This is a genomic window from Ideonella sp. A 288 (assembly GCF_002198735.1).
Lineage (GTDB): Bacteria > Pseudomonadota > Gammaproteobacteria > Burkholderiales > Burkholderiaceae_C > Pseudaquabacterium.
Genome location: NZ_MWLO01000118.1, coordinates 1 through 57,671, shown reverse-complemented (window position 1 = coordinate 57,671; position 57,671 = coordinate 1). Strand labels below are relative to the sequence as shown.

Here is a 57,671-nt window from a genome sequence, read left to right as displayed (position 1 = left end):
CGGGTGCCCAGCCCGGGCACATCGACCTCGCGGCCGCGCCAGCGTAGCGAGTAGCTGCTGACCTCGAGCGTGGCGAACGGGTTGCCACCCTGGTTGGGGAAGGTGCCGGACGAGATGCGCCGCCCCGTGGCGACGATCTCGAACGGCCCGTGCTGCAGCGTGTCGGTGGCGGCACCGGCCTGGATCGTCGCGCCCATGGCGGCGGCCACCATCAGGATGCGGATGCGGGCAGCGGAACGACGAAGACAGTCGGGCAGGTGCATGGCGGAGCGGGGTTGACGTCGTCACGCAAGGCCTGGCGACGCCAGGCTGCAGACGACGCTGCGGAGTCTGCCCGCTCTTGGCGGCGACCGCCACTTATCGGATTGCCGTCGGCCAGCGCTGTCGGGCCACCGGGTGCAACCCAATGCGGCAGGGCGAGTGAAGCCGATCCTCAAGACACCCTGGCGCGGCGGGACCACGCTGCTGCCGACCGTGAGAAGACGGGATGCCATGACGCTGCGCGTCGCCACCGTCATCGGATGGCAGGGCGCGCCCATTCGCGGACCTCGCCGACAGCTGGCCTCGGCCGGCCCTGGCCAGTGCATCGGAAGTCCGCTTCGTGGCGCTCCGCTGTACTCACGCTGCCGGCCAGGAGCTGCCACCTGAGGTCGACCGCTCGGGATCATCGCCATGCGGGCCATGCCCGGGTGCAGGCCATGACCTCCCCGCCCTCCCGCCGACGCCCCGGACCAGGGCGCGGTGGGCCACGGGTCCATACTCGTGCCAATGCAACCGGGGGCTTGAAATGTCGGTCTTGCCTGGACAGCCCGGGATGGATGAACTCGAGCGGCTTCAGGCCGCCATCGCCGCCCTGGAGAACCAGCGCGCCTTGCTGGGCGACGCCGTGGTCGATGTTGCGCTGGCGCCGATGCGCGAACGGCTGGGGCGCCTGGGCGCCCCGAACCCCGATCAGGCCCGCCGCCAGGTCTCGGTGCTGTTCCTGGACGTCGTGGGCTCGACCGCACTCAGCGCCCGTCTCGACCCCGAGGACGTGCATGCCGTCATGGATGGCTTGCTGGAGTCGTGCACCCGTTGCGTCGCGGCCCACGGAGGCCGGGTGCTCCAGTACGCCGGCGACAACCTGCTGGCGGCCTTCGGCGCCGAGCGCGCCCGGGAAGACGACGCCGAACGCGCCGTGCTCTGCGGCCTGGCCCTGCTGGCCGAAGGCAAGTCGCTGCAGGAGCGCGTGCTCGCGGAACACGGGCACGACGGCTGCAACGTGCGCGTGGGCATCCACACCGGCCCGGTGCTGCTGGGCGGCGGGGTCGACGAAGAAGGCACCATCCGTGGCCAGGCGGTCAACATCGCGGCTCGCATGGAGCAGACGGCGCTGCCGGGGTCGCTGCGCATCAGCCACGACACCTGGCTGCTGGTGCGGGGCGCCTTCGACGCCACGGCCCAACCGCCGCTGCAGGTGAAGGGCAACGACGCGCCGCTGAAGACCTACCTGGTCCAGCACGCCGTGCCGCGCCAGCACAGGGCGGAGGCGCGCGGCCTGGGCAGCGAACAAGGCCCGTTCATCGGCCGCGAAGCCGAACTGGCGCGCCTGCGCTCGCTGCTTCAGACGGCAGCCACCGAACACCGGCCGCAGGCGCTGACCTTGATCGGCGAACCCGGCGTGGGCAAGAGCCGTCTGCTGCAGGAACTGCAGGCCGGCATGCCCGCCCTGCAGCCGCAGGTGTGGCTGCTGCCAGGGCGCACCAACCCCATGTCGCGGCTGCAACCGTTCGGCCTGTTGCGCAGCATGCTGGCCTGGCGGTTCCAGATCGCCGACGGCGACGGCCTGGAACTGGCCCGCACGCGCCTGGTCGAAGGCCTGCGTCCCTGGCTGGGTGACGCGGGCGAGGTCAAGGCGCAGATCATCGGCCAGCTCGTCGGCCTGGGCTTCTCGGCCCGCCCGGCATTGGCGGGTCTGGGACCGCGCGATCTCCACCAGCGTGCGTTTGCGGCCCTGCGCGAACTGCTGCAAGCCGTTGGCGCCGCCGGCGGCCTGCCCTGGCTGCTGCTGGAGGACCTGCACTGGGTCGACGACGGTTCGCTCGATTTCCTGGTCGAGCTGATGCAGCAGCCGGCCGCGTCGCCGCTGGTCTTGCTGGCCACGGCGCGACCTGAATTCCTGGAGCGGCGTCCCGACTGGGGACAAGGCATGGGCGCGCACACCCTGCTGCACCTGGAAGTGCTGAACGGCCCGCAAGCCGAGACCTTGGCCAGTGCCCTGCTCCAGCGCGTGGTCAGCGGCGGCGAAACCCTGCAGCGGCGCCTGGTGGAGCTGGCCGACGGCAACCCGTTCTTCATGGAGGAACTGCTGCGCATGTGCCTGGACAGCGGCGTGGTGGTCGAAGAACCGGGCCGCTGGCGCGTGCTGCCCGAGCGCTTGGCGAACGTCCGCATTCCCACCACCCTGGTGGGCGTGCTGCAGGCCCGGCTGGACGCCCTGCCGCCGAGCCAGCGCAAGGTGCTGCAGCAGGCCAGCATCGTCGGCCATGTCTTCTGGGACAAGGCCCTGGCGGCGCTGGACGCCGCGGCACCGCCCGCGTTGCCGGCATTGCAGGGCCGCCAGCTGGTGCAGCGGCGCGCCGAGAGCAGCTTCGACGACACGCCCGAGCAGGCCTTTCGCCACCACGTCCTGCAGCAGGTCACCTACGACACGGTGCTCAAGGCCGCGCGCCAGGCCGGCCACGCCGCCGCCGCGGATTGGCTGGCCGGCCGCATGGGCGATCGCGCGGCCGAATACCTGGCCGTGACCGCCCTGCACTACGAACGCGCCGGCGACCGGGCGCGAGCGCTGGACTACTACGAACGCGCTGCGCTGGATGCCGAACGCCGCTATGCCAACACGGCCGCCATCGAACACGCGGAAAGCGCGCTGCGCTGCGTCGACCCCGACGCGCTGCAGCGGCGCTACGAGCTGCACAGCCTGCGCATGCGCGTCGCCGACATCGCCGGACAACGTGGTGTGCAGGAGGTGGACGTCAAGGCCCGTCTCGCGCTGGCCGAAGCGCTGGGCGACGAAGCCCTGTTGGCCGAGGCCACCATGTCGCAGGCCTTGCTGGCGTCGCGCCGTGGCGACGAAACCCAGGCGCTGACGCTGGCAACGCGAGTCGTCGAACTGGCCGCGCGTTCGGGCGCCGTGCATGCCGGCGCCATGGCATTGGGGCAATTGGCCTGGAGCCACTATTCGCACGGAGACATGCAAGCCGCGCTCGGGCTGGCCGCGGACGCCGTGGCCGCCGCGCGCCAGGCCCTGCAGCGCGAAGACTCCAGCGCCTTGCGCACGCTGGTCTTCAAGACCTTGCTGGTCCAGGCCATCGTGCTCAGAGCCGTCGGCGCCATGCGGTCCGCGATGGCGGCCGCGACCGAGGCGCTCGAGCGGGCGACGGCCGAAGGCGCGCGCCCGGCGCAGGCCAGTGCGCAAGACGTCATCGCTGCGGTGCTGGGCGATACGGGGCGCTTGGAGCAGTCACTGGCGCAACGACAGGTCGTCGAACAGATGGCGAGCGAGCTGGGCTGGACCCACATGCGCGCCATTTCGCTGTACAACAGCGCCCGCATCGAACGCGATCTGGGGCGCCCCGAGCGTGCCTGGTCGACGCTGCGTCAGGCGCAAGCCTTTGCCGAGCAGTGCGAAATGCGCGACGTCATCGGCCGCTGCCAACTGCTCGATGGGCAATTGCATGCGGATGCCAGCGAATTCGAGCTGGCCGAAACCGCCTATGCCGCCTCCGCAGCGACCTTCGAAGCGGCCGGGCAACCCCACTTCGCGAGCCAGGCCTACGCCGGGCACGCGGCCGTCGCGCTGACCCAGGGCCGGCTCGACGCCGCCCGCGACGCCGCCGAGCGCGTGGTGCAGGCGCTCGGCGGTGCCTCGGTCATGGCTCTGGACGAAGAGGCGTGGCCCATGCTGGTCTGCCATCGAGTCTGGCAGCGCTGCGGCGACCCGCGCGCGTGGTCGGCGATCGAGCGCGCACACAAGGACATGCAGGCGAAGGCCGAGATGTCGGGCGACGAGGACTTGCGGCAGGCCATCTTGCAGGACATCCCGCTGCACCGGCAAGTGCAGGCGGCCTGGGCGGCAGCCAACGCCGAGCGTGAGGCCACGGGCCAAAGCGGTCGCGACACGATGACCTGAATGCCGCTGACAGGCGCAGGCGCGGCGCTCGCCAGCGCGCGCGAGCCCCCACCCGCCACTGCACCGGCCGGAAGCAACCAAGCGGGTAGGGCGGCGTGAACTTGCTGGCGGCTCAATGAACCCGCAGCACCTCAAACTGCTGTCGAATTGGAGCGACCTGTACCGACACCTCATCACCCTCGCATTTGCCCAGCATGGCCCGGCCCAAAGGGGCATCGCTGCTGATGACCTGAACGAGCTGAGCGCCGCTGACCAACGTCATGCTGCCTCCATCCGGGCCGAGAAAGAGCTGTTGCTGCTTGTCGTCGGAATCGACCAGGCAGACCAGCGCGCCGAGCTCGATGCCTTTGCTGGCGTCGTAAGGGCGTGGGCGGAATCGGCGCCAAATGGCCATCGCCTGGCGGATGGCTTCGGCGCGACGGGCTTGGCCGGTGGCCAGGTAGGCGGCTTCGAGTCCCAATGTGTCGTACTTGTTTTCGGCGATGTTTTCTTCATGAGTCGCCGTTTCATGGGCCGCCCGCATGGCCTGTTCGGCTTGCAGCAGGTCTTCGGCGAGCCGTTCCAGCACCTGCTGCTGCAGCAAGGATTTATCCATGATGAAAGGTCGGCATCTCGAACAAGCGGGGGGCAGGTTTTGATTATGAAGGGCTCCACCAGCCTTCGACGCTTCTGTCGGCTGCAGGTCGACTTCAGCGATGGGCACTGTCCTGTCGCCCGATTCCGTGCATCGAACGGCAGGAACGGGCCGACCGCCGGAGGCCACTGCCACGTCCGAGTCGGCTGTGGACGCGCCAGCGGTTGCCTGCCCGCCCTTGCGAACCCCACCTTCGGCACGTCGGCGCGCTTGCTCGGCGGCTACGCGCCGATCCGCAAGCGCTTGTTCATGCGCTCCGGAAAGCGGCGGTGCTTGAAGAGATCGACAACATCTTGAAGGCCCAGGTACCTGCCGCCCGGCCCGTCCTTGCCCATCACCCTCAGCAACACGGGCCACTCGCCCAGCATCAACGTCCGATCGATCAACCGCCGGTGTCCCGCAGCGCGCGCGAAGTTGGCGTCCATGTAGCTGCGCAGTTCGGCCAGTCCCAGGCCGAGCTCCGATGAACCATCGGCGTTCGACTTCTCCTTGGCGAAGCCCTGCAGTCTCGACACCTCTTTCGCATCGACCCGCCCTCGGGCGTTCAGGATCCTCGATCCCACGCCCTTCTTGTCGAGAGGCCCGCCGCGCAGCGCATTCAACTGCAAGCCGGTCCACTGGGTGCGGACCAGCGACACGGGGCTGCAGCCGTTCGCCACTGAAGCGATGGCGAACACCACGTTGCGCGGGAGGACAGGACAGCCGTCGCCGGCGCGGGCCGTGGTCGCCACGACGGCCGCGACCTTCGCAAGCGGTTCCCGGTCATCGGCCAACTGGCCCGTCGCCACGAGCGCACGCAGGAAGGGACAGGGATTGTTCGCCGACACAGGGTGTGGACTGCCCGACTTCTTGATCACGGCTTCTCCAGGAAGTGCACTGCATGACCCCGCGAACGCGCCCTGCCGTTGCGGGCCATGGCGGCTGGATGTCAGCGTGGTCGTTGCAGATCAGCTTACATCGTGACCCTGGCAGAACGCACCGTCGGTGCGGTGCAGAACACCGACCCCCGTGATTGACGGCGTGCTGCGCTGCGTTCTGAATCGGTCCACCCCAGTGCCCAGGGCTGCGCGACGTGGGGCCTGACCCGAAACAAGCCAGTCCTGCGGCAGCCACCCTCGGCGTCGTTCTGTCTGACACCGCACGGACCCGCACCAGGCACCCGATGACACTCCACGTCGATGACTGCGGGCGTTGCACCGGTCACCTTGGGCGTGACAACGCTCGCGGTCGCACGCCGGGAGAGTGACCTTGAAAGACCCTCCAAAGCACAGCAACAGGCTGTACCCCGCCCCGCAAGGACCGCGCCTACCCGATGAAGGAAGCGGCTTGTGCAGCACCCGCGGGGCGATGCGCGGCGACTTCCCAGTGGTCTGCGCCAGGTGGCTTGCCACTGCCGCAACGACAGCCGTGCCAGCAGGTCTGTCCAGAGGGCACAGACCTGTGGCGGCGCGGCTTTCGAGGCGAAGCCGCGAGCCGGATCACCGCAGGTCGAACCGGTCCAGGTTCATCACCTTGGTCCAGGCAGTGACGAAGTCGCGCACGAACTTCAGGCCGTTGTCGCTCTGCGCGTAGACCTCCGACAGCGCGCGCAGCTGCGAGTTGGAGCCGAAGGCCAGGTCCGCGCGGGTGGCGGTCCAGGTCAGCGCGCCGGTCTTGCGGTCGCGGCCTTCGAAGGCGTTGTCGCCGGTCGGCTTCCACGCGGTGGCCATGTCCACCAGGTGGACGAAGAAGTCGTTGGTGAGCTGGCCGGGGCGCCGGGTGAAGACACCGTCCTTCGAACCGCCGACGTTCGCGCCCAGCACGCGCAGCCCCCCCACGAGCACCGTCATCTCCGGCGCGCTGAGCGTGAGCTGCTGCGCCTTGTCCACGAGCATGGTCTCGGGCGAGACGCTGTACGCGGCCTTGCGGTAGTTGCGGAAACCGTCGGCCTGCGGCTCGAGCACGGAGAAGGACTCCGCATCGGTCTGCGCCGCGGTGGCATCGGTGCGCCCCGGCGAGAACGGCACATCGACGGCATGGCCCGCGGCCTTGGCCGCCGCTTCCACGCCGGCATTGCCCGCCAGCACGATCAGGTCGGCCAGCGAGACCTTCCTGCCGCCGCTCTGCGCGCCGTTGAAGCCGCCCTGGATGCCTTGCAGCACCGCCAGCACCTTGGCCAGCTGCGCCGGCTGGTTGACGGCCCAGTCCTTCTGCGGGGCCAGGCGGATGCGCGCGCCGTTGGCGCCGCCGCGCCTGTCGCTGCCGCGGAAGGTGCTGGCCGAAGCCCAGGCGGTGGACACCAGTTCGCTCACCGACAGGCCCGAGGCCAGCACGCGGGCCTTGAGATCGGCAGCGTCGGCCGCGTCGATCAGCGGGTGGTCCACGGCAGGCACCGGGTCTTGCCAGATCAGGTTTTCGCTCGGCACTTCAGGGCCAAGGTACAGGGACTTCGGACCCATGTCGCGGTGCGTCAGCTTGAACCAGGCGCGGGCATACGCGTCGGCGAACTCGTCGGGGTTGGCGGCGAAGTGGCGCGAGATCTTCTCGTAGGCCGGGTCGAAGCGCAGCGACAGATCGGCCGTGGTCATGTGCGGCGGGTGCTTCTTGCCCGGGTCGTGGGCGTCGGGGATCATGTCCTCGGGGTCGACGTTCTGGGCCTCCCACTGGATGGCACCGGCGGCCGTGGTCATCTGCTTCCACTCGTACTTGAACAGCACCTTGAAGTAGCCCATGTCCCACTGGGTGGGGTTGGGTTTCCAGGCGCCTTCAAAGCCGCTGGTGGTGGTGTCGCCGCCCTTGCCCGTGCCGTGCCTGTTGATCCAGCCAAAGCCCATTGCTTCCATGGGAGCACCTTCGGGTTCGGGGCCGACCAGGGCCGCGTCACCGGCGCCGTGCATCTTGCCGAAGGTGTGGCCGCCGGCCACCAGGGCCACGGTCTCGTGGTCGTCCATGGCCATGCGGGCAAAGGTCTCGCGCACGTCGCGGCCGGAAGCCACCGGGTCGGGGTTGCCGTCCGGGCCTTGCGGGTTCACGTAGATCAGGCCCATCTGCACCGCCGCAAGGGGGTTCTCGAGCTGGCGATCGCCGCTGTAGCGGCTGTCGGGCTTGTCGCTGGTGGCCAGCCACTCCTTCTCGGCGCCCCAGTAGACGTCTTCTTCGGGTGCCCAGATGTCGGCGCGGCCGCCGCCGAAGCCGAAGGTCTTGAAGCCCATGGTCTCCATGGCCACATTGCCGGCCAGGACAAACAGGTCGGCCCAGGAGATCGCGTTGCCGTACTTCTGCTTGAGCGGCCACAGCAGGCGGCGGGCCTTGTCGAGGTTGCCGTTGTCGGGCCAGCTGTTCAGGGGTGCGAAACGCTGGTTGCCGGTGTTGGCACCGCCACGGCCGTCGGCCGTGCGGTAGGTGCCGGCGGCGTGCCAGGCCATGCGGATGAACAGGCCGCCGTAGTGGCCGTAGTCGGCGGGCCACCAGTCCTGCGAGCTGGTCATCAGGGCGGCCAGGTCCTTCTTGAGCGCCGCGAAATCCAGCGTCTTGAAGGCCTCGGCGTAACTGAAGTCCGGGTCCATCGGGTTGGACACGGGCTGGTGCTGATGCAGGATGGCCAAGTTCAACTGGTTGGGCCACCAGTGGGCATTGGAGTGCGCGCCCTGGGTTGTCCGGGCGCCGGCGGTGTGGAATGGGCACTTCGCTTCGGTGGTCATCATGCTCTCCTGGGCTGCGTCAAAGTGGAGTCGATAGTGTTAGGCAAACGACTCCGTCAATCTAGTTGAGTGTGGCAATTGGTCGCATAGCCCCCACGCATCACACTGAAGAGGTGCGTCTCGACCCCCTCTGCTCAGAGGCGGTGCCATGACGGCAGGGGTCGCCCGCATGGCTGACAGTGAGGTCAAGTCTGCAGCGGGTTCAACCGCAGAAGATTGCATTGACGCAACGGTCTGGACGGCACGGTCGATGCCATCAGGCGTCGCCGTCCACCCCACATGGAGGTTCTGACGCTGCAGCGATCCAGGGCGCCTGGGCAAGCGCAGGCCTGGAGATCAGGCCGCCGCCGGCTCCGGAAAGCCATTGCGCCCCGGGAACTCGGGCGCCAGCTGGCGCGCGTTGGGCATCTTCACCCACAGCCGCAACATCTTGCGCCGCAGCTGCGCGTCTTGGGGGTCTTCGAAGGCCGTGCGCGAGTGCAGGACGGCGTAGTTGTTGGCGAACTGCAGGTCGCCCGGCTCCATCATCATGTCCACCCGCATGGCGGGGTCCATCATGAGGGTGTCGAAGAGGTCCAGTGCTTCGATCTCCACGCGCGACAGCGGCACGCCGCGGATCTCGTGGCCCAGCTCGATGTACTGGCGCAGGTAGCGGCAGCTGAGCTTGCCGTCTCGCACGCTGAAGATGGGCGATAGGCTGGGCTGAGGTTCGCACAGGTGGGCAAAGTACCAGGGTCGGTAGTACAGGCCCAGGTACTCGGGATGCTCGGCCAGGATGCGGTTGTAGAGCGCCGCCACGCTCACCAGGCTGCTCAGGCCCCCGGTTCTGGCCTTGCGCAGGCACAGCAGGCCCACCACGTCCGAGGGGTCCGAGTGGTAGGGCAGGTACAGGTCGGTCTCGTAGACGCGAGTGCGCTTGTCGTTGCGGTCGCCCACGGCCATGACCTCACCGAGCAGGTCACCGCGTGGGTTCTGCCGCACGGGCACGCCCAGGTGCAGGCCGATGCCGTAATAGATGGCTCGGATGTCATCCTCGCTGTAGCGCTCCACCGGGAGCCCGCGCAGCAGCACAAAGCCGCGGCCGTTTTCCAGTTCGTCGGCCCAGCGGGCGAGCTGGGGCGCCAATGCCTCGATCGGGAAATCGGCCTTGCCGAAATGCGGAAAGGCCAGACCGCGCGATTTCAAGCCGACCAGCGCACGCTCCAGCACGGCAAGGGTTTCGGCCGGCAGAGTCTGCTGCCAGGCGGGGTCATGCTGCGCGATGGCCGCGGTCCAGGCAGCGGGTGAGGTGATGGCTTGTTTGAGGATCAGGCTCATGGCAGCAGACGGCGGATGGGTTGCGCGCCCTGAGTCTAGGGCAGCGGCGCACCCTGGCCCTGGGGCCGGAGGGACGGAGGCCGATGACCAAGCTCGGTCAGAACACGTCCAGCGTCGGAAACGCCGCTGTGCCGCGAATGCAGTCCCAGAGGTAGATGGCGAAGCCGGGGTCGCCGGTCCACAGCGAGTAGCGCAGGCGACCGTACTGTGCCGCATGAGACTCGGTCTGGCGGATGCCGTGCATCGCGAAGGCACGCGCCCGCTGCAGCCACCGTGCATCGCCGGTGCGATCGAACAGCTTCAGGAAGGCGTAGCCGTTGCCGCCGGTGCCATGGCAGAGGTTGGAGCCCTTCTTCAGCGGCCCGGCGGCCCAGGTCGTTTCGCCCGCGCCAAGCAGCAGGTCATCGAGCTCATGACCGGGAAAGCCGGCCAGGTTGATGACGAAGCCCGGCGAGCCGTGGCAGTACTGCATGAGCCAGCGCGGCTGGGCGTTCCATCGTTCGAGCTGCGCCGCATCGAGCACCAGCCAGGGAACCCAGTTGACCTGTCCGCCCTCGGCCCCAGCCACCCCTTCGATGGTGGCCGCGCGCCGCACGCTCGTCGCGATGCACTCGTGCCACTGCGCCCAGTCGTCTGCGGCCAACAGGTGGCGGCCGCGGATCAGCGGCAAGGCTGTGCCCGCGAAGCCATGCACGGCATCCATGTAGGTGGAGGTATGGCCGTAGAGCTGCTGCGTCCAATAGCGGCAGCCGTGGGCTTCCGACCATTCGAGCTGAGACCACAGGACCGCCGCGGTGCGGCGGAACAGCGCTGCGAAGCGATCCTGCCCCGTGCGCTGGTGCATGAACAGCGCGGCCAGCAAGGTGCCAGGAGAACCCCACATCAGCTCCCGCGCCGGGTGCTCCATGTTGCCCTCGATCAACTCGACCAGCCGGTCGGCCGCGGCGGCGCTGCCGGTCCGCAGGTGCTCGAGCAGGCGCACCGGTGTCTCGCCCATCATGTAGGCGGCGCGTTCGCGCTCGGCGTCGTCCTTCATCCACTCGCGCGTGTGCTGCACGAGCGCGGCCGCATCCACGGTCCAGTCGCGCTGCAGCGTGCAGGCACCCGTCGCGTGCAGGTGGTGCAAAGCCCACAGCACACCACAGGTGCCGTAGTAAAGCGACGGGTTGCCGGCCTGCGTGTCGTCGCCAGGTTCAACATCCAGCGGATGAACCGGCCAGCCGCGCTGCGGGCTGAACTGCGCCTCGGTGTCGCGACAAATGGCCGCGATGCAAGCGCGCGCGCGGGCCTCATCCCACCCGTTTTCGTCTGCCGGATGCAGCGGTTCGTGGCGGTCCGGTTGGTAGAGCATGGGCCTCCAGGCGAAGGTGCGGTGAGCGCAGTCTGCCAGAGGCGCGGCGGCGTTGCCCTGTCGCCACTCGAACCGGCAGCTTGCACGGTGCCGGCAGCGCACGGCCGACAATGACGGCGTCCGGCGACCATCAGGCCCATCGCATCGTGCTCAGACTCTTTGGGCCACGGCGACGCCGGGCATCGGGGTCATTCGGCGAAAGGAGCCTGTCATGCCGTTGTGGATCACTCTGCTGCTCGCGCTGTTGCTCCCGCAGTGGGCCCGGGCCGCGCCGGTGGCGGTGGCCGCCGGCGTCTACCTGCAGCGCGACAGCTTCCAGCCCGGGCGCCAGCCCGATGGCAACAGCGTGGTCTTCGTCGGGCCGCGCGGCCTGGTGGTCGTCGACACTGGCCGTCACATCGAGCACACGCAGGCCCTGATCGATTTCGCGGCGGCGCGGGCCGCGCCCATCGTCGCCGTCGTGAACTCGCATTGGCACCTGGATCACCTGGGGGGCAACGCGCTCCTGCGCGAACGGGTGCCCACCCTGCAGGTGGTGGCTTCCAGCGCCGTGGCGCCCGCGTTGAAAGGCTGGCTGGCCAACAGCCGGCGCGAGATGCAGGCCATGCTCGATGGCGGCACGCTCGACGCCACCACCCAGACCATGGTGCGCGGGGACATCGCACTGATCGACCGCGGGCCGAAGTTGCTGCCCGACGTGGTGGTGGACGGGACGCGCACGCTGGAACTCGGCGGCTTGCCGCTGCAGATCGGGCACGAGGCCCGGGCCGTGACCGCGGGCGATCTGTGGGTCTACGAACCGAACACGCGGGTCCTGGCCGCGGGTGATCTGGTGACCTTGCCGGTGCCTTTCCTCGATACCGCCTGCGCCAGCGGCTGGAGCGCGGCGCTGTCCCGTCTGGATTCGGTGCCCTTCACGACCCTGGTTCCCGGCCACGGCGCTCCGATGAGCCGCCAGCAATTCGGCACCTGGCGCGGCGCCTTCGACGGCCTGCTGGCCTGCGCCGCCAGCCAGGCCACGGACATGACCTGCTCGGAAGGCTGGGTGAAGGCGCTCGGCGACCTGCTGCCCGTGGCAGAGCACAAGCGGGCGCAGGCCATGGTCGGCTACTACCTGCAGCACCGCCTTCGTGCCGCGCCGGTGGAGCGCGACCGCTACTGCAGCGCTGGGGGCTGAGCCGGACCGTCGCGCGGCGCGCCTAAGGCCCATTGCACGCAGGCGCCGCCGTGCCCGTGTCGGGCACCCCCCCGGGTCGTGGGGGGGGGCTGCCCACTCGCCTGTCGCATCGAGGTGCCGGCCGTCGTCTGTGCAGAAGACGGGGTCCTGCGGGCCGCGGCGAGTCCACCGCACACCGGTGATCGGCCGCCGCCAACCGCACCAGGCCACCGCGGCGGATCCGCTTTAGCGGCGCGCGGCCTACCGGGTTTGCCGGCGGGCTTCGGGTGATTCTCATGAAAGGTCCATCGATATGCTCTCCAGACTCTTCTTGCGCTGGCTCGGTGTGTTGTTGCTGTCGTGCTCGATGGCGCCCGCAGCGCTCGCGGCATTGGTCGTGACCGATTCGGGCTACAACGCCGGCAGCACGGTCTTCAATCAGAACGGCCCCGGCACTGTCGATCAGGTGGTCGGCTGGACGTTCACGGTCGGCCAAAACGACCTGCGGGTGACGGCCCTGGGGGAGTGGGACTACAACGCCGCGCGCGGCCTGGGCGGCGGCCTGGTCAGTTCGATCCTCGTCGGCCTGTGGGACAACAGCGACGGCAGCCTGCTGGCCAGCCTCTTCGTGCCGGCCGGCGCGGCCGGCACGACCTTGATCGACGACTTCCGCTTCGTCGACCTGGCCACCCCCGTGCTGCTGAAGAGCGGCCATGGCTACACCATCGGAGACCGGCGCTTTCCCTTCGGCGGAACGCAGACCCAGTTCGACCTGCAGGGCGTCGGCAACACCCCGACCGGCAGCACCGACGTGATCTTCGGGAAGAACGTCAACACGCCGACGGGCTTCGACATCAACGTGACGCCGTTGGCAGCCCAGAGACCGACCCAGAACATTGGCGGCAATGCCTTTCGCTGGATCGGCCCGAACATCGAGTACACGGTCGTTCCCACCCAGGACGTTCCCGAGCCGGGCTCGCTCGCCCTGGCGTTGCTGGGCTTTGCCCTGCTGGCGTCGTCGCGCGGTTACACCCGCACCGCGATGCGCCTGCGCGCCCACCTGGACGACTTCCTGGCGCCGGGCCAGGCGGCAACGCGGGGCTTACCTTGAAGCACAAGGTGCTCAACGTGCGCGGATGGGGGTGATGGGGGCCCTAAGATTCCTGCAAACCCCGATGCTCATAGGCTAACGCCTGAGGGGCGCGTTCGAAGCGGCCGCTGCAGGGCTGCCGCGAAGCCGCCCGGCCATGCGCAGCCCGTCGCGCGCGTTCAGACCCATCAGCACCAGGTTGGCCGCACCGGCGACCAGTTCGATGGCTTGCACCACGTAGAAGGCGCTGTCGAACGAGCCGGCCGCTGCCCATCGGTCGAGCACGATCGCGCACGGCACCAGCACCAGCAGCCCGTTGGCGGCGATGAGCGGCATGCGCTTCTTCTTGGTGTCGACGAGCCGGCCCTTGCGTAGCTTGGCGAGCCACATGCCGCTGCCACCGGCGGCGACCATCAGCGGGACCATGATCCACAGGCCCGGCGTGACGATGAGCGATTTCAGCTGGACCACCGCGACGTGCGAGCCGAGCAGTTCGGTGAGGAGGGTGGACAGGAAGAAGGTGGCGATGCACAGCGGTGCCAGGAGCCCCGCGATGAGATGGGCACGTTTGGGCATGACGATCCCCCTGGAAAGTTCGCGAATCAGGCGGCACAGAGGTTGGGCACGGCGACCTTGGCGAACAGGTGCGGCTGCGCGACCGCGCTGGACGGATAGGCGGCCAGCGCGCTGACGAAATCCGGGTGCGTGAACGCAGCGCGGAAGCTGCCCACGGACTCCCACACCGCGTAGTTCATGAACATGTGGCTGCCGCCGATGGCGCGGTGCAGCTGCGTGGACAGGAAACCCGGCTGCTGCTTCATCCAGAGGGCATCCTTCTCCCATGCGGACATCAGCGCCGGGATGTCGGTCTCGGCCACGCTGAACAGGTTCACCAGCACGACCGGGTCGGCCGACCCCTGCAGTTGCTGGTCGATGGGGCATGCGGGGTCGAGTGGGCGAAGGTTCAGCATGGGGTGTCTCCGGTGTGTGGATCGAGCCTGCACTCTAGGAGCCGCGACATGGCGCGCCTAGATCGAAGGCCGAGACACACTGTTTGGCATTCGCCGACAATCGCTGAACGCTCGACAGGGGGTGTCCGATGGACCGATTCGATGCCATGCGCGCCTTCGTGCAGGTGGTGGAAAGCGGCAGCTACACCAAGGCGGCGCTGCAGCTGAACCTGCACAAGGCCACGGTCAGCCAACAGATCCAGCAGCTCGAAGACAAGCTCGGCACGCGGCTGCTGACGCGCACCACCCGATCGGTCACGCCGACGGCAGAGGGCCTGGCGTACCACGAGCATGCGTGCGCCATCCTGCAACAGGTGGACGAGGTGGAGTCACAGCTGCGCAAGGGCACCAGCGCACCGGCGGGGCACCTGCGCATCGACGTGCCCGTGGCCATGGGGCGGCTGGTCTTTGCGCCCGAGATCCGCGGATTCCTCGAGCGCTACCCCAAGATCACGATCGAGCTGGGGTGCACCGACCGGGCGGTCGACCTGGTGCAGGAAGGGGTGGACTGCGCGCTGCGTGGTGGCCAGTTGCCGGACTCGCGGCTGTCGGCTCGCCGTGTCGGCGATCTGCGCTTTGCGCTGTGTGCCGCGCCGCACTACATCGAGCAGCACGGATTGCCCGGCACACCCGAGGACCTGGCACGCCACCATCAGGTCGGGTATGTGCTCGCGTCCACCGGCAAGGTGCGACCGGTGACCTTGATGCGCGACGGTCTCAAGGTGGAGTTCGAAGTGCCTGCGCGCTTTCAGACCACCGACAGCGCGGCGGCCCTGAGTGCCGGCCTGGACGGGCTGGGCATCGTCGTGTTGGCGGAGTTCGTGGCCAGCCACCACCTGGCCAGCGGCGCGCTGGTGCGCGTGCTGCCTGGCTGGCAATGTCCGTCGCTGCCCCTGCACCTGGTGACGCCCACCACCCGCAAGCGCGCCGCACGCGTGCAGGCCTTCATGGACTGGGCGCACGCCCTGCTGCTTCGGCGCCTGGGTCCGCAACTGGACACCCACTGAATCGGCGTGCCATCAAAGGCGGCATCCAACGGCGTTCGCCAGCACCGATGGAGCGGGGGCATCGGTTGCCGCGCGTGAGTGGGCCGTGCCTGGCCTGGACGGCCGCGAAGCTCGGCTCGGAGAGGTGCCCATGACGCCCGCCACTGGCCGGGACTGGGGGTCGGTGCCCCGCCGGAGGGCCGCCGCTCGCGATCGGTGGGCGCCCCTGCCCCATCGAGCCCCCGCCTGCGGTCGAGGCCCAAGGTGAGCAGAATGGCCACACCACGGCGTTCGTCTCATCCAGGAGCCCCCATGCGACACACCCATCTGCCTGACGGCACCCAGCTGCCCGTGCTGGGCCTGGGCACCTGGCGCCTGGGCGAAGACGCGGGCACCCGGCAGGAGGAGATCCGCACCTTGCATGCCGCCATCGCCATGGGATACCGGCTCATCGACACCGCCGAGATGTATGGCGAAGGTGGTGCCGAGCAGGTGGTGGGGCAGGCCGTGGCCGATGCCATCCGCGCCGGCGACGTACACCGCGAGGCGCTGGTCGTGGTCAGCAAGGTGTATCCGCACAACGCCAGCCGGCGCGGCACCGTGGCCGCCTGCGAGCGCAGCCTGAAGCGCCTGGGGCTGGACCACATCGACCTGTACCTGCTGCACTGGCGCGGCAACCATCCGCTGGAGGACACCGTGGCGGCCATGCACGCGCTTGTGGCGGCCGGCAAGATCCGCCACTGGGGCGTCAGCAACTTCGACGTGGACGACCTGCAGGCACTGGCGGCCCTGTTGCGCCAGGGTGAGGCCGGGGCCCCGGGCTGCGCCACCAACCAGGTGTACTACTCGCTGAGCGAGCGCGGCCCCGAGTTCAGCCTGCTGCCCTGGATGCGCGAGCGGCAGATGCCCCTGATGGCCTACAGCCCCATCGACCAGGGTGTGCTGGCTGCCGACGCGGCGCTGGCCGCCATCGCCCGGCCGCGTGGCCTGACCGCCGCCCAGGTGGCGCTGGCCTGGATCAGCAGCCAACCCGGCGTGCTGGCCATCCCCAAGGCGGGCACACTGCAGCACCTGCAACAGAACCTGGCGGCCAGCGCCGTCGAGCTGGACGCCTTCGAGCGGCAGGCCATCGAGGCGCACTTTCCGCGGCCCCGGCGCAAGACGCCGCTGGCCATGATCTGAGTGGCTGCACTGCCCGGCGCACCCCTGCGTTGAGCGGCCGCTCAGGCTGCCGTCGGCCACCGCCTGGATCCGTTGGCGCTTCCCATCCTGGCGCTCGCAAGGCGAATCGAGGATCATCACGAGCGCCGGATTCACAACGCACGTCCCCGTGGCCATGCAGCACTTCATCTTCAACCTGACCGACGGTGACAGGGTGACGGCCGAGTCGCACTTGCGCGCGAAGCGGTGGAGGGTCGGCCCCGACGAACGCCATCGCGAGGCCCTTGCGCCCGGCGATCTCGTGCTGGTCTTCGTCGCCCGCACCGGCGAGTTCGTCGGTCGCGCCAATCTCGAGACCGGGTTCCTCGACCCCATGCCGGCAGTTCCCGCCGCCCCCGGTCCAGCGGTGAGCGGGGTGGTGCTCGGCGAGGTCGAGGTCTGGTCGAGTGGCGTGCCGATGGATGTCGCCGTGCAGCGGATTGATCCGACGGGGTCCAACCCCTACGTCCAGGCGAATGCGGCCGGGTTCCGCGCGGGCGTGGTGCAGATCACCGTCAGCGAGTACGACATCGTGGTGTCGCTGCGCGACGGGGCGCGAGGCGACGCTGGGTGATCGGCCGCGCGACCTGGAATGGGCGGCACTGAGTTGCCAGAAAACATAATTGAGCGTGCGCAACTAAGCGTCAACGTCAAGTCGTCGTGAAATCAACGACTTACAACCGCTCCAAGGAAGCCGGGTAGCCGTCGAGTGAGCTTGGGCACGGCGTCACCCTTGAATGCGGCCGGGGCAGTTGTGCAACTATGCGTCTGGCCGCATCTTGTTGGCATCCCGTCTTCTGCTGTCGCACGGTTGCAAGTTCAGCAGTAAACGTGGTACTCCAGCCCAGTGAGGACGTCCTCAACGAGTTCAGCCCCCAACTGCGTCTGCAGCAGATCGATGGGCAGCTGGCGGTCCTTGAGAGGCTGCGCCTCCGCAACGGTGCCGCCCTTGGCGAAGGGCGGGCGTACTCTCGCGAGAGTGGCACCGTGGGTCACTCGGCCGAGCCATCGGCGCGAAGTTGACTGACTTCTGTCGGCGGTAAAGCGGTCACAGGACCGGGCGCGGAAGGTCGGCCTTCCAGTGACAGCTTCCATCCGGCCCGACATCATGCTCACGACCCATCGGCGACACCCACAGTTCCAAGTAGAGCGCCCTGAAGCAGCCACTCACGCGATGGATCGCATGAACATCCGAGGAAGCGCCGGCGTAGGCTTTGCCCGAACGGGTCCAGCCGCTGCATGAGCTCCATTGACGGCTTCAGAAGGTGTGTGCTGCCGTCACACCGCGGAGCCTTGACCTTGAGCACCACCTGACAGACGGCGTGGCATTGCACTCGGTCTTGGGCCAACGCGGGACGCGTCAGGTTGCGGCACAGTCGCTCCAGCCTCTGGCGGTCGTCGACTTAGCTTCGCCGCATTCCGCATGCTGAGCATCACTTGGCCGGCGGCGGCCGGCGCTGCTGTCGGTGGTACTCGCGTTGCCAGCCCTCGCGCAGCCGCATCAAGCCGTCCTGCTCGACCCAGCGCGAATCCAGGCTGTGGGCTGAAGGGCTGCGCGCGGCGGCGACCTTCGACATGTCGGTCAGGAAGTCTCGCCTGCGCTCAATGCGGCCAGAGCCCAGAGCGCTCTTGCTGATAGCCAGGCGCAGCGCGCCGTCGGGGTCGAAGAGCAGTGTGCCGCCGGCCTGGAATGCAAAGCCGGGTGCCTTGCCTTTGCGCGCCACTGTCACCCTCTGCGTCACCACAGCCACGGTGTGGAAGTGCATCTCGCCCTCGGCACCGGCGCTGCTGGTGACCTCCAGCGCGTCGATCGAAGGCAAGGACACTGTGGCACCTTTGTCGGACAGGCGCGGATCGCCGGGGGCCACCAAGCCGGCCTCGGCCATTGCCTCTGGCTGCATCAGCCATCGGCCCAGGGCTTCGGACTGGCGGCGGCGGCTCTCGGGCTCCAACGGGCGGCCGGGTCCGCCATCGAAGCGTGTAACGGCAAAGCTCAGTTCGGTCAGCAGCGGGAGGCGACGCTGCGGCGGCCCCCACAGTAGCGAGTCCTCGGTGAGGCTGAAGACATAACGCGGCAGGATTTGGCGCGCGCGGAATGCGTCGATGAGCGCTTCGCGCAGGCCGAATCGGTCGTCGGGCGTGAGAACGGCGTCGGCGGTGACCATGGCACGCAGGAACTCGCCGAGTTCGATGCTGGCCGGCGGGCAGTAGTCCAGCGCGCGCACTGTCATGGCCATGAAGCGCCTGGCCAGCGCGGCAGACTCGTCGGCCAGCGCTTCCAGCAGATCGGGGTGCAAGGCTCCTGGCGGCAGTACACCGCTGCCACCCGTGGCCAGGCGCAGCAGCCTCTGTGTGCGGCGACGGTAGACGGAATCGAAAGCATCGAAGACGGCCGACAGTAATAGCTCACCCATGTCGTGCTCTTCGAGCTTGTCGTCGTAGAGCAACTCGCCCGCTTCGCGGTCGGTGCCAGGTTTGCGGTCGGCCCGGCGCAGCGCGTCCAGCCCGTCGGCGGCGCCGAACTGGCGTGCGATGCGGCACAGCCAGTGCGCGGGCTGCTCGCCGGCCTCGCGCGCGAAGATGACGCCGCGCGATTCGCGCAGCGCGGCCAGCAGCGGCTCGCGGTGCTGAAAGTGTTGGAACAGCGCCACCAGATCGGCAAAACCCTCGTGAAAGCCCCAGACGTCGGGCCCGGTGGGCTCCATGAAGTGCGGGCGCTGGCTGTCCAGCAGCGCATGGGTCAGTTCGTGCGCGACGATGTCGTGCATCAGCGCCGTACTGGCCCAGCCTGCTCGCTCACGCGGGAAATAGCCGAACACCAGTTCGCCGCGCGACGGCTCATACCACGCGTTCTCGTCACGCGATCCCAGCGGATAGACCTTCAGCCGTTTGTGCGAACCCGCAAAGCCCCAGCCGGGCTCGCGGCCGAGCGCATGGCGGAAGTCGGCGTGAACGCGGCTGGCCACGGCGTAAACCATCTGGGCATGGAAGCGCGGGTTGGACTCCGACGGCGCATAGCCTTCTTGCATCAGCTGCTGTGGCTCGTCCAGCATCGGCGGCGCCAGCGCACGGCCCTCGTCGTCGATCATGTGCAGTTCGAACAGCGCACTACACAGGCAAGAGTAGCGCGTGCTGCCTTGGCTGGCCTCCTCCAGTATCAGGGGCTCATAGGGTACGTCGGCCACGCAGGTGCGCCCGGCCAGGCGCGATGCCGTGGGGTCGCTGGTGAAGATGTGCAGCCGCCGGTGCGACGGTTCGCCCCGCTGTAACAGCCGGCTGGCCGCCAACTCGCGCTGCATGCGCTCGTGGAGCACGAAACCGGGTCCCTCAGCCTTCGCGGATTGCTTGCGGCTTGCCATCGTCGGGCTCCGGTTCAAGTGCGGAATAGGCGCTGCGCCAGGCGCTCGGGCGGCGCGGTAAGTTGCGGCGTCTGCCGCCGAGCGGGGCCGAAGTCCTGCAGTACTTGCGTGAAAAAGGCATCGGGCGCCAACGTAGCGCCCCCGTCGCGCAGGCGGCGCGTCGCACGCAGCGTGAACTCGCCGTGCCCGCCGCTCTCCCACGCCAGCTCCTTGCTCTGGCAGGCAGCCAAGGCCACTTCTATCGGGTCGCGGCTCTCGCGGCGCAAGGGTGGCGCGCTGCGGCTGCCGGCACTGCTGCGCCGCCAGGCGAGGTAGCGCTCCTGCTGTGCAGGCGTGAGCAGCACGCGCCGAGCGCGGGCCCCAGCCACGGGTGCAGCGCGCGTGTTGCTTCCAGAGTGGCAGCAGTCCATGAAGAAGGTGACGCGCACGCCGGCCGCGACCTGGTTCAGCAGCGAGCCGATTTCGTCGTCAATGATCAGCGGCCCGCTGGAAAAATCGTGCGGGCACAGGGCCTCGTCCAGGCCCCGCGAATCGCCAGCGTCCTCGTCGCCGTTGTCGTCCTTGGCTTGTGTGCCGTGGCCGGCGAACTGGAACACCACCTCGTCGCCCGCACGCGCTTCTGTCAGCAGCGCCCGCATGGCTGCGAACAGCGGCTCGCGCCGCGCTTGCTCGTTGAAGAGTGACTGCACTTCGAAGCCCAAGGCGCCCAGCGTTTCGCCCCAGAGGCGCGCGTCATTGACGCAGCCTTGCAAGGGCGCCTGATCGTACGTGTCGATGCCCACACACAGCGCGCGACGACGGCTGGGTGGGCTGCCTCCGCCTTCGCCTTCTGAGGTGACGGCGTCGGGTGTCGGTATCGCGGCGTCGGCAACAGATCCTGAAGGCGCGATCGGGCCCTTGGACGCCAGCACGTCGTTGAACTCTTCCGGCCAGTCGGGGCCGCTGTTCCAAGGGTCACGCACGTTGCGCAATTGGCCGTCGACGAAGCGGCGCGACAGCGGCATCGTATCGTCGATGCCCAGGACTCTGCGCGCGATCGCCTCCATCGTCGACGCATCGTTGTCGAAGTCGCCATGCGCGGTGGCGCGAGTGGCACTGCGGCCTTCGCTGCGTGGCGAGGTCGACCACACTATCTCGGCCACGCCGGCTGGCGCGCCGCCAAGGCCGAACAAGGCCGACAGGCGCGCATCGCCGCGCAAGGAGTCTTCCAGGCCGAGGATGGCAGCGCCGCGCTCGCTTTCACAGGCTGCTGAGACGAGGTAAAGCAGCGACTTGCGGTACAGGTGAGCGCAATGGTCGTCGCGTTCGAGATCGCGCCGCATCGTGTATACGGTGAGCGTCTCGACCTTGTTGCCCACGAGGGGCTGCGTCAGCGCGGCAAAGGCGTCCGCGCGGATGGCCGGCGCCATCAGTTGCAGCGTCCGCCAGTCGTGCAGCCCCTTCACCTGCGCCGCAGCCTGAAGCAGGTGTGCGAGAAAGATGGAGCCGGCGCTGTGCCCGGCTGCGTGCAGTTCCAGGCTACCACCCTGCGGCCCGAAGTCCTTGGCGAACCGCCTGCAGAACTCCAGCAAGCGACCGATGAAGTAGGCCGCGCCGCCCCCCGGCGCGCTGGCGGCCGCGGCCGAGGACTTCATCGAGAACCAGACGTTGCGGCCGCCGAGCGCGCGCACGCCGGCCTCAAGCAGCGGATCGAAGACACGGTCGCTGAAGAAACCGCGGCTGCCCTCGGGCCCCTGGCGCGAACGAACAAGCAGGTCGCGCAGAGTTTCGAACAGCCCCGTTTCCCACACGAAGTGGATCGGGTAAACGCCGTTGTCACGCCACCAGCCGACATGCGCGCGTGCTGTCTGCAGCCCGTCGGACTCGTTGACCAGGCCACCGTGCGCGTACAGCAGCAGCTTGAACGGCCGGCCATTGGCCACGGCCTCTTTCGCCGCCGTCCAGGCATGCTCGAATAGCAGGGCGTCGACATCGGTTGCGCTCGTGCGCATGCGGCCCTCGCCGGAAAACTGGCCCTGGCGCAGATTGACGACATAGGGGCGCAGCGCGTCTATTGCGGCGGCATCGAGCCCGCCGCCGAATAGGCCGCGGCTAGCCGCGTGGGCGGCGTCGCGGCCAGTGTCGTGGCTGTAGTTGAGTTCCTCCATCGGCGTGGTCGTCGCGTCGGCCGCGCGGCTGCCGGCGTCGGCTGCTTCCAGAAGTACCAGCGTGCGCTTCACCACATCCGCGTCGGCGAAGGCCGATGGCGGCAGTGGCATCGAGACGTCCTTGCCCGCGCGCGACTTCGCCGCGCTGCGCGAAGCCGCACGACTGCTACCTTGGGCGGAGTTCGGTGCGGCATCGGTGCTGGGCATATGCGCGCGGACCTCGGCCACGAAGGCGTCGTGGTCGATACTATTGCCGGGGCAACTCTTGGCCGCCATCTGGTTATGGAACAGCAGCGTACCGGCGTCGAGGCCGAAGCGGCGGTTGACGAGCGCAATGACGTCCAGCACCGCTTGCCGCTGCGCACCCGCAAAGGCGTCGCCGCCGCGGTCGAAGTTGCCGACGACTTCGAACATGAACGGCCCGGCGACACCATTGCCGTTGTGGCCTACGGCGCTGGCAGGAGCGGCATTCCAGCTGCGCCCGGTCCAGACGAAGCCCTCGGGGTCGATGGTCAGGTGCTGCGCGATGTCGGCGAAGCCGCGCTCCTGCGTGTGGAAGCGCCACATGCCCTCCATCGAGGCAACGCCGCGCCACTGGCGGTGGTTGGGCTGCCAAGTGTGGTGCATGTGCACGGCCGTGACCTTGCGCTTGAAGCTGAAGGCTTGCAACACATCGGCGAACTGGGGTACAGACAGGCGTTGGAACGGGGGCGGCATAGGCAACTCCAGGCCCAGGCAGTTTGGCCAGGGCGCGCGCCGATGTTCGCATCGCCGCGCGCAGCAGCAATCCGCACTTGTGCTGAAGCCGCGGCGAGCAACTACACACCTTCGTCGAGAAGCTCGGTCAGGCAGTGGATCTCATGCATACCGCCCACCGCGACTTGGCTGCAGCGTGGCGTTGCTTCGAGCGCGCGATCGACCTGCACCGGGTGCAGGCGGCCGTCCGGGGCGCCAATGGCCGCGAGCGCAATACGCGCGAAGGTGAGGAGCGAGAGCTGCTGGGCCAGCCGCACGGCGCTGAAGGGGGAGCTGGCTTGTTGCGGAGCCCGGGTTCACCCGGGCGCCTAATATCCTGCCGACCCATCTGAGCGTCGGCTTTTCGGCGATGAGTTCGCGGCGGCGTGGGGCGGCCGCCGACCCATCAGAGACATCCGATGCGCCAAGTAGATCGTCATAAAGCTGTCGCTCGAAAGGGAGCGCGGGTGGGCGACGTAACGGTGAAGTTGCTCGTCTTGACCAAACACCCGGGCAGCAGGCCCGATGGGATCGGGCGGCAACGAAGACCCACTTACGCACCGGCACTTGGGGCATGATGCAAACGGCGAGTAGTGCGGTGAGTGCGTCGTTGTGAGGGCGCCGCGGGATGAACAGCCCCCTGTAGCACCTCGGCACCATTGAAGTCGTCACCTCCGTTCTCGGCCGCAGTGCCGGAATATCTGCACGTTTCGCCTGCTACGGACGTGCACGTCGGCGATCGGTGCGCCATGCGTATGGGCAAGGCCGACCGACTCCAGCTCCAGTGTCGCGCCGCGTGGCCCGCATGACCGACATGGGCGCCGACATCGGGCCGGAATTCAAGCAGACACCGGAAGGCCTGCGCAGTTGGCTGCGGCCCGAGATAGACAAGTTGGGGGCGCTGATTCGGGCTTCGGGGACTTACGCGGATTGAAACCGATCGGGCTGCGCGATGTTTCCGCGCGCGCCCTCCTCGTTTGGGTCAACGCGGCGCCAGCGCCAGTGTTGCTAGGGCTTGGACGGCTTCCCCTGCACACCTTGTGAGACCACGCGGGCGGCGGTCTCCATCTCTTCGACAGCGCGCAGGTGGCGCGCCGCCATGTCTTTCACGTAGCGGGCCCATACTGCATCCACTTCGGCCAAGGCGCGAGCTTTGCGGTCGCGTGCCGCGGCCAGCGTGGCGGCCGCCTGCCTGGCCAGTTCTTGGGCGGCCGTCAGTTGGTTGTGCAGTTCGGCGATCTGGTCGCCCATCTCATTGACCACCTTCTGCTGGGCGGCCAGTTTGGGAGCCAGCTCGGCCCTGCGCGTGGCATTGGCTTCTCCCGTGGCGCCGTCGAACTGGCTTTGTAGCGCCGCCAGCTCCTTGGCGGGCTCGGTGCGATTGGTCTGCGCCAGCGCCAACGCCTTGACCAAGGTTTCCACCTCAGAGCGTCTTTTCTGGTCACCCTCCAGCGCCGCGTTCAGCAGCAAGGCGGTGCCATTCACCTGGTCGCGCAACAGGGTGCGCTGCTGCGCCAGCAGGCCCAACGCTTTCAGCAGCTGCGCTGATGGCGTAGTGCCAGCTATCTTTGCCAGGCCGTCGCCCGTGGCAGCCAGGGCCTGGGTGTGCAGGGCAGCCAGGGCTTCACCACCGCTGGTGTTCAGGTTCGGCAGCGCCGCCCGCTGGCCTTCTTCGGCGGCGTAGGTGCTGTCCCAGCGCTTGCCCAGCTCGGTAGCCAGGCCATTGGCCTTCAGGCGCGTGTCCAGTTCTTCCAGCAGCCCGTTGACTGTGGTGGCGTGGTTGTCGGCAAACACCTTTAACGTGTTGCCGTAGGCCGAAGTGGCAGCGCCAGACTGGCGGCCCACCAGGCGTTGCAGCTCCAGGTCGTCGGCGCTGCCGGGCTGGCGGTTGCTCTGGCCGCGCAGCTCGTCGATTCGCAGCAGGTTGGTGTCCACCCTGCCGCCCAGGTTGTACAGCGCCAAGCTTTTGGCGGCCTTGATCATCGGCCCCAGGTCGGCACCCATGGCCTTGACGTACCAGTTGCCGACATCGTCTTTGGCGATGGCAAAGTTCGAATCGCCGCCGGCGCTGACGCGCACCTTGTTCACGTTCTGCCAGAACGATTTGTCCAACTCGCCGCGCACGTCGCGTTCACGCTGCTTGCTGATGTCGTACTCCCCCGACAGCCGCTTCACGGTGGCGGCCAGCAGGTTGCTCCATTCCAGCGCCGGGTCGGTTTGCTGGCTGGTGGTGGCCAGGGCCGAGCGCAGGTAGGTGCTGGCCGGGCGCAGATAGCTCATGCGCTCGCGCCGCGCCATCAGCGCGTCCAGCGCGGCCGTGGCTTGTTCGGCGCCAGCCGTGCTGCCGCGGTTCAACGCGTCCACACGGGTGTAGCTCAGAAAGGCCTCGATGCGGTCCAGTGTGTTCAGGGCTGAATTGGGGCTGCCATCCAGTTTTTCGGGCAGTTTCAGCGTCCGCGGCGCTGTGGCGGCCCACTGGTCCAGCTGGTTGATGGCTTCGGTCTTCAACCCGGTTGGTTCGGCAGGCAGCTTTTGCAATTCGACTTTCACCAGGCCCGCCATCGTGTCCACGTCGTGTGCGCCTTTTCCCGCCGTGGCCTGCGCCAGCACCGCGGCGCGCGCGGCCACCACGGCATCCAGCGCGGATTGGATGTGGTAGCTGGGATGCTTGGCCTTCTTGTGATCTTTCACCGCGGTGTCCGCGGTGGTGAGCTCGCCCCCCCGTTCTGTCAACTGCGCCTGGCTGGCTTGGTGGGCTGCGTGGGCTACGGTCCAGCTGTTGATGACCTCCGTGTCCAGCTTTGCGATCACCTCGGCACGAGCCAGCGCAGTCGTGGGTGCAGTGGCTTGCAGGCCGCGCATGGCTTCCTGTGCGGCCACGAGCCGTTGCAGGTGGGCCCCACCCTTGGTTTGTGCGACATTGGCCTGCTGCTCCAGCCATGCCTGGGCAAGTTTCAGCACATCGGCCACGCTGGTCTTGGCGGGCGCCGCGGCCAGTGCTGTGCGCAGCTTGGTCGCGTCGGCCGCCCAGTTGTCGGCAGCGTCGCCGGGGTCGGCCTTGAAGCTTGTGGTGACCCCCGCGGGCAGATCACGGACAAGCGTCAGCAGCAATTGCCGAGGCACCAACACGGCGTCCGCCAACCGCTGGGTTTGCACGCTGGCTGCCGTCTGGGCCGCGACGGCATCCTTGGCGGTTTTCTCCAGCTTTGCCAGTTGGGCCGCTTCGGTGCCCGCAGCGCGGGTTTTGCTGGTGCGGTAATGCTCCACCAGGTGGTCAAAGCGTTTGGCCGGGTCGATCTGGAAGGCCTGCACCGCCGACTGGTATTCGTGATTGGCAAACGCTTCCTGGTCGGCGCGCTGGAAGCGCTGGCGGCGCTGGTCTTCGGCCAGAACCAGCAGCGAATTGGCGATGACTTCCAGCGTGGCCTTGAAGGCGCGGGCGTCCTCTTCTGCGCGGCTGGTGGCCGGGGTGGTCGAGAAGCCCGCGCCCAGGGTGTCGAAGGGGTGGCTCAGGCTGCTGCTCGCAGTCTTGTCATCCACCAGGCCCAGGTTGACGGCCAAAAACTGCATACGGCTGGCCAGGTCGACCACACCGTCCTGCAGCCGCTTGGTTTCGGTGCTGTCGGCCAGGGTGATCAGGTCGCCGGCCTTGGTTTTGCTGTTGCGGTCTCTGTTGCGCTGGTTTGCCGCGTCGTCGGCCAACCGGTCCAGGCCCAGTTGCGGGCGCCCGTGGTCGAAGCCCGATGCGGTGGTTTGCTGCAGGTCGCGCAGCATGGCGTCGATTTCGGCCATCACTTCGGCGGTGGCCTCGCGTTGCACGCCTTGGCGGGTGGCATTGGCCAGCAGCGAGCTTTCGCGTGTTGGCACCCGCTGCTTCGTTTGGATGCTGCCGGGGCTGAGGGTGTTGCTGAAAGTGCAGCCCGTGCCGGTTACGGTTTCCATGACCGGCTTCAGGGCCATGAGTTCCTGCGCGTTCGCCATACGCAAGCTGCCGGCCAGGTGACGACTGGCGCCGGCTTCGGCGGCAGCGAGCGCCGAATTTTCTCTGCCAACGGCCGCTTCAATAGACTTGCTGGCCGCTTGCAAGCCGCGCAACAGCTCGCCATTGGCGGGCAGGTCGGGGTTGGCGCAGGCCAGCCGCACAGGGTGGGTCAGCTGCGCCAGGATATCGGCGCTTTGCCATTCCACTGCCCGAAGGGTTGCGTCGCGGGTGTTGACAGCCAGCAGTTGTTTGCTCTGCACCAGCAGGTCCACCAAGGCGCCCCAGGTTGGGCGCAGGGCTTCGGTCGATGCCTCCAGGGCCTTCTGCTCCGCCCATTGCGCCGCCACTTTTGCTGCGAGTTGCTCGGATGTTTCCTGCTGCGCTGGGCTGGTGGTCGGAGCCTTGTTCACAGCGGCGGCCTTTTTGGCCCGGTCATAGGTCAGCTTGGTTTCCTGGTAGCGGGCGTGGGCGCTGCGCAGTTGTTCCAGCGGCTGCGCCAGCACAGGCGCGGCCTTGTTGTCGTAGGCGCTGAGCATGTCGTTGATCAGCCGAGCGCGGCGGCATGCGTCGCTGGCTTTGGTACAGGCCACGTCCAGCCCCTGCCATTCATCACTGCGAATGAAGCGGGTGAGCGCGCTGTTGGCGACGTCTTTGCTGGCTTGATTCAGGGCGTTCTCTCGCCAGCCGGCATACACCTCATCCAGCCACTTGTTGCGCTGTATCAGCATCACTGCTTTGGCCGACATGGCGATGGACGCCAGCTGTTGCACCTGGGTATCTTCGTCGTGCACCAGCGGGCCTTTGTAGACGTCGACATCGATCTGCAGCGCGGCGCAGCCGGTCAGGCAAAACACGGCGGCCGCGCTGGCGGTGCGGCGCAGCAGGCGCGCGGGCAGGGCTTTGCCCAGGATGGGGTGGACGCGTTGCATGGTCAGGCTCCTTCGCGCGGTTCGCATGGATCGCAGGCCTCAAGGGGCGGCCAGAATGGCCTGCAGCCTGGCCTTGTCGCGGCCCATGTCCAGCAGCGCCTGCAGCGCCTCGCGGTCCACGGCGCTGCCCGACGCGCCATTGGCCGCCAGTGCCACCGTGCCCAGCGCGCTGGCAAAAGCCTGCTCCACGGTTTCGGGGCTGGCGCCCATCAGGATCACCAGCCGGTGCCCCTTGGGCGCACTGCGAAAGCCTTCAGGCCCGAACTGCATCAGGCGCCGGCCCGATTCGTTGACATTGAAGCCGGGGTTGCCGCTGTCTTTGTTGATGGTGATGGAGCCGGACTTGACGTCCAGGCTGGCCGACCCCGTCAATGCATCCACCACCTCCGCCGGCACCCAGCTGCTGGCGAACTTGGTCTGGTTCAACAGGCTGGACTGACCACGCACGCGGATGCGGTACAGCGTGGGCGGCAGCTGGCTGGCGGGGTCAAAGCTGCCCAGGTAGTAGGTTTGTTCAAGGTCGAAGCTCGGCGTCAGCGATGCCGCCACCACGCCGCTGGCCAGGATGGCCTGGTTGCGGTGCGCCACGGTGTCGCAGCCGCTGGCCAGCGCAGCCAGCATGACGGTTGTGGTGGTCAAAGCAGTCTTGTTGTTCACACCTACTCCTCCCGTTCAGACCCTGCGAAGGGTAAGGGAGCGTATCGGATGGGTGTGGGGCTGCATCCCCCTAGTTGTTGACATTCGACGTGCAGCGTGCAGCGAAGGCCTATGGCTGCGCAACGAAAAACGCTTCGCTCGGCGGAGAGTTGCGGGTTGCAGCTTCGGCGAGTGGCTGCCGCAGCGGCTGGAGCATGCTTACTTCTTGCGGCCAGCAGCAGGACAGGAAATTCAAACGCCGTTTTACTTGCACATGAACCGGCCCTGCAGGGCACTTGATTTCGCTGGATGCAGTCTCTTGGAGTTGCCTGCGACCTCCAGCGCGCCTACGGCGCCGCCAAGACGCGTCTTGCATGAGTGTTTCCTACGGGTGAACCCTGATGTCTGAGCCGCTTTGACCCTTCGACAGAACCCCGGACGCAGCCGATCTCCGCAGCTCGTGCCTCTGCCCGGCAGCGAGCTGCAATCGCACTGTCGGCCGCCTACCTATGGGTGCCCACCTCGGCGCGGCCACCAACTGGTGATAGGTTGCTTCCGCCGCGACATCGTCGAGACGGTATACCAGGAACCTGCCCGTCGCCACCGTCGGCTTCTGGCCGTTATGGCAAGACTTGCATAACGGCCAGGAGCCGACTGTGGCGACAGGCAGCTTGCCGACATCTCACCTGACCCTTCACGTGGAGTCGGCGGCCAAGCTGTAGCCGACAGGACGGCCGGCCACCTGAGAGCGACGAGACGTTTAAGGCCCAGTACCGGCGTTGGCGCGAGATGGTTGCGCTTAAGAATGCCGCCGACGCGCGGCCAGCTTGCGGCCGCCGCAGGTAGGTCGCTTTTACCAGCCAGCCGAAACGTCCAATCAGGCTCGACGCGTTCTTCGGACCGTAGCAGCTCACCTCGACGGGTTATTGAGCTTCCATCCTGCGCTTGAAACGTTCCATTTCACCCGGGTCAAACAAGAGGCACCAGAGGCCCTTGTCTATCATGCGGTGTACGTCTCGATTGCGTCGACGATTGCCATCTTCATCACGTTGCAGCCTATCAATGGCGAGTTCTTGGCAGGCCTGGCAGTAGCGGGCAACATCAGCCAGCTCGGACTTGTGATGGCGAAGGACTGCACTCAGCTTTACGAACGCGTCAAAGCGCAGATCGGCATCGTCTGCTCGCAGTTCTTCGAGATGCCGTCCTAGTTCTTCGGTTAGCGAGCCTGCATTTGTTAGACGCTGCGTCCCGAGCCAGTTAGCTAGCTCGCGCTTTGCGCGCGCGAGGGCTGTGGCAACCAAGAGCGCTCGGTCGGATTCCTGGTTTCGCTCCTCAAGGTCCTCCAGACCTTTCGCCATCTTGAAGACCATGTAGCCCAAGACCGTGAGTCCTATCGTCATCAGCAACGTGACCACCGCCACGATCACGCTGATCGCGGTCAGCAGATTGGCCGTTGGGTCACCAGAGCCGCCGCCTCCCGTGCCCGTGTTCCCCTGCCCACTCGCCGGTGCCGGCGTTGCGCTGGAACCAGATGCGGCGCTACCGGTCTGCGCGGGCGCACTTGCGGGCCTCTCCGACTGGCTAGCGACCGCTTCGCTTGGCTTTGTCGCCGGGGCGTCGGCAGCCCTGGCTGGGACCTGCACCCACATCAAGACCGCAATGGCTACCACGGCGAGCGATGACAAGGTCCCCGCAACCACCAGGGATGGCCCGATGGCACGGCGGCACTTTCGCGCAAGTTGGTCTATGGTCACAGCACGTGCCTAGCGGACAAGCAACTGATCTAAGGTCTCGACGAATTCAGCGGCTGGCACCAGCGTATGCCCGTCGCTTGAACGCGAGAGATTCTTCAGCACGATCGCCACGCCCTTCATTCGCGATGCCCCTACATTTCTGACGACCCACGAGTGAGTTTGGGGCGAGGCGCTGAGCATCATCAAGGGCGTGCTACATGCTGCAGCGAGCCATTCCGGGCGTTTCCCATCAAACTCCGAACTCCGAAGCAACCCTGCTATCTGCGCTCCGGCCTCCAGGGGAAACAGGGCTTCGTCCGGGAAGCCAAGGGGCGAGAAGTCATGCTGCGGCTCGTCATACGCCAACATGACGTCGATGATGAGCAGCGCGATGCTCTTGCGCTCAACTCCTTGTTTCACCTGATCAGCGAACGAATCCAGTGTCCGGCAACACAACAGTCTGGCTCGGTACCGGCCCAGGTTTTGCTCCAGCGCGCGCCGCCATGGGGCCAGTGCAAACGCGTACCGCGAGCCGTGTTCGTCGTCGAGCCAGATCACATCTCGAAGAGCAACGTCGTTCATTCTCAGATTCCGTCCGCAGTTTCAGTTCGCCCGATCCCGGCGCAGAAGGTCTATCGGCACCGAGAGGTCAAAAACGTAGCGCGCGTGGCCGGGACGTAGCAAGAGCGGCTTGATGTCGATGTCGAACTTGAGGCCCAGTGTGTTCGCCAACTCGTGGATGCCCCAGAGACCAACCCCTGTACCAGTCCTGCTCATCTTGCGCCCGCCCAGGGCCCGCTGCTGTCGGCGGCGGCCGGCTGACCCTTGAATCCCGAATTGCATGAGTAGTTCTGGAGAGTCGAGATTTGGGTCGTACCCGGCCTCGTTGCGGAACCTGATCCTGTAGCCGGAAAGGCTGCCGTCGACCTCGATCGGGTCTACCGCTACCTCGACACCGCTGCTGGGGTCAGCATACTTTGCAATGTTGAAGGTGAGATCCGACAGAAGCCAGGACCACAGCCGTGGCTGGCTAAGAAGGAGCCAACGCTCGTCTACTTGGTCAACGTTCAAATAGATTCGTTGCGCTTTCAGATCGCTGCTGTAGGCGGAGAAGGAGTTGTCGATCGTGCCACGAAGGTTCAACCATACGGCGCGATGCACGTCGCCTGCGGTGTCTAGGTCGTGCCCCAGCGCGGCAATGCTCCGGCGTCGCTCGATTAGCCTGGAAAGCATGGCCAGGCTTTCTGCGTGTTCGACACTTGCCTGCGCTTCCAAGCCGGTTGCGAGTTCAGACAGGACTTTCTCCAGATTCTTCAGCTGATGCCGCAGCTCAGCGTCGTCGCCGAGTGAGCTGTGCTGAATCCGTTTCCTCAACCAGGGTCTGATTTGGCCTAAAGGGGCGTCAACGGCAAGCAGGCTGTCCAACTGACTCTTGGTGACGGCGGCCTTCACCGCAGCAGCATTCAGCTCGTTTCGTCCTTGGTGAAGGATGTACTGCACCAGCTGGTTCATCGGCTTGTCAATGGCCTCCGTTTGCGCGAGCACGTACGGCAGGTAAGTCTGAATGTGCGCAACCACGGGCCTCCAGCTGGGTGGCCAGGGCGGAAGTGAGTCTTCCTCCGCTAGGTCCGGTGCATTCAGGCTGACAACGCCAATGGCTTGTTCCGCGCCCGCGGACTCGCCGATCAGGGCGAAAGCCATCACGTTGCTCCACCCGCGTTCGATGTACGGCATATCGAGCCGTGACGGAAACATCTGCACGCTCGAGTCGGGGACTGTCGCGCCTGTGACCGAGAGGAAATCGGCGCCCAGCACGAGGTCTCCCCGGGCAGCTGAAGCTCGCTCATACAGCGTTGTCGCCACGGTCTGGTCGTGGCGCGCTTGGATGAAGTGGCCTCGAAGCGATTTGTCCCCTTGCCCGGGCGCGTCGACCCCGTCCGTCTCTGTCCAAGGGTCCAATGCGAACGCGAAGACTGGGCGCGTGAGGGGGATGTCTGCGCGTGGTGCAACGTCTGGCAGGGTCACCGAGGGTGCGTGCTCCGGGAGGAGACCATTCACCTTGAAGGCATCCACGGCGGTGCCGCCGCCTAAGCGGAAGCGCATGCCTTTGCTGCGCCGGTCCTGCAGCCATATGTTCACGCCAGGGCAGAGGAAGACGTTTGCCAGGCAGCGCGCCGTGGCGTTCATGGGATGCTGCGGACTCCCAAAATCCAGAGCCTGCCACCGCTCCAACTCGACATTCGAAGCCAGCCAGTTGATCTGTCGCATCTGCCAGAGCTGACTTTGAAAGTAAATGGCCGAGCCGAGATGACGCCCGAGGACCGACAGCGGATGCCGCAGTTGGACGCCGAACTGACGGGGACCCGCCACGCTGGCTAGCGTCAGCACACCGACGACTCTGCTATTGAAAGTCAGAGGGACAGACAAAGCATCTTTGACGTCCGGGTCGCCATGTACAGCAGAATCTTGCTTTCGCTGAGCCACTGCCGACTTGAGGCTATCTAGCCGAGGCTCGATCTGGCCAGAGTAGGCAGCACGAACTGCTTGGCGCGGATCGGGTTCCATGCCGGCGTCTCGAGCCTCGCTGGGGCGCCGCCAGTCTTCGTGGAGTCCTGCGCGGTGCCGCATGAGGCGAGCGGCGCCGCTCACACGGCGTAGCAGAGGCGCCGTGTCGCTGTAGTCGCACCAGTAGATCTCTGCTAGATCCGCAGAAGTCATGGCGAGGATGTGTCGGCAGAGCTGGTCACCGTAACCGCGAAGCAGGTGTGCGACACCCCGTCCTTCAGAATCTGCTTGCTGCGCTACTGAGGGGTCGTCTGCACCCTCGGGCTCGGTAGCACGAGATTGGCGTGCGAGCGCCGTTGTCATGACCTCGACGTAGGCCGACAGCTCCGCAGATTGCCTCTCTCTGATCCTTGCGTGCAGGTCCGCCGGAGTCTCGACCCACCTTGTCGCGCCCTCGCTCTGGGGTGTGCGAATGGCGTCGTTGATGTCGACCCAGCCGTGTCGGTGTGGCATGGTCTGACGACGCCCCGCAGCAGTGATGAAGCGCAGCAAGGGCTCAACACGCGCCCCCTTGCGACGATGCACCTGTAGCGTTACTCGGTGGCGTGGGACGCCCACCCACAGCGGTCGCGTGTCAGAGGGTGTCAACTCCTGCAGCAGCGGGCCCCAGCGCGCTTGCCAACAAGAGAGTGCGGCCATGGTCTCCCAATTCGCACGCGACAGCGGCCTGCCTGCCTGCCCGTCTTTCCATTCGAACAAGTCGGGCGCTAGGCGCGCCGACAGCAACAGATTCAAGGTGTGCTGACTTTCGCTGGCCCGTCGTTTGGCCTCGATTTCGTCGATGCCAGCGCGTGCCTCGAGCGCGTGCACAAGTTCGGCCCTGTCAGGCGCCGTCTCGTGCACTTCGTTCCAGCCCGCAACGCGTGCTCGCGAGACTTGGCTCAGGTAGCGCTGGAAGGGCCCGTAGAACCACGCCCCGCCATCCCCGTAGGCATCTGCGCCCGATGTCACGAACGGGCCAACAACAAGTGCAATGTCAAGCTGCGGGCGCTGTCGGCCGCTTCTCTGATAGCCCGGCAGGACAATCAACCCGAAATGCCTGATGTTGAGGCTTCCGCGTTGTACGTTGGCATCATCAGCAGACGGCCCGTCGAGGATCTCTTGAAACTGCTCAGCCTCGCGCCAGGCCCACATGAGGACGAAGAGCGACCAATGTTCGACCATGCGTGCCAAGCTGTGCACGGGCAGCGGGTTGCTCATCTCGGTAAGCCAAACGTCGCGCTCCAAGTGCGGTAAGAGCGTGAGGAACCAGTCCGCATAGTGTCGTGGCAGCGATGTAGGCAGCGGTACGTCCGTCGCGAGGCTCAACACCCAGTCGCGCAGCGTTGCCACGTGTCTAGGATCTTTCATAGCTGCGACTAGGGCATCTGCCTCTTCTTCCGAGAGCGGCACTTGCGCGCGCCGATTGCCAGCCAAGGGGCTCGTGAGTAGAGATCGAAGCTCGAGTTGCCACTGAGTGACGAAGGCTACGAACGTATGGTCAAGATGCCTGAGGCATGAGAGGCGCAACAGCCGCAACGGTATCTGATGAGCGTGGGCGATGACGTCGAGCGAGACCTGAATCGCCTGCTGGCGCTCAATGCGTCGGCGCGCCCATTCCTCAATGCCGCACGACCTGGAATCCAGATCGTCCGCATCGAGCCACTCACGCACAGTGGGTTCGCTGACCTTACCTTCACGCGCCATTCGGCCAACCTCTTGCGTCAGCTGCAAACGCCGCAGCCCGGGGCGGATGCCAGGCCTTGTGATCGGCGGACTGCCGCTGTGCTTGTCGTGTCGTCGACAAGGCCAACCAGCGCACCAGGGCCGCCGTCGGCCATAGCCGCATCCGTGCCGCCCTCGACAAGGGCCGCCTCACAGCCTAGCTCAACAGGAATGTAACCGCGCGCCGGGCAACTGTCAGTGAGGGCGCTGGGTGGCCTGATTGCCAGCGTGTCGAACCAGGCAGGTCTTTGGCCAGAGCGGCGCCGCAGAGGCATGTCATGCTGCCACGATGACGGCCGCAGCACCACGACTCTCCAAGAAGCAAGCACGAACCATCGAATACGCGCTCAAGCAGCTGGCCAGCGCGAAGTCGTTCATTCCGATCCAGTCGATCGAAGACTTCAAGAAGGTGCCCGCGCCCTCAATGGGCGGGTCGCGGCGAAGCGCCTCGACCAGGTAGATCACGGCCATCGCCATGCCGAAGACTTCCTGCGACGCAGCAGCCAGGCCGGCGGTGGACATGGCATAGGCGCGGACTCCTTCGGTGGCCTCGGTTCATCTGCGACCGGCAGCTTCAGGGCGACGGGTTCAGGACAGCCTATGTCGCTGATGGGTCGGCTCGCGCCGGTCGGGCGTGCGATCTCGACGTCGGAAAGCTGAACCTCAACTTGAGCCACCGGATATCCGACGTCCGCGGGCGGCAGTGGACGACCCTGAACCGACATCCGCGCCCTCGAATTCGTCGCCCTGAAGCCGCCGGTCAGACCAAAGCGACACACCCGAAGGTGGTCCCGCGGCCGAGCGCACACATCGGTAGGCGACCCTGAGGGCGATTGTTGTGAGGAGCACGGCTTGAGACCGTGCGGGCTCACCAACTCGAGAGCCCATCGTGCAAGCCGTCAGCCGGCAGCCCCAGCGGGCACCGGATGGCGCCCCGGTCCACGACGAGCGCCATCGACCGGAGCAGACCACCCTGTACCGCCTGGTGCAGCAGCACGCGGCCAGCTTCATCGCTCATACCGAGGCCAGCACCGGATCGGAGCTGCCCCGGTTCGTCAAGGACGAGTTCGACGCCTTCCTCGATTGCGGCATCCTGGCGCACGGCTTCCTGAGGGTGCGCTGCGACGAGTGCGCCACGACAAGCTGTTGGCCTTCAGCTGCAAGCGTCGCGGGTTCTGCCCGTCGTGCGGCGCGCGGCGTATGTCGCAGACCGCGGCGCACCTGGTGGACCACGTCATCCCGCATGTCCCAGTGCGGCAGTGGGTGCTGTCCCTGCCGATCCCGCTGCGCTTGCTGCTGGCCGCGCAGCCGGAACTGGTCACGCCGGTGCTGCAGGTGGTACAGCGCGTGGTCACGCGCCATCTGATGGGGCAGGCCGGGCTCAAGACCGACGAAGGCCACGGCGGCGCCGTCACGCTGATCCAGCGCTTCGGCTCGGCCGCCAACCTCAACGTCCACCTGCACTGCCTGGTGCTGGACGGCGTGTACCGGGGCGGTGGCGACGGCGTGCCGACCTTCATCGAGGTGGCCGCGCCCAGAGACGACGAGCTGCACACGCTGCTGCAAACGCTCATCACCCGGCTGATGAAGCTGCTCACGCGCCGGGGGGGTGCTGGTGGAGGACATGGGCCAGACCTACCTGGCCGTGCCCGACGCCGACGCAGACGAGGCGCGCACGTTGCGGCCGTTACAGGCGGCGGCCGTCACGTATCGCATCGCCTTCGGACCGCGCGCCGGGCAGAAGGTGCTGACGCTCAGGAGCGCGATGCCCCGCGGGGGTACGGCTGGACAGCCGCTTTGCGCTGACATCGACGGGTTCAGCCTGCACGCCGCAGTCCGTGTCGAAGCGCACGATCGCAAGCGGCTGGAGCAACTGTGCCGCTACATCACCCGACCGGCCCTGTCGGACGAACGGGTGCAAGTCAACGCCACCGGGCAGGTGGAGCTGAAGCTCAAGACGCCGTGGCGTGACGGCACCACGCACCTGGTGATGGCGCCGCTGGAGTTCATGCAGCGGCTGGCCGCGCTGGTGCCACGGCCGCGGTTGCACTTAATCAGGTTTTACGGCGTGCTGGCCCCGAACGCGAAGCTGCGACCTCTGGTGGTGCCGCAGGGACCCGAGGTGCAAGAGCAGGCTAGCGAAGTCGCAGTTGCCGACGAATGCGAGGTCGAGACGCTTCAGGCCCGGCCGCACCGTATCAGCTGGGCGCGGTTGCTCAAGCGGGTCTTCGACATCGACATGTAGCACTGCCCGAACTGCGGCGGCGAGGAACTGAAGATCATCGCGGCCATCCTGGAGCGGCCGGTGATCGAGCAGATCCTGACTCACCTGGGCCTGGATTCGCAGCCACCACCCCGAGGGCGGGCGTGCGAGGCGGGGCAAGATTTCGCAGCCTGAGCCACGCCCTGAATCACGCCGGCCATCACAAACACCACGCCCCAGGGCTGCAACGCAAGACCGCAGCCGGGGCGGCGACGCGCGACGCTTCGGCGCGACACCATCGGAATCAGGGTCAACCCTGAGAACTTGACCGCCAGCGCCCCTGGTGAACGGTCCAAGGACCTGCCGACACCGCTCGACGCGACGGCTGGGGCGCCAAATCCAGGCACTTCAGGCCGTCGAAGGTCCGTCTTGGTCCTTACCCAGGGCCTTTGAATTTCCTATGCTCTGTCGCGCCTACTATCGCAGAGGGTGATCCTGCAATTTCCGGCAAATCGATCGCGGGTATATCCGGTTTGTGGGCAACGACCGCAAGGGCTCAAAGTCGGCTTGCGTTGCAACGCACAATGTCCGGCCAAGACAGGGGCAAAGGGAGAGGCATGGCCCAGAACGAGGGAGTCGCTGGCGCCGACGCGGGGCGTCCGATCCGGGTGATGATCATCGGCGGCGGCTGCGCCGGCATGAGTGCCGCGTGGCAACTCGCCCGCCAGCCCGGATTCGAGATCCACGTCTTCGAGGCCCAGGCCCATCTCGGCGGCAAGGGCGGCTCGACCCGGCTGCCGGACGGCCGGGTGCGCGAACACGGCCTGCACCTGTGGTTCGGGTTCTACGAGAACGCCTTCCGCATGATGCGCGAGTGCTACGCCGAGGTGCAGGCCCGCGGCTACGGGCCCGGTGCCGACGATCCCGAACACCGGCTGCCCCACGCCTGCTTCGACGACGCCTTCGTCCCCGAGGCCCAGGTTGGAGTCGCAGGTCTGGACGACGTCGGGCGGTGGAGGCTGTGGACCAGCGAGCCTCCGCGCACCGAAGGACTGCCTGGCACGCCGCTGGATGCGAACAGCAACCCGTTCACCCTGCCGGCCTACGTCGGGCGCTGCCTGACGCTGGTACGTGGGCTGCTGCTCAGCGTCGTCGGGCCACCCTCCGAAGACGGCAGTACCCCGACACCGCGGCTGGATCCCCGCAGTCCGCGGGCATCGATCGACGACATCGCCCGACGCCTGCGGCAGGGGGCGCTGGTGGGCGCCGGCGTGCTGGTGCAGGCGCTCGGCCTGTTCGAGGACTGGCTGCGTTCCGTGGACTTCGGTGCCGGCGTCGCCGACCGCAGCGCCGAGCTGATCGAGGTGCTGACGGCGCAGGTGCGCCGCCAGCTTCAGGATCTCACCAGCCTGGACCCTGAACTGCGGTGGAAGACCGAGGTCCTCGACATCGTGATGACGATCGCCGTGGGTCTGTACCGCGACCGCGTCCTGCTGGGCCGCGGCGGCCTCGACGCGCTCAACGACATCGACTACCGCGACTGGCTGCTGCGCCACGGCGCCACGCGCAGCGCGGTGGTCGATTCGGCCTTCATGCGCGGCATCTATGACCTGGCCTTCGCCTACCGCCAGGGAGATCGGAACCAGCCTGCCTTCGCGGCCGGCGTGGCGTTGCGAAGTGCACTGCGGATGTTCTTCACCTACCGCGGTTCGATGTTCTGGAAGATGGGGGCCGGCATGGGCGAGACGGTGTTCTCGCCTTTGTTCCGCGTGCTCGGCGGTCGGCCCGACGAGGTGCGCGGGCCGCTCGCCCTGCCCTCGCTGCCGGTGCGTTTCCACCTGGCCCACCGACTCTGGAACGTCGCACTCGGGCAGGACGCCGAGCGCGGCGTGCAGGTCGACGAGCTGCGGTTCGTCTGCGGGGCGGTGTCCGACCCACCCCTGGACCACTTCGGCTGCTGGCCCGAACCCCCGGACCCCGTCTTCGCGAAGGTGAACGAGCGCTTGTTGAGACGTGACGAGGACTTCGACGTCGTGATCTTCACGGCCGGTCCCGAAGCGCTGGCCGCCACGGTCGGTCAGGCACGCCTGGAGGCACTGCTGCCGGCCTGGGCCGAGATGACCCGGCAGGTCAGGACCGTCGCCACCCGCGCGGCGCAGATCTGGTTGCCAGACCGGCTGCCCGATCTCGGCTGGACGCGGGGGCCTGCCGCGATCAGCGCCCTCGGCGCACCGCTGGACACCTTCGCCGACATGACCCACGTGGTCGCGAGCGAGGCCGCCTGGCGTCAGGCGCTGCCTGCAGAGAAGCGGGCCTCCCTCGTTGATGTCGGGAAACCTGGCGCGCTCGTCTACCTCTGCGGCGTGGCGGCGGACGACGACGCGCTGGAGTCGGCGCAGGCGGATCTTCACAGCCTGTTCGGGCTGCCCCCGGCCGCCCGTGGTCCAGCGGCGCAGGGTTCGGATCGCGCCAATGCGAGCGCCCACCGGGTCGATGCCGACGACGAGCGCTGGACCGACGCACTGGCAGGGATCTGGGCGGCCGCTGCGGCCGATCCGTCCGTGCGGCCGGTGCTCATCCAGATGTTGTCCACGGCGCAGTCCCAGCCATCGGACGCACTGGCACGGCGCCTGGTTCGCCTGCTACGGGCCCGTCCCGAGTGGGCCGAACGCCTGCGGCAGGTCGCCGGCGCTGCGCCCGCGCCGGCCTCCGGCCGCTGGCCGCAGGCGCTGTGGCCGAAAGGATTCGCCGTCACGGGCGAGGCGAAAGGCCCGCTGGCCGACGCCGTACGCGGCGCCGACCTGCGGATCAACGGCCATGGCTCCGAGCGCTACACGCTGTCGCTGCCCAGGACCATCCGCCACCGCGTTTCACCGCTGGACACGTCCGTGGCGAACATGGTGCTGGCCGGGGACTGGACCGCGTGCGGACTGGACGTCGGCTGTGTCGAGGCGGCGGTGATGTCCGGCATGCTCGCAGCGCATGCCGTGGGCCTGGGCCGGCCTACCCTGGACGAGATCGTAGGCTTCAAACATCCATGAGCGACCAGCCGACTTCACTCCGCGACGGTCACGGCCGTTACCGCCGCGTCCCATCGGCCGCCTCGGGGCCGGACCGCCGCGTCGGCGGCTTCTACCGTTCGTCAGATGGCGATGCCGGCCCGAGGCGCGTGATCGGCCGGCCCTTGGCTTCGACCGAAGACGCGGTGATCGCGGCGGTGCGGCTGGCCTACGACGTGGCCGATGCCCAGGTCGATCGCAGCCTGCGCATCGCGTCGCGGCTGAAAGCCGCAGGCGACACTGCGACCGGCACGGACAGCGACCGACTGGCCTTGCAGTCCCTGGAACGGCTGGCCCTGCGGGCGGGCGAGTCGGCCCTGGCGTGGATCGAACTGTCGGCTGCCGAGCCGGGGAGTCCGCTGCGCCGGGTGCTGGCGGCGGAGTACCGGTGGCTGGGCCGCCTGTTCGGGCTGACCGACCAGGCGCCCGCAGCGACCGCAGGGTCGCCGACCTCGGGGAACGTCCAGGCGGCTCCCGTGCCGACCGGCGGCACGGAGGCAACGCCGCCGAGGGACCCGGCCGTTCTGCCGATGATGCGAAGCGAAGTGCCGCGCCCGGTGCGGGTGTCGTTGCAGGCGCAGTCCGACCTCGGCTCGGAGCCGCTGCGTTGCGTGTTCTCCGTGCCCGGCGAGAAGCCCGTGCCGGCCCTCTTGCGGTTCGATGCCAGGAGGCAGGCCTGGGTGCTGGAGCTGCCGGATCTCACGGCCCATTCAAGCGCCACCTGGACCGCCGCCGCCTGCGCCGACGACGGCGTGCAAGTGGCCATCGTCAAGCTCGAGCTGCTGTGATGGCCGTGCTTGCCGCGGATCCGCCCCGTGTCGACGATGTGCTGATCCGCGACGTGCTGGAGGACTACGCCACCCAGGTGCGCGCGGGCGTCGACGCGTGGCTGGCCGGGGTCGACGAATCACCGTACCTGGGCCCGCTGCTGGCCGACTACCCGCGACGCGGCGGCAAGATGCTTCGCGCGACCCTGTGCCTCGCGGCGGCGCATGCGCGCGGCGCGGCAGCGGGGGCAGCGATGCCCACTGCGGTGGCGATCGAATTGCTGCACAACGCCTTGCTCGTCCACGACGACATCGAGGACGGCAGCGAGCAGCGTCGCGGCATCCCCACGTTGCACGAACTGCATGGCGTCCCCCTTGCGCTGAACGCGGGCACCGCCCTGATGCTGCATGCGCACGGTCCGCTGTGGAGCAATTCCGAGCGGCTGGGGGGACGCCTGGCGCTGCGCGTTGTCGAGGAGTTCCACCGCATGGGGCTCCACGCCGTCGAAGGGCAGGCGCTGGAACTGGGCTGGCAGCGCGACAACCGCACCACCGTGGACGAGCGCGACTATCTCGAGATGGTCCGCCTGAAGACCTGCTGGCAGACCACCATCCACCCGTTGCGTGTCGGCGTGCTGATCGGCAGCCAGGGCGCGGACGCGCTCGACCCGTTCGATCTGGTGGGCTTCTTCCTCGGGGCCGCCTTCCAGATCCAGGACGATCTGCTCAATCTCGAAGGCGGCCCGGACTACGGCAAGGAGATCGACGGCGACCTCCGCGAAGGCAAGCGCACCTTGATGGTGGTGCACGCACTGCGCCATGCAGCTGCGGCCGAACGCGGCCGCCTGGTCGAGTTCCTGGGCCTGGCGCGGGCCGACCGCTCGGACGGCGATGTGGACTGGGTGCGTACGCTGATGGATCGGACCGGTGCACTCGACGCCGCACGGACAACGGCGCGCGCGCTGGCCGGCGCGGCGCTGTCGGAGTTCGATCGCTGTACGGCGCACTGGCCCGATTCGCGCGACCGGCGGTTCTTGCGCCAGCTCGTGCTGTGGGTCGTGCGTCGAACGCACTGAGTCGTTGGGAGGTCGACCATGAGACCTGTGCTGATCTACGGAGCCTATGGCCGGACGGGGAGGTTGATCGTCGAACAGGCCGCACGGTTGCCAGGGTGGCGACTCATCCTGGCCGGGCGGGATCCTGGCCGGCTGGCCGAACTGGCCCGGCCGCTCGGCCTGGAGACCCGGGCCTTCACGCTCGACCGGCCGGAAGCGGTGCGGGACGGACTTCGCGAGGTTGGCGTGGTCGTCAATGCGGCCGGACCGTACGCGGCCACCGCGGAGCGCCTGGCCAAGTCGGCGATCCGGGTCGGCGCGCACTACGCCGACCTATGCGGGGAAGAGGCCGCGTGGCGTCAGGTCAAGGCGCTCGACCGGCTGGCCGCCGAGTCGCGGGTGGCACTGGTGTGCGGAGCAGCCGTGACGCCGGGTCTCTCCGCGCTGCTGCTCGCCAGCCTGGTGGCCCGGCAAGTCCTGCCTCGCTTCCTGGGGGAGGTGCGCATCGTCCTCTCGCGCCCCGACGGTCTGGGCAGCGGCAGCCTGCGCACGCTGTGGGAGAGCAGCCTCGACCGCGTGCTGGTGGTCCGCCAGGGGGTCGAGCGGACCGTGCCGGTCGGCCGTCACGAGCACCTCATCGACTTCGGCGCGACGCGGCCCGGGCCGCGCATCGCGATGGCGGCCGGCCTGGTCGACACGTTGGCCGTGGCAGACACGCTGGCAGCGGCCGCGATCCGGGCCGACGGCATCTGCAGCTTCGTCGAGGCTGGCAGCGGGTCGCGCTGGCTCGCCGATGCGGCGGCCTGGGCTGCGCCGCTGCGAACCCTGCCCACCAGCCGGCCGATGGCGGCCCTGGCGGCATCGCTGCTCGACGCGACGCCGGTCGAGCCGCTGGTCGTGGCCTTGCAGGTCGAGGACCCGTGGCGCGCGCCCCTCGTCGACCAGCGGTTCACCGTGCCCGAGCCTTACAGCGCCAGTGCCGCGATCGCGGTCGCCGCGGCGCGTCTGCTGGCGCAGGCGCAGCCTGAATCGGTGTACGGCTGGAAGGGCATCGGAACGCTGCTGCGCGGTCAATCGGAGCTGGCGACCTCGATGGATTCATTGGAGCCCATTTCACGGTGAACGCTGCGGACCAGACCTGGCTCGCCATGTTCCCGCTAGCGACCGAAGCCGGTGTGCCTCGGGACTCGGTCTTCTACTCGGTGGTAAACATCCTGCGCACCAAGGATGGGAAATCTCCGGACACCGTGGTCGTCGAAGTGACGAGGAAGCAGGAGGGCCACTGGATCGTCGTGATGGCGGTGCAGTCGGGTGGCGATCCGTCGCGGGTCGAGGCGGTGATCGCGTTCTCCGACTCCAGCGTGCGGTGCGGCCAGCTCTCACAGGACGGCCTGCCTGCCTTCGAGGCAGCGATCACGGCTCGCGACGACGGCTTGCACGTCGAGGTCCATGCCTTTGCGCGCGCGCAGCCCGGCGGCCCCCCTGGCGACGGGGGCGCCACGCTCACCCGCTTCATCGTTGGGGGACTGCCCTTGCTGCAGCCGGTGCCGCCCCCCGAGCAGAACGTCTCGACCGCCCACTACGTTTCGCTGTACTTCCACCAGCGCGTCGTCGCACCCGATCCGATCGATCCGGCGGCCACGGTCCGGGTGCTCGCCGACGGCGGAGTGAGGCTGTCCGGAGAGTTTCGCGGCGATGAGGAGCCGCCCACCGTCACCTTGGATATTCCGGAACTGCGCTATCCGAACCTCAGGCCGCTCAGCTCCGCCGAGCAGCGTCAAGCCAGCCGGGTTTTGCGCGGACAGTGGAGTGGTGTCATGTCCGAGCGGCCGCAGGCGAACCAGCCCAACGGACTGCCGCCTTCGACCCGCCGATCGCGCGACGAACTGCAGTACGTACCGGCGAGCTTCCGCTTCGAGTCGGTGGACTGGCTGGGCTTCCGCATCGACCTGCAGGACAGCTGCGGCGACCCTCGCGCCGTCGCCGACCTGCTCGCCGAACTGACGGCTCCGCTGAAGCCACTGGACCAGGGGTATGAGGCCGCCGGCACCACGCTGACGCTGGACCTGCTTCGCTACGGACGCATGCACATCGCCGAGCGCTTCGGCGAGCTGACCCCCAATGACTGGTTCAGCCAGCACGAGTTGGCACTTCGCATCGCGGTGCGAAGGCCGGGGGAAGCCCGCAGCGCGTCGTTCGTCGCGGCGATCTGGGTCGACAACCCCTGGTCGCGCTACCTGGGCCGGGAACTCCAGGGCTTCGACAAGCGACTGGCGGCGGCACGGGACGGACGCGGCCGGAGGCTCGACGACCGGGGTCGCATCGACGGGGTCGAGGTGCCTTTGTGGCAGGTGGCCGCAGTGAACGCCGTCGATCGCGAGCCGGAGGCCCCGCCCGTGCTCGCTTTGGGCTACGGCGTGGATCCTGCGGCTGCACCGTTGCTCGACATCGCGACCACCCGGCTGGTCGACGGGCCCGGCACGCTCGCGGGCCTGCTCGACGAGGAGGGTCTGGCGATCGCCGGCAGCCGGCCCTGGACGCGCGGTGAGTTCAACAACGTCCAGGTCTCGCCCTGCGACGCGCGACCGCTTCCCCGAGCATTGATCGAGAGCCGCTTCAACTTCTCCAAGCTGCGGGTCGGCTTCCCGGATGGGCTCGCGCGGCTCAGCCTGGGGACCTACGGCTTCCGCACGCCGCCGGCCTGGCAGGGCCTGTGCGACTTCCTGGACCGCCATGGCGGCAGGGAACTGACCCTGCCGGCCGGCGACTGGTACCGGATCTCATGCGATCTGCGCATGGAGGTGGTCGACCCGCTCGGCTGGTAGATGCCTCGGTCACCGGGGGGTTCACGCTCCTGTCGCCGACCACGATGGCGGCAGCCATGCCTGCAACAGCGCGGCAATGGGAGAACCGGGTTCCCAGGCCGTTCCAGGATCATCGAGCCGACGGCGCAGTGCTTCGGCATCGTTGCGTCGCGAGGCGTCGGGATCGAAGAGCTGCGCGTGGAGCAGACATGCGCGCAATGCCGTGGTCAGATCGCCATCGGCAAGTGCACGCCGGCAGGCTTCGCCGAGGCGAGCCGCCGCATCGGCTCCAGAAGGCGCCAGTTCCACCTCGAGCATCTCGATCTCGGCATCGGTCCGGTGCTCACCGCCGGCATCGGCCACGAAACGCGCCTTCGCGAGCAGCGCCAGCGCCTCGGACGGCTGCCCCAGGCGCGCCATGCCTTGGGCGAAAGCCCAGAGGTAGTACGGCGCGTTCAGTGTCGATCCGGTCTTCGCCATCCGCTCCAGCATCAGTCCAGCCTCCTGGACGGCCACGGGGTCGGGGGCCTGGGCCGCGCGTGACAACGCCTCGAGCAGGGCACTGACGCCCAGCCAGGTCGCGAAGCCGAACTCCGAAGAGATCCCGAGAGCGATCAGTGCGTGCTCCCGCGCCTGGGCATGTCGCCGCTGCGTGTAGCGCACGCCCGCGATCCACGAGTGCAGCACCGCACGATCGAACGGGCGGTCGATGCGATCGGCGTGCGCGAGCCCATCGGCGATGGCCCGCTCGGCCTCGAACGGTCGGCCCCGCAGCCAGCGCACCGTCGGCAGCAGCGCCAGCGCGGCGATTCCGGCATCCTGCGGTACGGGGTAGCGTAGGCGCGCCCCGTCGAAGGCGCGGTAGCACTCCCAGCACTCGCTCAGCATCGTGTCGGCTTCCACCAACCGATTGGCGTACAGCGATGCGTAACCATGCAGGGACAGGGCATCCAGCAGGTGGTCGTGTCGCACGCTGCGAAGCGCACGGGGGAGCGCCTCGCTGGCCAGTTCGTAGGCGTCGCGCAGGCTTCCCTTCACCAGATAGAAGGTTGCGAGGCCTCGCAGCACGGGATAGATCTCGACGTCGTCGGGCTCCGAAGCACATGCCTCGCGGGCCTGGCGGTAGGTACGTTCGACCTCGTCGCCGGCATAGCCGTCGCGGGCCGTCAACGCAACGCCGAGCTGTATCAGCAGCTCACGCCGCGTGGCCTTGTCGACCACCTTCGCCTGATCGAGCGCGTCCAGCCCGGCACGCGCATGGGCGATCGCTTCGACATAGGCGGCTGCCGCATTCGTGCCCTGGGCAGCGCGCAGCAGGCTTCGCGCGGCATCGCCATGGCGGGCAGCACCCAGCTGGTGGACCGCGATGACGGCGCGCTCTGCCTCCGGCAGGCTGCCGACCTGTGCGTCGAGCAGGTCGGCCACCGCGCCGTGCAGGCGGCGTCGATCGGCCCGCATTAGCGTGTCGTACACCGCCTCGTGGATCAAGGCGTGGCGAAACGAGGCCACGCCGGCGGTCGGAGCGGGCAGCGCCAGAAAGCCGTCTGCGGCAAGCTGCGCCATCGCGCCGGCAACGCCTTCAGGCGGCATGTCCGTCAGCGTCGACAACATGTCGAGCGAGAAACGGCGGCCCAGCACCGCAGCCGCCTGGAGCACCGCACGTCGCTCAGGATGTGCGTCGACCCGGACCTGAACGATCGTGCGAAGGGTGACGGGAACACCAGCGGCACCCGGCAGCGCACGACCCTCGAGAACACTGCGGGTCAGCTCCTCGAGAACCAGTGGAACGCCTTCGGCCCGTGCGACGATCCAGGCAGCGGTCTCTTCGGTGCAGACCGCGGAGCGGCGACCGGCAAGTTGCCGGATGAAGAGCGCTGCATCGTCGCTCGTCAGCGGCTCCAGTGCCATCTCCAGATCGGCGGCACCCACCAGCCGCCCCCGACCTTCCGGGCGAGAGGTCACCAGCAGGATCCCGCGCCACCGACTTGTCGAGGCTGCCAGCGCATCGAGCAGTTCGACGGTGGTCGGATCGGCCCATTGCAGGTCCTCGACGAGGATGGCCACGGGGCTTCGAACGGACAACCCGGCGACGATGTCCACGAGCGCCGCAGTGGCACCTTCGCGCAGGCGCTCGCCGCTGAGTGAGCCTGCTTCGGTCAGCGAAGGCTCCAGTGCGGCCAGCGCCAGCGTGATCGCATGGCCGTCGACCTCCCCCCCGCTCAAATGGCTCACCAGCCACGTCCGCAGGAGGTGCAGCGTATCGCCGCCGGACTCCGCCAAGGGACCGACTCCTGCCAGCCGCCGCAAGGTGTTGCGCACCGGATGCAGCGGCGTGTTGGCCGTACGCGGAGAGCAATCGAAGTCCAGACGGGTCGCGCCGTCCTGCACGGCGATCTGCAGGATCCGGTCAGCCAGGCGTGACTTGCCGATGCCCGGGTCACCGATCACCATCGTCGTGCGCGCAGGTCCGACCTTCGCCGACTGCCACAGATCGAGTCCTCGCCGCAGCTCGACATCGCGTCCCACGAGTTCCGCAGACTGCCCGTTGCCCTCCCGCCGGGCGAGGTGCCGCGACGCGGTGGTGCTCTCGGCGACCACGCGCAGAGCATGGACCGCGCCATCGAAGCCCTTCAGCGAGAGCGGCGCCATGCCTTCGAAATCGAAGAAGCCGCCGGCCACCCTCGAGAGCGACTCGTCGACCAGGACGGTGTCGGGTTCAGCCGCAGCGGCCAGTCGAGCCGCCAGGTGAGCCACCGGGCCCACCACGTCCTCCTGCGTTCCCGCCGCGCCGGCTTCCAGGGTGGCCAGGACCGCATCGCCAAGCGCCAGGCCGATGCGTACGCGCAGGGGGGTCGCGGTGCCGGGAACCATCCTCTCGGCGAGCGCCCTCCGTAGCGCGAGGGCGGCCCGGATCGCGGTCTCGGGAGTGTCCTCCGCGAAGTGGGGATGACCGAAGGTGAATCGCGCCGCGTCGCCCGTGAATCGCAGACGCAAGGGACCATACGCGGCGTTGATGTCCTCGGCCGCCTGGCGAAACATGCGGAACAGCAGGCTCAGGTCCTCCGGGTCGAGGAGGTTGGCCCACCGAGTCGAGTCGACGATGTCCGCAAAGGCCACGACCACGGGGCGAAGCTGGTCGGCAGCTGCCCCGGCACCACAGCGCCGACACGGCTGGGCCGAGGCTTCGAGCGCTGAGCCGCATGCTTCGCAGAAGAGAGACATCCAGCCCTGCCTGGGGGAGTCACGGACGGTCGCGATTGTGGACGATCTCCGGCGCAGTCGCCTCGAACTGCCTGCCTCGTCGTTTCCATGGTGTCGTCCTGCGCCGACACGGTCCCAGGCCGCGGCCCGGGACCCGGCGCCGTGTCAGCGCTTCAGCGCCGCCCACACCACGTTCGGCGAATGGCCGTTCATGCGCACCATGCGCACCCACAGCAGCGTCATGTGTGCGGCCGCTGCAGGCGGCGGCCATCACGTACCGCATCGCCTTCGGGCCGCGCGGGGCAGAAGGTGCTGACTCTGCGAGGAGCGATGCCGCACGAGGCTGCGGCGCGTCAGCCGTTGTGCGCCGATATCGACGGCTTCAGCCTGCACGCTGCCGTGCGGGTCGAGGCGCACGACCGCAAGCGGCTGGAACAGCTGTGCCGCTACATCACCACATAACCCGCCCGGCGCTGTCAGACGAACGGGTGCAGCTCACCGCCGCCGGCCAAGTCGATCTCAAGCTCAAGACGCGGTGGCGTGACGGAACGACCCACCTGGCCATGAGCCCGCTGGAGTTCAAGCAGCGGCTGGCCGCGCTGGAGCGGTGGTCGAGGCAGCATATGACCGGCTGGCCGGATAGCGGCCGTTCGCCACCGGCAGCTCCCGGCCGACTGCCGTAGGCAACGAACGGCAGCTTCGTAGCTGCGGAACGTGAGGGATCCGGAGCCGGTCGTCCGACAGCTGCGGAGCGCGTCGACGGGCTGGTATGGGTCGGCAGCACCAGTTCGCGGAACATGGGAGCTGTCGTTTGATGCGGCGACGTGGTGGCCTCACCACTCATCCACAAAGTTGGGGACGAACGGCAGGTATCTGAGCGGCCGACTGGCCCGACGAACCCTGAACGGCAGGTATCAGCGTGCGCCGACATTCACCCGCCGGATCCGATCGGCAGCACTCAGTCTGAAGCCGCCGGACATTCCCGTTGGTCCATACGACTTCCATGCAGCGTGCTGCAGGTCTTCCGGCTGGCATCACGCCACGATTGGCCGCGCTCGCACCGACAGATGATTGAAGCCAGACGGATCCGTCGTCTCCTTGACCTCCAGATAGGCCTGCCTGCGCACCAGTTCGCTGAGCTTGGTGAAGCCGTAGTTGCGTGGGTCAAACGAGGTGTTGTTCTTGTTGATGAATGAGCCCACCGCCGACAGCGAACTCCTGCTACTTCAGATTGGTACGGCTGGAGGGGGGCAGGTCAGTTGGTCAGGATCGCGCGCGAGGTCGGTCGCCGGGCCTTGCTACCCGGGGCGATCATGCCCCACTGGCCCATCACGGCGGCGAGGCCATCCTCGCTGCGCCGAACGAAGAGCCCGGTGTTGAAGGGCCCGACCGCGACCTCGCGGTACTCGAGCGGCAACTGCACGCGGAAGTACCGCTCGACATGCTCGCGCGGAGACATGTGGTACAGGTTGCACATGGGATCGCCCGGGCCCTTCAGTCAGCGTGACAGTTCCGACCGATGGTCGGTCCCGTACCGGCCTACTTGACCAGCAGATCCTCGGGGGTCTTGCCTGCTGCCAGAGCCGCATTGAACCAGGCTGGGCGCTTGCCCTTGCCGACCCAGGCGTTGCCTGCGTCATCGCGGTACTTGATGGCTGCTGTGGACTTGGTGGCCTTGCCCTTGCTGGCGGGTTTTGCCGATTTGCGGGTTGGCTTGGCCACCACGGCCTTGCCAAACAACTCCTGCGGCGTCAGGTCGTAATGGGCAATGGCCTCCAGGATGCGCGCGACCACGCCGCCCTTTTCCTTGGCCTTCAGGGCCGCGGCCTCTTGCTGCAACTTGTCGATCTGTTGGTGGATTTCTGCGAGCGTCTTCTTTGCCATCTGTGACTCCGGGCGCATCGCGATCCAATGGGGATCGCTCGCCGATGCATCGGGCTTGTTGCCTCTGAATGCGAATATTCCCTGATATGGAACTGTACCTTGTGCACGAAAGTGCCGCCGAGGCGTCCGAACGAACCGGTCGAGCTCGTCTCCAATTTGAATGACAGGCCAATTCACTTGAACGCACTTGCTCGCGCATGATCGCGGTCAGTTGGGGCCATTCGGCAACTCCCGCTTGATCGGCGGAAACTCGCCAACCCGTGTCGTCGCCAGGTGATCACCCGTGCTGTGATCGAGTCTGAGTGCGCCCTGCCGGTCGGGTCGGGCGAGGAACTGCTGAGTAATCTGGACCCGCACGTCGGTGTCACCAAGCGGCAGATGGAACCGGCGATACGGCGACGCTTGGGCATCGTCATGCACGGGCCATCAATGCCGAAGGAACTCAGTGGACCTGGCTGTAGTCCAGCGCAGGAACTCTCCACCGACAGACCGCCTCGAACACTCTCCGTTGAAGCTCGCAAATGCGAGCCGTGTACAGATCGGTCGTGTGCACGGTACGGGGATCCCCTACAAGTGGAGGCGAGGGCATCCTTTGAGACGGGCGGCTGGTTGTGGCGGAGGGCAGATTCCAGTTGGACAACTTGTGGGACCATCCGATCCGCTGGCGGATTTGCTGTCGCGGGTTCCGTCTGGCACAGTTCTGAGTCGCGTCGGGGAACCGCCATGACCATGCCATCGGAACGTCGTCGAGCCCTGCGCTGGACATGGGCAGTCCTGCAGGACATCAGCAATGATGCAGGGGTGCCTGCGGCGCTGGGGGCGGACGTGGCCGCGGCGCTGGCCGCATTCCCGAACGATCGTGCAGTGGCGACCTGCTTTTTGGAAGAGGACGACGAGCGCCTCCAGCGCCACTTGGCAGCCATCGAAGTCGCTCAGGAGATTCTCAACCGGGCGAGACGCTGCCCAGACCTCACCCAGCAGACTCGCGCAGCTGCCGTGGCGACAGATCGGCACTTCCCCCAGAACTGGGAGATGAGCAAGGCGCCGTGGCCGATGCCGCCGCGTGACTGGGTCGAGTTCTACCTGCTTCAGGATATGGACGCTGAGGCTATGCGACGGGAATTGCTGGAACGTGGCATTGCCGACAAGGACTTGGCCTGCGAGCGGCTGGCACGGTTTCGCAGCGGTCATGCGCAGCCCATGATTCTCTTGGCTCAGCGGGCTTAGCCATTCGCTTTGTGCGATCTGAAGACCATACGGACAGCGACTCTGACGTCGAGCCTCATCGGCGACTGCTATGCAGGGCGGATTCAACGGCAACTTACCTTCCTTCTCGGCCTGCCGATCGGCGTGTATGCCGCGCACGCGTCTCAGCGACGCAACCCGGTGCGCGGTCCATGTCTTGCCCTGGCCAGTAGGCATACCCATGCGATTGAGCGACGCGGCAATGTGCTCATCCGAACAGCGTCCGGCCATGCTCGTGATGACTGGCACGGCCTCGTCCGAGGTACGGCACCCATGCTCACCGGGGCGAGGCTTCCTAGTCCCGACAAATGAGAATCCATCACCATGAACCTTGTCGACGCACTCTCACGCTTCAATCGGAAAGAGCGCTACTTGCTCATCCGTAACGCCCTCGGTCCATCCAGCGCGCGCCTCGGCGAGGCCTTTCGCGACAAGCTGGAAGCGGCCATCAACATTGAGGTGCCATGCGACGCCTGGTGGGCCATGGACTATCACCTCGACTGGCTGGTCGGCGCCCTGAGCCTGGTCTCCAACGAGGCGGACGCGCACCAGGTGCGGCCCAACACCGACGGGATGGTCACGGGCACCCAGGAGGACATGGACCTGGTCGTGGCCTTCGGCGACGTGCTGGTGTTGGTGGAAGCCAAGGGCGAGACGTCCTGGGTCAACGAACAATTCAAGAGGAAGGTCAATCGATTGGAAGGACTGCGAAGGGCTGAATTGCTGCCGGGACCCAAAGACTTGAGGGTCTTCTTCGTCGTGATGTCGCCGCGCGCGCCGTCGGATCGGCTCAGTCCCGAGCTCGGGAACGAATGGGAATCGTGGATGTGCAACGCCGAAGGTCGGCCGGTGCACGTTCCGCTGGAGATGCCGGGCGAGTTCTGGAAGGTAACGCGGTGGGACGATCGGCTCGCAAGGCCCGCTGCTGTCGACACCCATTGGAAGATTGTCCCTGCGCGTGGCGCAACAAAGCTCGACGAGCGTTGATGTGTGAGTGGCCTCTACGGAGGCAGATCGACGGCAGAGTGAATCCGAGGGTCCATCATCGCGGGCTATTCGACGGAAGTGCTGTGAGCCGCAGGGCCGCTGTAGGCGCCTGCTCAACAGCGGCAGTGTCAGGTCGCGCACGGGGCAAGCTGCCCTTCGACCCCGATCCTGACTCGACCGGGGGCATGGCCTCGCGAATGACAGCTGTCGGAGATCCCGGCTGCCTCGACACGCAAGCGGGAGATCTCGACCGTCCGGTTCAAGCGCTCGCGGCTGCGGAATGCATGGTGGATAGCTGCAATGACTCCCTTCCCGTGGCGATTCAACAACTGCCTCATGCGTCGAAATGGCGATCCGAGCAAGGTCGTCGCCGAGTTGCGGTGTGGCGGTGTACAGGCCAACCTTTGTGAGCGGTGCATAGAGGCTGAAGGCGTACATTCGTCTGTTTTGTGGCGCCTTTTTTCCCATAGTGAGATGCCCGATGACTCCCTTCTTGGATTGCCCACCGGACGTCACTCCCTTCGATGCCGATAGCTATTTGAAGCGAGCTGAGTGGCGGTACATGCACCGGCAGTCGATACTCGAACTCGATGAAGACTTGGACATGGTCGTGCAGCTGGATCCAGGGGGATGGGAGGCATGGACGCTGAAAGCCGCCGCAGCTGAGGACGACGATCAGGAGATTGAAGCACTCAGCGCAGCCATCGCGCGCGGAGCTCCCGTTCGAGCGCGCCTTTGCCGGGTGCTGGCGCACTTGCGGCTCGGCAACCTCGAAGCCGCAGAGGAGGACAGCAAAGCGTTGGTGCGAGCTTTCCCGTTCGGCCCCAGCGGGGAGCCGTATGGCAGGATGGACAGGTATCTGTACCCGGCCGCCGACTTCGCGACAACCGCGGTCGACTTCAGATTCGGCCAACTGCTTTGGATTGAAGGCGACCTTCTTCGAGCGTACAACCTATTTTCGGATCGCCGGGTATGCTTCGATATGCGTTGCCGGCTCTGGGCGCACCTCTCGCAACTCGCCAATGGGGTAAGGACACCGTTGTCTTGGCCTGCTCCCTCAGATGCGCCCCGCCTGCAGGGCTCGTGGCTGGCATCGGAGGAGTGGGCACGCGTGCCCAAAGTCGAGGTTGGACCTTCACAGCCGAAGGTCGTACTTTGGACGCTGCTGGGGGAACTTTTTGCGGAGCGCATGACGCCAGATGACCTGACCACTGCCAGCACGTATGTGCGGCAGGTGGCCAACCAGCCTGAGCACGGCAGCCACCGACCGGCGCGCCCGGGCCACTGGCTCCTGGGCGAGTTCGTCTGGCCAAGTCAGCTGCACTTTTACAGTGGCATGTGGCACTTGCAGCGAGGCCGCGTCGATGATGCTCTTTTGATGTTGCAGGCTGCTGTCACGGCGGACGGCTCATCTTCCCTCGAGCGCCTCGCGGCTCGCTCAGTTTCCCGTTGGCTTCGGCAAGCTTCATTTCCTTCGACGGCGCCCGTCCCGCTTCGGCGACCGCAGCCGCGGGCGAGCCCGCTCGTGGAGGATTTCGTCAACGAGAGGCCTCTCGAATCCAACTTGTGGTCTTCCTCCAGTGGGGACTGCTTGATGGTCGGCGGACAGTACCTGGGCGACGATGGAATTCGGTCAATCCTCAACTCGGCCAGGATGCGCAATGTGTTCTCGTTGAGCCTGAACGACGTGGGATTGACGCTCGCCGGCCTGGCCGCATTTGAGGAAAGCGAGAACGTAGGACAGATCAAGGAACTGACGCTGCGCACGGCGGACTTGGCTGAAGCAGGGTTGGGCGCGATCACACAATGTACGAACCTGAGGTCACTGCAATCGCTGTGCTTTGGGGAAGTTGGGCTGACTGGCCGCGGACCCTTGGTCCTGCTAACGCATCGGCTTCCGAGCCTGCGCTCGGTTCAGTTCGACGAGCCGCTGGACTTTGACGTTTGGCTGCAGTTGCTCGAACAATTCGGTGACGGTCTCGAGGCGAGCGCGACGTTGCTGCCGGAGCATTTCATGAGGGTGAGTCCCAGCCTTCAAATCTGTATCGTTAGCGTGGCTCCGCCGTACTACCGGCCAGTGACCAGTGCAGAGCTGGGAACGCCGGCCGCGGCACGAGCGTTTGAGATCCCGGAGAGCGACGGCCGCTATTGTGAGGTGACGTTTCGAATGCTGGACTACCTCCGCCATCGATGGGCGCGTTGCTGCGACCGGCGCCAATGGAACCACCGCGGAGGTCTACTTTCGGAAGTGCATGCGCTGAATCGCCTTCAGGGAATGGCGGAAGTCACGCGTGAATCGGCGCTTCGCGTGGACGGCGACGACGCGTTTTCCTTCATTGACGAAGGGTTCGACCCAATCAGTCTGCATTGTCCGGCGTGCAGTTCGACGCACGTACGACCGGTGGCGGTGGAGCGGCTCCCAGGGTTGAACCCTTCCGTGGTCACTTGGAGTTGCCCGCGAGGGCACGTACTGCGCATTGCGCACGGACTTCCCCGTGATCTCGCCTCAAGACGAAACGGCTGGTAGACCGCGCGAGGGTCTCCCGGGTTCGACACCAAACGACCCGCCCGGTCAGGTCGATCGGCTCCAAGCGCGATTGGCTCCTCACGCTGCAAGACTGACATCAAATGAATCACCAACCCGATCCTATCGATCCCCCCAAAACGACTCATCGCGCCAACGTGGCAACCCCCCGGGTGTCGCATTCGATTGGCAAGGTCGTCTCGGCCTCAAGGCTGTGCCAGGCCTCCAGATTGCAGGGCCGCGGTTGAATGACCGTCAACTCGTGACACAGCCCTGCCGCCCGTTCCTGTAGCACCTCAGCCAGCTTTCCGCGTTGTAGGTCTTCTCCGTGCTGAATGAAGACCACGGGTGCAGACCTCACTTCCCTGTCTCCATGCCGATGGAAGACCCAGTTCACCAGGTCTTGTTGGTCGGCATGTGCTGAGTAGCCGCTCAGCCTGACCAAGTCAGCTGCGATGTCACGGACGCGGACTGCCTTGCCGTTCGCCCACTCAATGCTTCCAGTGTGTCGCCTGCGTTCGTGCGGGGACGTTGCGACCAAAGCCATCAACCGGGTCATCACCGACCCGCCAGGTGTGTAGCCCGTGCTTGCCACGATGGTGAGGCTGTTGCGAATCAACGTTGGCAACCACTGCGCCGCAGCGCCGTTCTCGCCGTCAGCTGATCCGCAGACGATGACAGTTGGTCCCTCAGGTTGGGCGTCTCGACTCAAGCCCAGGTCCTTGAGGGATTGCACCAACGGCCGCCAGTTGCGAGCAATCTCATTGCCACGCGTGACCGCAGGCAGGTCGACCCCCCGATTCGCAGTCAGAGTTTGCTGACAGATGGCGATGGCCGCGTCAATGTCGTCAGGGTCCGTGTCGTCAAGCCCCAGAAGTCTGAACACCTGCTTTCCCAACCACCGCAAGCGCACCTTTCCGGTCTTGCCCGTCACCTCTGAGTCGCCCAACGCCTTGGCAACAATCGGTTGGATCCGAGAGGCAAGTGGCGCGTCGAGCAGGACCTTGAGATTCCCAAAGCGGTGAGGAGCTTTGGCGACAATTGCGTGCAGGTCGAAGAGCATGTCTTGCACCCGACCCAGGGCAAACGCTGGCATCAGCAGAGTGCCCTTCAGCGCAACCGTCCGCTCAATGAGCGCTTCGAGTGACGCGAGTCTCACTGCTGGGTTACGTTGCTCGGACGAGCGCACCAAGTTGCCGTAGGTCGATTCCAGTACCGCAAAGTTGGCCGGAGCGGGCCGCCACGGAAACCGAATGAGGGGAGTGACCTCGTCGTCCTCGCACCCGGGGCCGACGTCGCCCGAGAAGACGATGCTTCGCTGGTTCGGGCCTGGCGACCCCCACAGAACGGCCAGCGACACCGCGCCCACGATGTGACCGGATCGGTAGGCCCGCAGGAACAAGTCTGTGGCCACAGGCCGAGGTTGGCCTAGAGGCAAGTCGCCCCTGAACGGGCGCCAGGCAATGCTGGCGACCTCTCTGGCGGTGTAGCCAACGTCCGGCTGTCGCGCGGCCTCCTCGAGCACCTTCTGCGCGATCAGTGCCGTCTCTGTCGTGCAGTAGACGGGCCCCTTGAACCCATGCTTGTAAAGCAGCGGGATGAGCCCGCAATGGTCGAGGTGCGCATGAGTCAGCGCCACGAACTGGATCCTGGATGGCTCGAACGGCCACGGCCCATCCGTCCAGTGCGGCACACGACCGCCATCCAAGTTCAGTCCGCAGTCAACGAGAAAGCTCCATCCCCTCGCCTCGTCCCTCAGCCAAGTGCACGAACCCGTCACGACACCCACTGCCCCCAGAAAACGCACTCTCATTTCGCAATCTCCGTGTGATTTGGATGAAGCGAACTCTCACCTGCCGCGACCTTCGCATCAATGATGTTGCATCTACGTTGCATCGATGCAAGATCGTTGCATTGCGCTCGCTGAATATCTACGATGCGGACTCAGTGGGGAGAGACCATGACTGACGGCAGAGTGTTGGCATCAGCGAGGGCGCGAGGACTCGACTCGCTGACGAAGGTCGCCGAAGCGCTCATCACCAAGCACCCAGAGCTCTTCGAGGGCATAGCCGTCAGAAGCCTAGGCGCCAAGCTCAGCGAGCTCAATCGCGAGAACCTCACTTGGTGGCGCGGCCGAGAGGACCGGCTGGAGGCCCTGGGGAGGTTGCTCGGGCTTGGCGTCAGCGAACTGGTCGCCGCCGAGCAGGCTCGCCGACGCGGGCTTTGGGTGTGCGAGGAGTTTCCAGAGCTTCCTGCGCTGAACCTGATGAATGAGCAGCCGCCCACGCTGACTGAACCGGTGGCCACAGGGCCTCGTGCCGCGCATCCACCGAGCTTGGAGGATTGGCTGCTCGTTGGACTAGTACGTCAACACGCAAGTTTCGAAACGTAGTGTCGACCGAGCTTCTGATCGGCATCCTGGCGAGTGAACTTCCACTCGATAGTTCGTCGCGCAGCGTTGCGAGTTTGCTGCCACGACTCGACCTCGCGACGAAGAAGTTCTCGACTGGCGACGCGCCGATCCAGGCATTGACGGCTGAGGATGCCGATCTCGATCTCCGCCATGTTCAGCCAACTTGCATGCTTGGGCGTGTAGTGGAACTGCACCCGGCGCAAGAGCTTGGTCGCCGCCCGCTCACCCAGCACGTCGTCGAAGTTCTTTCTGAAGTGGATGTTCAGGTTGTCCAGCACCAAGTGAACTCGGCGAGCCTTGGCGTATGCATTGGTCAGCAGGTCACTGACGAATGCAACGAAGTCGACTTTGCCGCGGCGCTCGGTGACCGAGACAATCCGCTGTCCTGCCTTGGGCTCGACGGCTACGAACAGGTTGGTCGTGCCGTTGCGTACGTACTCATAGTCCACCTTGGTGGGGCGATGCGGTTCCATTGGCAGCGATGCACGACTGTGGTCGATGAGTTGAAGGCTCTTCTCGTCGATACAGATGACCGGCTCGGCTCGCGACATGGGCCGCGCATACAACGCAAGCAAGCCGTACATGCGGCGTCGGTACTCTTGCGACAGCGCGCCGATGCACCACATCAGCCTGCGCCAGGGTTTGAGGTCGTTTTTTTGAGCATGCGCCGCACGGTCTCTCGGCTCACGGTGCCCATGCCAGGCTCCTGGCGCGCGGCTCGTTCGAGTTCGACGATCGTCCAGCGCTGCCGGCCCGCCGGCGGCGCCGAACACGCCAGTGCCGTCACCCGCGCTTCGTCGTCGGTGCCGTACTGGCGTGGTCGCCCCGAGCGGGCAACGTCGAAGACCGCCAACTCGACACCACCTTGCAGATACGCTGCTCGCGTGCGCCACACAGCCGTGCGCCCAATACCCAGCACCGCCATGATCTGGGCCTCCGGCACGCCCCGATCCAGTGAGGACAGAACATGAGCACGATTGACCTCTCGCGCCTGATGCAGCCCTTTGCTGCGAATCTCGTCCACAACCGAGCGGTCCTTGTCGGTCAAGTGAAGTTCCGTTTGGCGCATGGCAACACCTCCGAGCATCGATTCGCGATGAAGAGAGTGTATTAATGTTCCGTTACTTGCGTGTCAACGTACTAG

At 66.9% G+C, this 57,671-nt stretch carries 43 protein-coding genes and 1 pseudogene (1 of these 44 running past the window's edge); 20 read left to right on the top strand and 24 right to left on the bottom strand.

Going from position 1 to position 57,671, the window contains the following annotated elements; genetic code table 11:
* Positions 1 to 263: the 5' end (the start) of a hypothetical protein gene (locus EOINJALH_RS12845; RefSeq protein WP_144290012.1), read on the bottom strand. 1,003 nt of this gene lie to the left of the window's left edge; only the first 263 of its 1,266 coding nucleotides appear in the window; its start codon is at positions 261 to 263; its stop codon lies beyond the left edge, outside the window.
* 551 nt (positions 264 to 814) lie between these two features.
* Between EOINJALH_RS12845 and EOINJALH_RS12840 the strand changes: the two genes are divergently transcribed.
* Positions 815 to 4,171, top strand: coding sequence for an adenylate/guanylate cyclase domain-containing protein (locus tag EOINJALH_RS12840; RefSeq protein ID WP_158219741.1), 3,357 nt, complete (start codon positions 815 to 817; stop codon positions 4,169 to 4,171).
* A gap of 112 nt (positions 4,172 to 4,283) precedes the next feature.
* Here the strand turns inward: EOINJALH_RS12840 and EOINJALH_RS12835 are convergent, their stop codons facing one another.
* The 5 genes from EOINJALH_RS12835 to EOINJALH_RS12815 all read right to left on the bottom strand — a co-directional run bounded on the left by EOINJALH_RS12835 (position 4,284) and on the right by EOINJALH_RS12815 (position 11,153).
* The gene (locus tag EOINJALH_RS12835) at positions 4,284 to 4,766 is read right to left on the bottom strand and encodes a GreA/GreB family elongation factor (protein ID WP_088280756.1); all 483 of its coding nucleotides are present in this window, start codon (positions 4,764 to 4,766) and stop codon (positions 4,284 to 4,286) included.
* A 260-nt stretch (positions 4,767 to 5,026) separates the two neighbouring features.
* Positions 5,027 to 5,662, bottom strand: coding sequence for a hypothetical protein (locus EOINJALH_RS12830; RefSeq protein ID WP_088280755.1), 636 nt, complete (start codon positions 5,660 to 5,662; stop codon positions 5,027 to 5,029).
* A 621-nt stretch (positions 5,663 to 6,283) separates the two neighbouring features.
* The gene (gene katG / locus EOINJALH_RS12825) at positions 6,284 to 8,485 is read right to left on the bottom strand and encodes a catalase/peroxidase HPI (RefSeq protein WP_088280795.1); all 2,202 of its coding nucleotides are present in this window, start codon (positions 8,483 to 8,485) and stop codon (positions 6,284 to 6,286) included.
* A gap of 336 nt (positions 8,486 to 8,821) precedes the next feature.
* Entirely contained in the window at positions 8,822 to 9,802 is a 981-nt protein-coding gene (locus tag EOINJALH_RS12820; RefSeq protein WP_088280754.1) for a TauD/TfdA family dioxygenase, read from the bottom strand.
* Positions 9,803 to 9,899: 97 nt separating this feature from the next.
* On the bottom strand, positions 9,900 to 11,153 hold the full coding sequence (locus tag EOINJALH_RS12815) for a LanC-like protein (RefSeq protein ID WP_088280753.1): 1,254 nt from the start codon (positions 11,151 to 11,153) through the stop codon (positions 9,900 to 9,902).
* A gap of 211 nt (positions 11,154 to 11,364) precedes the next feature.
* Between EOINJALH_RS12815 and EOINJALH_RS12810 the strand changes: the two genes are divergently transcribed.
* Entirely contained in the window at positions 11,365 to 12,330 is a 966-nt protein-coding gene (locus EOINJALH_RS12810; RefSeq protein ID WP_088280752.1) for an MBL fold metallo-hydrolase, read from the top strand.
* Positions 12,331 to 12,622: 292 nt separating this feature from the next.
* Entirely contained in the window at positions 12,623 to 13,420 is a 798-nt protein-coding gene (locus EOINJALH_RS12805) for a PEP-CTERM sorting domain-containing protein (protein ID WP_144290011.1), read from the top strand.
* A 75-nt stretch (positions 13,421 to 13,495) separates the two neighbouring features.
* On the opposite strand, the gene EOINJALH_RS12800 is transcribed toward EOINJALH_RS12805, so the two are convergent.
* The gene (locus EOINJALH_RS12800) at positions 13,496 to 13,975 is read right to left on the bottom strand and encodes a hypothetical protein (RefSeq protein ID WP_088280750.1); all 480 of its coding nucleotides are present in this window, start codon (positions 13,973 to 13,975) and stop codon (positions 13,496 to 13,498) included.
* Positions 13,976 to 14,001: 26 nt separating this feature from the next.
* Positions 14,002 to 14,370, bottom strand: coding sequence for an antibiotic biosynthesis monooxygenase (locus tag EOINJALH_RS12795; protein WP_088280749.1), 369 nt, complete (start codon positions 14,368 to 14,370; stop codon positions 14,002 to 14,004).
* Positions 14,371 to 14,498: 128 nt separating this feature from the next.
* Between EOINJALH_RS12795 and EOINJALH_RS12790 the strand changes: the two genes are divergently transcribed.
* The 3 genes from EOINJALH_RS12790 (at position 14,499) to EOINJALH_RS12780 (ending at position 17,169) form a co-directional block, all read left to right on the top strand.
* Complete coding sequence (locus EOINJALH_RS12790; RefSeq protein ID WP_088280748.1) at positions 14,499 to 15,416, top strand: LysR family transcriptional regulator; 918 nt, start codon at positions 14,499 to 14,501, stop codon at positions 15,414 to 15,416.
* 291 nt (positions 15,417 to 15,707) lie between these two features.
* A complete protein-coding gene (locus EOINJALH_RS12785; protein WP_088280747.1) occupies positions 15,708 to 16,577 on the top strand; it encodes an aldo/keto reductase in 870 nt (289 codons plus the stop codon).
* 154 nt (positions 16,578 to 16,731) lie between these two features.
* On the top strand, positions 16,732 to 17,169 hold the full coding sequence (locus EOINJALH_RS12780) for a hypothetical protein (protein ID WP_088280746.1): 438 nt from the start codon (positions 16,732 to 16,734) through the stop codon (positions 17,167 to 17,169).
* Positions 17,170 to 18,028: 859 nt separating this feature from the next.
* Here the strand turns inward: EOINJALH_RS12780 and EOINJALH_RS12775 are convergent.
* From EOINJALH_RS12775 to EOINJALH_RS12765, 3 genes are all read right to left on the bottom strand, one after another.
* Positions 18,029 to 19,909 (bottom strand): hypothetical protein, encoded by a 1,881-nt coding sequence (locus tag EOINJALH_RS12775; protein ID WP_144290010.1) that lies wholly within the window; start codon positions 19,907 to 19,909, stop codon positions 18,029 to 18,031.
* 59 nt (positions 19,910 to 19,968) lie between these two features.
* The gene (locus tag EOINJALH_RS12770) at positions 19,969 to 22,818 is read right to left on the bottom strand and encodes a caspase family protein (RefSeq protein ID WP_088280744.1); all 2,850 of its coding nucleotides are present in this window, start codon (positions 22,816 to 22,818) and stop codon (positions 19,969 to 19,971) included.
* A gap of 101 nt (positions 22,819 to 22,919) precedes the next feature.
* A complete protein-coding gene (locus EOINJALH_RS12765) occupies positions 22,920 to 23,114 on the bottom strand; it encodes a hypothetical protein (RefSeq protein WP_088280743.1) in 195 nt (64 codons plus the stop codon).
* Between the two features lie 518 nt (positions 23,115 to 23,632).
* Here EOINJALH_RS12765 and EOINJALH_RS32745 point away from each other — a divergent pair.
* The gene (locus EOINJALH_RS32745; RefSeq protein ID WP_234413822.1) at positions 23,633 to 23,770 is read left to right on the top strand and encodes a hypothetical protein; all 138 of its coding nucleotides are present in this window, start codon (positions 23,633 to 23,635) and stop codon (positions 23,768 to 23,770) included.
* A 74-nt stretch (positions 23,771 to 23,844) separates the two neighbouring features.
* On the opposite strand, the gene EOINJALH_RS12760 is transcribed toward EOINJALH_RS32745, so the two are convergent.
* Both EOINJALH_RS12760 and EOINJALH_RS12755 read right to left on the bottom strand, forming a co-directional pair.
* On the bottom strand, positions 23,845 to 27,747 hold the full coding sequence (locus EOINJALH_RS12760) for a hypothetical protein (RefSeq protein ID WP_088280742.1): 3,903 nt from the start codon (positions 27,745 to 27,747) through the stop codon (positions 23,845 to 23,847).
* 39 nt (positions 27,748 to 27,786) lie between these two features.
* Positions 27,787 to 28,386 carry a hypothetical protein gene (locus EOINJALH_RS12755; RefSeq protein ID WP_234413821.1) on the bottom strand — a complete coding sequence of 200 codons (600 nt, stop codon included), beginning with the start codon at positions 28,384 to 28,386 and terminating at the stop codon, positions 27,787 to 27,789.
* A gap of 923 nt (positions 28,387 to 29,309) precedes the next feature.
* On the opposite strand from EOINJALH_RS12755, the gene EOINJALH_RS12750 reads away from it, so the two are divergent.
* Complete coding sequence (locus EOINJALH_RS12750) at positions 29,310 to 29,591, top strand: hypothetical protein (protein WP_088280740.1); 282 nt, start codon at positions 29,310 to 29,312, stop codon at positions 29,589 to 29,591.
* 555 nt (positions 29,592 to 30,146) lie between these two features.
* Here EOINJALH_RS12750 and EOINJALH_RS12745 read toward each other — a convergent pair.
* The 3 genes from EOINJALH_RS12745 to EOINJALH_RS12735 all read right to left on the bottom strand — a co-directional run bounded on the left by EOINJALH_RS12745 (position 30,147) and on the right by EOINJALH_RS12735 (position 34,907).
* Positions 30,147 to 30,698 carry a hypothetical protein gene (locus EOINJALH_RS12745; RefSeq protein WP_144290008.1) on the bottom strand — a complete coding sequence of 184 codons (552 nt, stop codon included), beginning with the start codon at positions 30,696 to 30,698 and terminating at the stop codon, positions 30,147 to 30,149.
* A gap of 21 nt (positions 30,699 to 30,719) precedes the next feature.
* Complete coding sequence (locus EOINJALH_RS31220) at positions 30,720 to 34,367, bottom strand: GAF domain-containing protein (protein WP_144290007.1); 3,648 nt, start codon at positions 34,365 to 34,367, stop codon at positions 30,720 to 30,722.
* 294 nt (positions 34,368 to 34,661) lie between these two features.
* On the bottom strand, positions 34,662 to 34,907 hold the full coding sequence (locus EOINJALH_RS12735) for a hypothetical protein (protein WP_088280737.1): 246 nt from the start codon (positions 34,905 to 34,907) through the stop codon (positions 34,662 to 34,664).
* Between the two features lie 606 nt (positions 34,908 to 35,513).
* Between EOINJALH_RS12735 and EOINJALH_RS33485 the strand changes: the two are divergent.
* From EOINJALH_RS33485 to EOINJALH_RS12700, 7 genes and pseudogenes are all read left to right on the top strand, one after another.
* A pseudogene (locus EOINJALH_RS33485) lies at positions 35,514 to 35,915 on the top strand (transposase zinc-binding domain-containing protein); the annotation flags it as partial.
* A gap of 94 nt (positions 35,916 to 36,009) precedes the next feature.
* Positions 36,010 to 36,630: a transposase gene (locus EOINJALH_RS12725; RefSeq protein WP_144290006.1), complete on the top strand. Its 621-nt coding sequence runs from the start codon at positions 36,010 to 36,012 to the stop codon at positions 36,628 to 36,630.
* A gap of 575 nt (positions 36,631 to 37,205) precedes the next feature.
* Positions 37,206 to 39,629, top strand: coding sequence for an FAD-dependent oxidoreductase (locus EOINJALH_RS12720; RefSeq protein ID WP_158219738.1), 2,424 nt, complete (start codon positions 37,206 to 37,208; stop codon positions 39,627 to 39,629).
* The gene (locus EOINJALH_RS12715; RefSeq protein WP_088280734.1) at positions 39,626 to 40,435 is read left to right on the top strand and encodes a hypothetical protein; all 810 of its coding nucleotides are present in this window, start codon (positions 39,626 to 39,628) and stop codon (positions 40,433 to 40,435) included. Before EOINJALH_RS12720 ends, EOINJALH_RS12715 begins: the two co-directional genes overlap by 4 nt.
* Positions 40,435 to 41,490, top strand: coding sequence for a polyprenyl synthetase family protein (locus tag EOINJALH_RS12710; protein WP_088280733.1), 1,056 nt, complete (start codon positions 40,435 to 40,437; stop codon positions 41,488 to 41,490). The genes EOINJALH_RS12715 and EOINJALH_RS12710 overlap by 1 nt, the downstream gene beginning before the upstream one ends.
* Before the next feature lie 18 nt (positions 41,491 to 41,508).
* Complete coding sequence (locus tag EOINJALH_RS12705) at positions 41,509 to 42,591, top strand: saccharopine dehydrogenase NADP-binding domain-containing protein (protein ID WP_088280732.1); 1,083 nt, start codon at positions 41,509 to 41,511, stop codon at positions 42,589 to 42,591.
* Positions 42,588 to 44,294 (top strand): hypothetical protein, encoded by a 1,707-nt coding sequence (locus EOINJALH_RS12700; RefSeq protein WP_088280731.1) that lies wholly within the window; start codon positions 42,588 to 42,590, stop codon positions 44,292 to 44,294. The genes EOINJALH_RS12705 and EOINJALH_RS12700 overlap by 4 nt, the downstream gene beginning before the upstream one ends.
* 21 nt (positions 44,295 to 44,315) lie before the next feature.
* On the opposite strand, the gene EOINJALH_RS12695 is transcribed toward EOINJALH_RS12700, so the two are convergent.
* Positions 44,316 to 47,396, bottom strand: a complete 3,081-nt coding sequence (locus EOINJALH_RS12695; protein ID WP_158219737.1) for an AAA family ATPase — start codon at positions 47,394 to 47,396, stop codon at positions 44,316 to 44,318.
* A gap of 408 nt (positions 47,397 to 47,804) precedes the next feature.
* Here EOINJALH_RS12695 and EOINJALH_RS33155 point away from each other — a divergent pair, with 408 nt between their 5' ends.
* Positions 47,805 to 47,936 (top strand): hypothetical protein, encoded by a 132-nt coding sequence (locus tag EOINJALH_RS33155; protein ID WP_255407119.1) that lies wholly within the window; start codon positions 47,805 to 47,807, stop codon positions 47,934 to 47,936.
* 572 nt (positions 47,937 to 48,508) lie between these two features.
* Here EOINJALH_RS33155 and EOINJALH_RS12690 read toward each other — a convergent pair.
* The 4 genes from EOINJALH_RS12690 to EOINJALH_RS31210 all read right to left on the bottom strand — a co-directional run bounded on the left by EOINJALH_RS12690 (position 48,509) and on the right by EOINJALH_RS31210 (position 49,778).
* Positions 48,509 to 48,685, bottom strand: a complete 177-nt coding sequence (locus tag EOINJALH_RS12690; RefSeq protein WP_088280729.1) for an OST-HTH/LOTUS domain-containing protein — start codon at positions 48,683 to 48,685, stop codon at positions 48,509 to 48,511.
* A 44-nt stretch (positions 48,686 to 48,729) separates the two neighbouring features.
* Positions 48,730 to 48,951: a hypothetical protein gene (locus EOINJALH_RS12685; RefSeq protein WP_088280728.1), complete on the bottom strand. Its 222-nt coding sequence runs from the start codon at positions 48,949 to 48,951 to the stop codon at positions 48,730 to 48,732.
* A 62-nt stretch (positions 48,952 to 49,013) separates the two neighbouring features.
* Entirely contained in the window at positions 49,014 to 49,358 is a 345-nt protein-coding gene (locus EOINJALH_RS12680) for an H-NS family nucleoid-associated regulatory protein (protein ID WP_088280727.1), read from the bottom strand.
* Between the two features lie 207 nt (positions 49,359 to 49,565).
* A complete protein-coding gene (locus EOINJALH_RS31210) occupies positions 49,566 to 49,778 on the bottom strand; it encodes a hypothetical protein (protein WP_144290004.1) in 213 nt (70 codons plus the stop codon).
* Between the two features lie 303 nt (positions 49,779 to 50,081).
* On the opposite strand from EOINJALH_RS31210, the gene EOINJALH_RS31205 reads away from it, so the two are divergent.
* From EOINJALH_RS31205 to EOINJALH_RS31200, 3 genes are all read left to right on the top strand, one after another.
* Positions 50,082 to 50,585, top strand: coding sequence for a BPSL0761 family protein (locus tag EOINJALH_RS31205; protein WP_144290003.1), 504 nt, complete (start codon positions 50,082 to 50,084; stop codon positions 50,583 to 50,585).
* A 342-nt stretch (positions 50,586 to 50,927) separates the two neighbouring features.
* Positions 50,928 to 51,590, top strand: coding sequence for a hypothetical protein (locus tag EOINJALH_RS12670; RefSeq protein ID WP_088280726.1), 663 nt, complete (start codon positions 50,928 to 50,930; stop codon positions 51,588 to 51,590).
* Positions 51,591 to 52,071: 481 nt separating this feature from the next.
* Entirely contained in the window at positions 52,072 to 54,117 is a 2,046-nt protein-coding gene (locus EOINJALH_RS31200; protein ID WP_144290002.1) for a hypothetical protein, read from the top strand.
* 142 nt (positions 54,118 to 54,259) lie between these two features.
* On the opposite strand, the gene EOINJALH_RS12665 is transcribed toward EOINJALH_RS31200, so the two are convergent.
* Positions 54,260 to 55,927, bottom strand: a complete 1,668-nt coding sequence (locus EOINJALH_RS12665) for an MBL fold metallo-hydrolase (RefSeq protein WP_088280725.1) — start codon at positions 55,925 to 55,927, stop codon at positions 54,260 to 54,262.
* Positions 55,928 to 56,074: 147 nt separating this feature from the next.
* Between EOINJALH_RS12665 and EOINJALH_RS31195 the strand changes: the two genes are divergently transcribed.
* Entirely contained in the window at positions 56,075 to 56,506 is a 432-nt protein-coding gene (locus EOINJALH_RS31195) for a hypothetical protein (protein WP_144290001.1), read from the top strand.
* On the opposite strand, the gene EOINJALH_RS31790 is transcribed toward EOINJALH_RS31195, so the two are convergent.
* Both EOINJALH_RS31790 and EOINJALH_RS31785 read right to left on the bottom strand, forming a co-directional pair.
* Positions 56,482 to 57,153, bottom strand: a complete 672-nt coding sequence (locus tag EOINJALH_RS31790) for an IS630 family transposase (RefSeq protein WP_088280723.1) — start codon at positions 57,151 to 57,153, stop codon at positions 56,482 to 56,484. The two genes, EOINJALH_RS31195 and EOINJALH_RS31790, sit on opposite strands and share 25 nt — an antisense overlap.
* A complete protein-coding gene (locus EOINJALH_RS31785; RefSeq protein WP_158219735.1) occupies positions 57,153 to 57,575 on the bottom strand; it encodes a helix-turn-helix domain-containing protein in 423 nt (140 codons plus the stop codon). Before EOINJALH_RS31785 ends, EOINJALH_RS31790 begins: the two co-directional genes overlap by 1 nt.
* Between the last annotated feature and the right edge of the window lie 96 nt (positions 57,576 to 57,671).

Bases quoted from the DNA above. Each gene is read 5' to 3' on its own strand.
- EOINJALH_RS12840 (WP_158219741.1), top strand. From the start codon at position 815: ATGGATGAACTCGAGCGGCTTCAGGCCGCCATCGCCGCCCTGGAGAAC.
- EOINJALH_RS12680 (WP_088280727.1), bottom strand. From the start codon at position 49,358: ATGGCAAAGAAGACGCTCGCAGAAATCCACCAACAGATCGACAAGTTG.
- EOINJALH_RS12805 (WP_144290011.1), top strand. From the start codon at position 12,623: ATGCTCTCCAGACTCTTCTTGCGCTGGCTCGGTGTGTTGTTGCTGTCG.
- EOINJALH_RS31195 (WP_144290001.1), top strand. From the start codon at position 56,075: ATGACTGACGGCAGAGTGTTGGCATCAGCGAGGGCGCGAGGACTCGAC.
- EOINJALH_RS12785 (WP_088280747.1), top strand. From the start codon at position 15,708: ATGCGACACACCCATCTGCCTGACGGCACCCAGCTGCCCGTGCTGGGC.
- EOINJALH_RS12800 (WP_088280750.1), bottom strand. From the start codon at position 13,975: ATGCCCAAACGTGCCCATCTCATCGCGGGGCTCCTGGCACCGCTGTGC.
- EOINJALH_RS12665 (WP_088280725.1), bottom strand. From the start codon at position 55,927: ATGAGAGTGCGTTTTCTGGGGGCAGTGGGTGTCGTGACGGGTTCGTGC.
- EOINJALH_RS12670 (WP_088280726.1), top strand. From the start codon at position 50,928: ATGAACCTTGTCGACGCACTCTCACGCTTCAATCGGAAAGAGCGCTAC.
- EOINJALH_RS12745 (WP_144290008.1), bottom strand. From the start codon at position 30,698: ATGAACGACGTTGCTCTTCGAGATGTGATCTGGCTCGACGACGAACAC.
- EOINJALH_RS12815 (WP_088280753.1), bottom strand. From the start codon at position 11,153: ATGCTCTACCAACCGGACCGCCACGAACCGCTGCATCCGGCAGACGAA.
- EOINJALH_RS33155 (WP_255407119.1), top strand. From the start codon at position 47,805: ATGCCGCACGAGGCTGCGGCGCGTCAGCCGTTGTGCGCCGATATCGAC.
- EOINJALH_RS31200 (WP_144290002.1), top strand. From the start codon at position 52,072: ATGACTCCCTTCTTGGATTGCCCACCGGACGTCACTCCCTTCGATGCC.
- katG (WP_088280795.1), bottom strand. From the start codon at position 8,485: ATGACCACCGAAGCGAAGTGCCCATTCCACACCGCCGGCGCCCGGACA.
- EOINJALH_RS12780 (WP_088280746.1), top strand. From the start codon at position 16,732: ATGCAGCACTTCATCTTCAACCTGACCGACGGTGACAGGGTGACGGCC.
- EOINJALH_RS12760 (WP_088280742.1), bottom strand. From the start codon at position 27,747: ATGCAACGCGTCCACCCCATCCTGGGCAAAGCCCTGCCCGCGCGCCTG.
- EOINJALH_RS12725 (WP_144290006.1), top strand. From the start codon at position 36,010: ATGGGCCAGACCTACCTGGCCGTGCCCGACGCCGACGCAGACGAGGCG.
- EOINJALH_RS12770 (WP_088280744.1), bottom strand. From the start codon at position 22,818: ATGCCGCCCCCGTTCCAACGCCTGTCTGTACCCCAGTTCGCCGATGTG.
- EOINJALH_RS12715 (WP_088280734.1), top strand. From the start codon at position 39,626: ATGAGCGACCAGCCGACTTCACTCCGCGACGGTCACGGCCGTTACCGC.
- EOINJALH_RS12790 (WP_088280748.1), top strand. From the start codon at position 14,499: ATGGACCGATTCGATGCCATGCGCGCCTTCGTGCAGGTGGTGGAAAGC.
- EOINJALH_RS12795 (WP_088280749.1), bottom strand. From the start codon at position 14,370: ATGCTGAACCTTCGCCCACTCGACCCCGCATGCCCCATCGACCAGCAA.
- EOINJALH_RS12710 (WP_088280733.1), top strand. From the start codon at position 40,435: ATGGCCGTGCTTGCCGCGGATCCGCCCCGTGTCGACGATGTGCTGATC.
- EOINJALH_RS12720 (WP_158219738.1), top strand. From the start codon at position 37,206: ATGGCCCAGAACGAGGGAGTCGCTGGCGCCGACGCGGGGCGTCCGATC.
- EOINJALH_RS31790 (WP_088280723.1), bottom strand. From the start codon at position 57,153: ATGTGGTGCATCGGCGCGCTGTCGCAAGAGTACCGACGCCGCATGTAC.
- EOINJALH_RS12835 (WP_088280756.1), bottom strand. From the start codon at position 4,766: ATGGATAAATCCTTGCTGCAGCAGCAGGTGCTGGAACGGCTCGCCGAA.
- EOINJALH_RS12705 (WP_088280732.1), top strand. From the start codon at position 41,509: ATGAGACCTGTGCTGATCTACGGAGCCTATGGCCGGACGGGGAGGTTG.
- EOINJALH_RS12685 (WP_088280728.1), bottom strand. From the start codon at position 48,951: ATGTGCAACCTGTACCACATGTCTCCGCGCGAGCATGTCGAGCGGTAC.
- EOINJALH_RS12820 (WP_088280754.1), bottom strand. From the start codon at position 9,802: ATGAGCCTGATCCTCAAACAAGCCATCACCTCACCCGCTGCCTGGACC.
- EOINJALH_RS31205 (WP_144290003.1), top strand. From the start codon at position 50,082: ATGACCATGCCATCGGAACGTCGTCGAGCCCTGCGCTGGACATGGGCA.
- EOINJALH_RS12735 (WP_088280737.1), bottom strand. From the start codon at position 34,907: ATGTCCACCGCCGGCCTGGCTGCTGCGTCGCAGGAAGTCTTCGGCATG.
- EOINJALH_RS12810 (WP_088280752.1), top strand. From the start codon at position 11,365: ATGCCGTTGTGGATCACTCTGCTGCTCGCGCTGTTGCTCCCGCAGTGG.
- EOINJALH_RS31220 (WP_144290007.1), bottom strand. From the start codon at position 34,367: ATGGCGCGTGAAGGTAAGGTCAGCGAACCCACTGTGCGTGAGTGGCTC.